Origin of the sequence: Kitasatospora sp. Root107 (assembly GCF_001424875.1) — a bacterium.
Classification (GTDB): domain Bacteria; phylum Actinomycetota; class Actinomycetes; order Streptomycetales; family Streptomycetaceae; genus Kitasatospora.
In genome coordinates this window covers 1-50,615 of record NZ_LMCT01000009.1, presented here as the reverse complement: position 1 = coordinate 50,615, position 50,615 = coordinate 1, and the positions used below count along the sequence as shown (strand labels likewise).

Annotated in this window: 42 protein-coding genes, 1 tRNA gene and 3 pseudogenes; 27 read left to right on the top strand and 19 right to left on the bottom strand. The window is 71.1% G+C overall.

The window, feature by feature from the left end; genetic code table 11:
* Positions 1–68 precede the first annotated feature (68 nt).
* The gene (locus tag ASC99_RS39680) at positions 69–1,352 is read left to right on the top strand and encodes a hypothetical protein (RefSeq protein ID WP_235583022.1); all 1,284 of its coding nucleotides are present in this window, start codon (positions 69–71) and stop codon (positions 1,350–1,352) included.
* On the opposite strand, the gene ASC99_RS09490 is transcribed toward ASC99_RS39680, so the two are convergent.
* Positions 1,342–3,438, bottom strand: a complete 2,097-nt coding sequence (locus tag ASC99_RS09490; protein WP_063857042.1) for a hypothetical protein — start codon at positions 3,436–3,438, stop codon at positions 1,342–1,344. The genes ASC99_RS39680 and ASC99_RS09490 overlap by 11 nt on opposite strands.
* A gap of 139 nt (positions 3,439–3,577) precedes the next feature.
* Here ASC99_RS09490 and ASC99_RS09485 point away from each other — a divergent pair, with 139 nt between their 5' ends.
* Entirely contained in the window at positions 3,578–4,102 is a 525-nt protein-coding gene (locus tag ASC99_RS09485) for a PadR family transcriptional regulator (RefSeq protein ID WP_057230237.1), read from the top strand.
* Positions 4,099–4,803, top strand: a complete 705-nt coding sequence (locus ASC99_RS09480; RefSeq protein WP_057230236.1) for an ABC transporter ATP-binding protein — start codon at positions 4,099–4,101, stop codon at positions 4,801–4,803. Before ASC99_RS09485 ends, ASC99_RS09480 begins: the two co-directional genes overlap by 4 nt.
* A gap of 199 nt (positions 4,804–5,002) precedes the next feature.
* Here ASC99_RS09480 and nagB read toward each other — a convergent pair whose 3' ends face one another.
* A complete protein-coding gene (gene nagB, locus ASC99_RS09475; protein ID WP_057230235.1) occupies positions 5,003–5,785 on the bottom strand; it encodes a glucosamine-6-phosphate deaminase in 783 nt (260 codons plus the stop codon).
* A gap of 261 nt (positions 5,786–6,046) precedes the next feature.
* Between nagB and ASC99_RS09470 the strand changes: the two genes are divergently transcribed.
* The 3 genes from ASC99_RS09470 to sigJ all read left to right on the top strand — a co-directional run bounded on the left by ASC99_RS09470 (position 6,047) and on the right by sigJ (position 7,940).
* Positions 6,047–6,460: a hypothetical protein gene (locus ASC99_RS09470; protein ID WP_057230234.1), complete on the top strand. Its 414-nt coding sequence runs from the start codon at positions 6,047–6,049 to the stop codon at positions 6,458–6,460.
* 12 nt (positions 6,461–6,472) lie between these two features.
* Positions 6,473–6,949, top strand: coding sequence for a thiol-disulfide oxidoreductase DCC family protein (locus ASC99_RS09465; protein ID WP_063857041.1), 477 nt, complete (start codon positions 6,473–6,475; stop codon positions 6,947–6,949).
* Positions 6,950–7,055: 106 nt separating this feature from the next.
* On the top strand, positions 7,056–7,940 hold the full coding sequence (gene sigJ, locus ASC99_RS09460; RefSeq protein ID WP_369824389.1) for an RNA polymerase sigma factor SigJ: 885 nt from the start codon (positions 7,056–7,058) through the stop codon (positions 7,938–7,940).
* Positions 7,941–8,027: 87 nt separating this feature from the next.
* Here the strand turns inward: sigJ and ASC99_RS09455 are convergent, their stop codons facing one another.
* Entirely contained in the window at positions 8,028–8,270 is a 243-nt protein-coding gene (locus ASC99_RS09455; RefSeq protein WP_057230233.1) for a hypothetical protein, read from the bottom strand.
* 137 nt (positions 8,271–8,407) lie between these two features.
* Here ASC99_RS09455 and ASC99_RS09450 point away from each other — a divergent pair, with 137 nt between their 5' ends.
* On the top strand, positions 8,408–9,148 hold the full coding sequence (locus tag ASC99_RS09450) for a nucleotidyltransferase domain-containing protein (RefSeq protein WP_057230232.1): 741 nt from the start codon (positions 8,408–8,410) through the stop codon (positions 9,146–9,148).
* A gap of 3 nt (positions 9,149–9,151) precedes the next feature.
* Here the strand turns inward: ASC99_RS09450 and ASC99_RS09445 are convergent, their stop codons facing one another.
* Positions 9,152–11,803, bottom strand: a complete 2,652-nt coding sequence (locus ASC99_RS09445; protein WP_057230277.1) for an AAA family ATPase — start codon at positions 11,801–11,803, stop codon at positions 9,152–9,154.
* A gap of 250 nt (positions 11,804–12,053) precedes the next feature.
* Positions 12,054–12,127, bottom strand: a tRNA-Gly gene (locus tag ASC99_RS09440).
* A 487-nt stretch (positions 12,128–12,614) separates the two neighbouring features.
* Between ASC99_RS09440 and dcd the strand changes: the two genes are divergently transcribed.
* Positions 12,615–13,190 (top strand): dCTP deaminase, encoded by a 576-nt coding sequence (gene dcd / locus ASC99_RS09430; protein ID WP_057230231.1) that lies wholly within the window; start codon positions 12,615–12,617, stop codon positions 13,188–13,190.
* A 71-nt stretch (positions 13,191–13,261) separates the two neighbouring features.
* On the opposite strand, the gene ASC99_RS09425 is transcribed toward dcd, so the two are convergent.
* From ASC99_RS09425 to ASC99_RS09410, 4 genes and pseudogenes are all read right to left on the bottom strand, one after another.
* Entirely contained in the window at positions 13,262–14,152 is an 891-nt protein-coding gene (locus tag ASC99_RS09425) for a hypothetical protein (RefSeq protein WP_057230230.1), read from the bottom strand.
* Between the two features lie 26 nt (positions 14,153–14,178).
* Positions 14,179–15,045, bottom strand: coding sequence for a Yip1 family protein (locus tag ASC99_RS09420; RefSeq protein WP_162257866.1), 867 nt, complete (start codon positions 15,043–15,045; stop codon positions 14,179–14,181).
* A 186-nt stretch (positions 15,046–15,231) separates the two neighbouring features.
* Positions 15,232–16,296: pseudogene (locus ASC99_RS09415) on the bottom strand (sugar phosphate nucleotidyltransferase); the annotation flags it as partial.
* Between the two features lie 230 nt (positions 16,297–16,526).
* Positions 16,527–18,737 (bottom strand): (Fe-S)-binding protein, encoded by a 2,211-nt coding sequence (locus tag ASC99_RS09410; protein WP_057230227.1) that lies wholly within the window; start codon positions 18,735–18,737, stop codon positions 16,527–16,529.
* A 282-nt stretch (positions 18,738–19,019) separates the two neighbouring features.
* Between ASC99_RS09410 and dnaK the strand changes: the two genes are divergently transcribed.
* From dnaK to ASC99_RS09380, 6 genes are all read left to right on the top strand, one after another.
* Positions 19,020–20,861 carry a molecular chaperone DnaK gene (gene dnaK / locus ASC99_RS09405; RefSeq protein ID WP_057230226.1) on the top strand — a complete coding sequence of 614 codons (1,842 nt, stop codon included), beginning with the start codon at positions 19,020–19,022 and terminating at the stop codon, positions 20,859–20,861.
* Positions 20,858–21,463, top strand: coding sequence for a nucleotide exchange factor GrpE (gene grpE / locus ASC99_RS09400; RefSeq protein ID WP_057230225.1), 606 nt, complete (start codon positions 20,858–20,860; stop codon positions 21,461–21,463). The genes dnaK and grpE overlap by 4 nt, the downstream gene beginning before the upstream one ends.
* Positions 21,464–21,568: 105 nt before the next feature.
* The gene (gene dnaJ, locus ASC99_RS09395) at positions 21,569–22,708 is read left to right on the top strand and encodes a molecular chaperone DnaJ (protein ID WP_057230224.1); all 1,140 of its coding nucleotides are present in this window, start codon (positions 21,569–21,571) and stop codon (positions 22,706–22,708) included.
* Positions 22,709–22,715: 7 nt separating this feature from the next.
* Positions 22,716–23,225 carry a heat shock protein transcriptional repressor HspR gene (locus ASC99_RS09390; RefSeq protein ID WP_235502922.1) on the top strand — a complete coding sequence of 170 codons (510 nt, stop codon included), beginning with the start codon at positions 22,716–22,718 and terminating at the stop codon, positions 23,223–23,225.
* 205 nt (positions 23,226–23,430) lie between these two features.
* Positions 23,431–24,435, top strand: a complete 1,005-nt coding sequence (locus ASC99_RS09385) for a helix-turn-helix domain-containing protein (RefSeq protein WP_057230223.1) — start codon at positions 23,431–23,433, stop codon at positions 24,433–24,435.
* Between the two features lie 595 nt (positions 24,436–25,030).
* Positions 25,031–25,654, top strand: a complete 624-nt coding sequence (locus ASC99_RS09380; protein WP_057230222.1) for a hypothetical protein — start codon at positions 25,031–25,033, stop codon at positions 25,652–25,654.
* A gap of 16 nt (positions 25,655–25,670) precedes the next feature.
* On the opposite strand, the gene ASC99_RS09375 is transcribed toward ASC99_RS09380, so the two are convergent.
* From ASC99_RS09375 to ASC99_RS09355, 5 genes are all read right to left on the bottom strand, one after another.
* Entirely contained in the window at positions 25,671–26,621 is a 951-nt protein-coding gene (locus ASC99_RS09375; protein WP_235502923.1) for a LuxR C-terminal-related transcriptional regulator, read from the bottom strand.
* Entirely contained in the window at positions 26,608–27,555 is a 948-nt protein-coding gene (locus ASC99_RS09370) for a LuxR C-terminal-related transcriptional regulator (RefSeq protein ID WP_082598214.1), read from the bottom strand. The genes ASC99_RS09375 and ASC99_RS09370 overlap by 14 nt, the downstream gene beginning before the upstream one ends.
* Positions 27,548–28,507 (bottom strand): LuxR C-terminal-related transcriptional regulator, encoded by a 960-nt coding sequence (locus ASC99_RS09365; protein ID WP_057230219.1) that lies wholly within the window; start codon positions 28,505–28,507, stop codon positions 27,548–27,550. The genes ASC99_RS09370 and ASC99_RS09365 overlap by 8 nt, the downstream gene beginning before the upstream one ends.
* Positions 28,500–29,459, bottom strand: coding sequence for a hypothetical protein (locus tag ASC99_RS09360; protein WP_057230218.1), 960 nt, complete (start codon positions 29,457–29,459; stop codon positions 28,500–28,502). The genes ASC99_RS09365 and ASC99_RS09360 overlap by 8 nt, the downstream gene beginning before the upstream one ends.
* Positions 29,460–29,862: 403 nt before the next feature.
* On the bottom strand, positions 29,863–30,966 hold the full coding sequence (locus tag ASC99_RS09355) for a TDT family transporter (protein ID WP_057230217.1): 1,104 nt from the start codon (positions 30,964–30,966) through the stop codon (positions 29,863–29,865).
* A gap of 70 nt (positions 30,967–31,036) precedes the next feature.
* Between ASC99_RS09355 and ASC99_RS09350 the strand changes: the two genes are divergently transcribed.
* The 11 genes and pseudogenes from ASC99_RS09350 to ahcY form a co-directional block, all read left to right on the top strand.
* Positions 31,037–31,936, top strand: a complete 900-nt coding sequence (locus tag ASC99_RS09350; protein WP_057230216.1) for a LysR family transcriptional regulator — start codon at positions 31,037–31,039, stop codon at positions 31,934–31,936.
* 94 nt (positions 31,937–32,030) lie between these two features.
* The gene (gene clpB, locus ASC99_RS09345; RefSeq protein WP_057230215.1) at positions 32,031–34,649 is read left to right on the top strand and encodes an ATP-dependent chaperone ClpB; all 2,619 of its coding nucleotides are present in this window, start codon (positions 32,031–32,033) and stop codon (positions 34,647–34,649) included.
* Positions 34,650–34,767: 118 nt separating this feature from the next.
* Entirely contained in the window at positions 34,768–35,313 is a 546-nt protein-coding gene (locus ASC99_RS09340) for a YbjN domain-containing protein (RefSeq protein ID WP_057230214.1), read from the top strand.
* Between the two features lie 188 nt (positions 35,314–35,501).
* Positions 35,502–36,635 carry an acyl-CoA dehydrogenase family protein gene (locus tag ASC99_RS09335; RefSeq protein ID WP_057230213.1) on the top strand — a complete coding sequence of 378 codons (1,134 nt, stop codon included), beginning with the start codon at positions 35,502–35,504 and terminating at the stop codon, positions 36,633–36,635.
* 192 nt (positions 36,636–36,827) lie between these two features.
* The gene (locus ASC99_RS09330; RefSeq protein ID WP_057230212.1) at positions 36,828–37,406 is read left to right on the top strand and encodes a TetR/AcrR family transcriptional regulator; all 579 of its coding nucleotides are present in this window, start codon (positions 36,828–36,830) and stop codon (positions 37,404–37,406) included.
* A gap of 186 nt (positions 37,407–37,592) precedes the next feature.
* On the top strand, positions 37,593–38,264 hold the full coding sequence (locus ASC99_RS09325) for a class I SAM-dependent methyltransferase (RefSeq protein ID WP_082598205.1): 672 nt from the start codon (positions 37,593–37,595) through the stop codon (positions 38,262–38,264).
* Between the two features lie 23 nt (positions 38,265–38,287).
* Positions 38,288–39,319 carry a pyridoxal-phosphate dependent enzyme gene (locus ASC99_RS09320; protein WP_063857040.1) on the top strand — a complete coding sequence of 344 codons (1,032 nt, stop codon included), beginning with the start codon at positions 38,288–38,290 and terminating at the stop codon, positions 39,317–39,319.
* Positions 39,320–39,389: 70 nt separating this feature from the next.
* A complete protein-coding gene (locus tag ASC99_RS09315; RefSeq protein ID WP_057230211.1) occupies positions 39,390–41,156 on the top strand; it encodes a hypothetical protein in 1,767 nt (588 codons plus the stop codon).
* Between the two features lie 40 nt (positions 41,157–41,196).
* Positions 41,197–41,658: a DUF2000 domain-containing protein gene (locus ASC99_RS09310; RefSeq protein ID WP_200948304.1), complete on the top strand. Its 462-nt coding sequence runs from the start codon at positions 41,197–41,199 to the stop codon at positions 41,656–41,658.
* 36 nt (positions 41,659–41,694) lie between these two features.
* Positions 41,695–42,648: pseudogene (locus ASC99_RS40275) on the top strand (2,3-diaminopropionate biosynthesis protein SbnB); the annotation flags it as partial.
* 46 nt (positions 42,649–42,694) lie between these two features.
* Positions 42,695–44,095 (top strand): annotated as a pseudogene (ahcY, locus tag ASC99_RS09295) (adenosylhomocysteinase); the annotation flags it as partial.
* 64 nt (positions 44,096–44,159) lie between these two features.
* Here ahcY and ASC99_RS09290 read toward each other — a convergent pair.
* The 4 genes from ASC99_RS09290 to ASC99_RS09270 form a co-directional block, all read right to left on the bottom strand.
* Positions 44,160–45,128 (bottom strand): hypothetical protein, encoded by a 969-nt coding sequence (locus ASC99_RS09290; protein WP_057230207.1) that lies wholly within the window; start codon positions 45,126–45,128, stop codon positions 44,160–44,162.
* Positions 45,125–45,646 carry a SigE family RNA polymerase sigma factor gene (locus ASC99_RS09285; RefSeq protein WP_057230206.1) on the bottom strand — a complete coding sequence of 174 codons (522 nt, stop codon included), beginning with the start codon at positions 45,644–45,646 and terminating at the stop codon, positions 45,125–45,127. Before ASC99_RS09285 ends, ASC99_RS09290 begins: the two co-directional genes overlap by 4 nt.
* A 133-nt stretch (positions 45,647–45,779) precedes the next feature.
* Complete coding sequence (locus tag ASC99_RS38380) at positions 45,780–46,880, bottom strand: hypothetical protein (protein ID WP_157531451.1); 1,101 nt, start codon at positions 46,878–46,880, stop codon at positions 45,780–45,782.
* A gap of 44 nt (positions 46,881–46,924) precedes the next feature.
* Positions 46,925–47,443: a SigE family RNA polymerase sigma factor gene (locus tag ASC99_RS09270; protein WP_057230203.1), complete on the bottom strand. Its 519-nt coding sequence runs from the start codon at positions 47,441–47,443 to the stop codon at positions 46,925–46,927.
* A 91-nt stretch (positions 47,444–47,534) separates the two neighbouring features.
* Between ASC99_RS09270 and ASC99_RS09265 the strand changes: the two genes are divergently transcribed.
* Entirely contained in the window at positions 47,535–48,167 is a 633-nt protein-coding gene (locus ASC99_RS09265) for a hypothetical protein (RefSeq protein WP_057230202.1), read from the top strand.
* 7 nt (positions 48,168–48,174) lie between these two features.
* On the opposite strand, the gene ASC99_RS09260 is transcribed toward ASC99_RS09265, so the two are convergent.
* Positions 48,175–49,092, bottom strand: a complete 918-nt coding sequence (locus ASC99_RS09260) for an RDD family protein (protein ID WP_057230201.1) — start codon at positions 49,090–49,092, stop codon at positions 48,175–48,177.
* Between the two features lie 151 nt (positions 49,093–49,243).
* Here ASC99_RS09260 and ASC99_RS09255 point away from each other — a divergent pair, with 151 nt between their 5' ends.
* Positions 49,244–50,248 (top strand): stage II sporulation protein M, encoded by a 1,005-nt coding sequence (locus ASC99_RS09255; RefSeq protein WP_057230200.1) that lies wholly within the window; start codon positions 49,244–49,246, stop codon positions 50,246–50,248.
* Positions 50,249–50,615: the final 367 nt, after the last annotated feature.

Genomic DNA, 50,615 nt, shown 5'->3' with positions numbered 1-50,615 from the left:
AGCCAGCCAGCCAGCCAGCCAGCCAGCCAGCCAGCCAGCCAGCCAGCCAGCCAGCCAGCCAGCCGTTCGTGTTCGGCTTCGACCCGGCGCTGCTGCTGGACTCCGACGGTGTCCCGTTCGTGGACGCGATGGTGCTCTCCCATCCCGAGCAGGTCGAACGCCTCCGGGCCGCCTGCCCGCCGGCTGCCGCGACGGCGGTGCTCGCCGGTGACCCCTGCTACGACCGGCTGCTGAGCGAACGCCCGCTCCGCGAACGCTTCCGCCGCACCCTCGGCGTCCACCCCGGCCAGCAGTTGCTGCTGCTCAACTCCACCTGGAACCCGAGCTCGCTGTTCGGCGACGGCGGCCCGGTGGACGTGCTCCCGCTGCTGCTGCCCCGGCTGCGCGCCGAACTCCCGGCCGACGAGTACCGGGTGGCCGCCGTCCTGCACCCCAACATCTGGCACGGCCACGGCCCCGGTCAGATCCGGCTCTGGCTGGACGCGGCGCAGCGGGCCGGGCTGACCCTGATCGACCCGGTGCACGACTGGCGACAGGCCCTGCTCGCCGCCGACGCGGTGCTCGGCGACTTCGGTTCGGTCAGCTACTACGCCGCCGCCCTCGGCACTCCCGTCCTGCTCGGCGCGGCCTCACTGGACACCCTCGGCCCCGACAGCCCGGTGGCCGACTTCGTCCGCAAGGCACCGCAGTTGGACCCCTACACCGCCCTGCTGCCGCAGCTGGACCGACTGCTGACCGAGCACCGGCCGTTCCCCGGCCCGGCCGCGCTCACCAGCTCCGATCCCGGCCGCTCCGCCGGGCTGCTCCGTGCGCTCTGCTACCGCCTGATGGACCTGCCGGAGCCGACCGCACCCGCCCGGCTGGACCGGCTGCCCCTGCCGCCGTACCAACCGCCGTTGCGCACCGCCCCGTTGCGGGTCTGCACCCGGGTGCTCAGGCACGGCGTGGTCGAGCTGCACCGGGTGGTCTCCCCCGAGTACGAGCCGGACGGCCCGGGCGAGGGCCACCTCGCGGTGCACGAAGACACCCTGGACCGGGAGGTGCTCGACCTGGCCGACCTGATCTACCGGTACGGCGCCCCGGACGACCCCAGGCTCGGCCCGCCCGCCGACTGGGCCGCCGAGATCCTCGACCGCTTCCCCGGCTGCTCGCTGGCCGCGTACGTGACCGGCCCGCACACTTGCGTGGCCCGCCACCGCAACGGCCTGCTGGTCGAGTTGACGACCGAAGGCGGCGGCGCCGACCCGGCCGCCTGGGCCTCCGCCCTGTTGGCCCGGCCCACCCCCGCGCGGCTGACCGTCCGGACCGGCAGCACCACCCACCGCGTCCGGGTCACCGAGCTCAGCCGTTAGCCCGCTCGCGCAGCGCGTGCAGGAACGGCAGGTGCAGCGCGGCGTTCTCCCGGCCGAGCAGCACCAGCGCCTCCTCGATCACCACGGCCGCCTCCGCCGGGCGGCCCTGGGCCAGCCGGGCCTCGGCCAGGTTGGTCAGCGTCCGGGCGGTGTTGTAGTCGTCGCCGTGCTCCCGGAACCAGGCCAGCGCGAGCTCCAACTGCTCGACCGCACGCGCGGGTTCACTCACCAGTGCCCGCCCCCGGTGCCGCCGGAGCAGCGCCCGGGCCCGGGGCACGTCGGCGTGACCGCGCTCGCCCTCGGCGATCCCGCCGAGCAGTCGGTCGGCCTCCTCGAAACAGCCGTACGCCTCGGTGAACCGCCACTGGCGCAGCCGCATCAGCCCGAGCGACTCGACGGCGGTGGCCTGCCCACGCAGGTGCCCGGCCTGCCGGTCCGCCTCGGCGGCGGCCATCAGCTCGGTCTCGGCCTCGTCGTACTTCTTCGACTCGACCAGGGCGAACGAGAGTTGGGTGTGCATCCGGCCGGCCAGGTCGGTCCCGGGAGCGTACTTCTCGACCGACCGGACGCCCGCCCGCAGCGCGGGCAGCAGCAGGTCGTGGCCGGCCGCCTTGAGCTGCAGGGCCCACAGCGCCTCGACCAACTGGCAGACCAGGTCGTACAGCTCGCACTCCTCGGCGGCCCGGACCGCCTCCAGCAGATTCCCCAGCTCCCCGCCGAGTGCGGCCAGCGCGGCACCCGGGCTCTCGTACTCCCCAGGCCCCAGCTCCCGGTACAGCGGGCCGAGCTGCCACCGGTGCGGCAGCGCCGCGTAGTCCGCCCGGACGGCGAAGTGCAGCAGCGACTCCACGCCCCGGCGGACCGCCGCCATCCCGGCCGCCAGGCCGTCCTGCCGGACGGCGGCCTGCTCGGCATGGGCGCGCACCATCGGGCGGTACCGGTACCGCCCGTCGCGCTGGGGCTCCAGCAGCCGCTGCTCGGCCAGCTCGGCGAGCAGCTCGTCAGAATTGGTGAACCCGCTGATGGCTCCGGCGAGTTCGGGTCCGATCGCGGCCCACGGACGGAGCCCGCAGAGCCGGTACAGCCGGGCTGCCTCCGGTGACAGCCGCCCGTACGCGTCCTCCACCGCCACCTGGGCCGCGTCCGCCTCACCGACCCGGGGTGCGGGCACCGTGGCCAGGTACGGCGCGGCCGCCCGCAGCGCGAACGGCGAGCCGGCGCAGCGGGCCAGCACGGCGGGCAGCGTCGCCTTCGCCGCTCCGACCGCCTGACGGCCCGCCAGTTCGGTGAGCAGCCGGGTGGCGTCCTTCCCGCTCAGCGGCCCGACCGGTACGCCGACGGCGTCCAGCCCGGTCAGCGGACGGCGGGCCACCACCACGGTGAACACCCCGGGCGCCGAGGTCACCAACGGCAGCACCTGGGCCGCCGACTGGGCGTGGTCGAGCACCAGCAGCAGGCGCCGGGCGGCCAGCGCCGTCCGGTAGGCGGTCAGCCGGTCGTCGAGCCCGAGCGGGATGCTGTCCGCGGGCATCCCGAGGTCCAGCAGCAGTCGGCGCAGCAGCGCGGTCGGGGTCGGGCTGGTGCCCAACGCGCCGCCGCGCAGGTCGAGATAGAGCTGCCCGTCGGGGAAGCGCCGCACCTCCCGGGCGCCCCAGTGCACCGCGAGCGCGCTGGTGCCGATGCCCTCAGGACCGTGCAGCACGGCGATCCGCGGCCGCCCGTCGGCCTTCCGGTCCGCCTCCTGGTCGAGCTGCTTCAGCGGCTCCCTGCGGTCGGTGAAGAACCGCACCGAGGCGGGCAGCGCCATCGGAACCACCGGACGGTACGCACCGGCCCCGGCGTTGCCGTTCAGCCAGGCCGACAGCTCCAGCGCGAAGGCCGGGTCGATCGCGGCCCGCGCCGTCAGCCGTCCGGCCAGCAGCTCGCGCTCGGCCGCCCCGGTCGGCGCCGGCACCTCCCGCCCGAACGCCCGCCTGGTCAGCCCGCCGACGGACTCCCAGGCCCACCTGCCCGCCTCGTTGGCCATCGAGGCACCGACGGCGCCCAGCGCCACGGTGACCGCCGACATCGACAGCGGATCGAGCACGCCACTCCCCCTGGTCCGACCGGCTCTTCGGCCCCACCGTAGCCTGCCGCCGTCGCCGGGCGGGGTCCGTTCCCCGATCCGGCCGCCCGGTGGGCTCAGCTATGAACGTCGGCTATACACCCTGGGTAGAGTGCCGTTCATGTCACTCGGTCAGATCCTCCTCGGCCTCCTGGAGTCCCAGCCGCGCCACGGCTACGACCTGAAGCGCGCCTACGACGAGCAGTTCGGCCGCACCCGGTCGCTGCACTACGGGCAGGTCTACTCGACGCTGTCCCGGCTGCTGAAGAGCGGACTGGTCGAGGTCGAGGGCATCGAGCCGGGGGACGGTCCCGAGCGGAAGCGGTACGCGATCACCGAGGCCGGGGTGACCGACGTCGGCGAGTGGCTGGCCCGGCCCGAGAGCCCGGAGCCGTACCTGCAGAACACCCTGTACGCCAAGGTGGTGCTGGCGCTGCTGACCGACCGTCCGGCGGCGGAGGTGCTCGACCTGCAACGGACCGAGCACCTGCGGCAGATGCGCGCGCTGACCCGGCGCAAGGACGGCGGCGACCTCGCGGACCAGCTGATCTGCGACCACGCACTGTTCCACCTGGAGGCGGACCTGCGCTGGCTGGAGCTGACGGCGGCCCGGCTGGACGAGCTGCGCGGACAGGTCGCCCGGTGACCGCTCCGGCCCTCGCCCCGCAGCCGACCCCGTCGGCGACCGCGCTGCTCAGCGGCACCGGCCTGGCGAAGGCGTTCGGTGCCACCACCGCACTGCACGACGCCTCGCTGAGCATCGAGGCGGGCGAACTGGTCGCCGTGATGGGCGCCTCAGGCTCCGGCAAGTCCACCCTGCTGCACTGCCTGGCCGGGATCGTCGAACCGGACGCGGGCAGCGTGACCTACCAGGGCAGCCGACTGTCCGAGCTCACCGACGCCGGGCGCAGCGCGCTGCGCCGCAGCGATTTCGGCTTCCTGTTCCAGTTCGGCCAGCTGGTACCGGAGTTGACCTGCCTGGAGAACGTGGCGCTGCCGCTCCGGCTGAACGGGCTGCGCCGCCGGCCCGCCGAGCAGCTGGCCCGGGAGTGGCTGGAGCGGCTGGAGGTCTCCGGCTCGGCCGGCCGCCGGCCGTCCGACGTCTCCGGCGGCGAGGGCCAACGGGTAGCGCTGGCCCGGGCCCTGGTGACCGGCCCGCAGGTGGTCTTCGCCGACGAGCCGACCGGCGCGCTGGACTCGCTGAACGGCGAACGGGTGCTCCGGCTGCTCCGGGCCGCCGCCCGGGAGTCCGGCGCGGCGGTGGTGCTGGTCACCCACGAGGCCAGGGTCGCCGCGTACGCCGACCGCGAGGTCGTGGTCCGCGACGGGCGCACCCTGACGCGGTAGCCGTCAACGGGGCGTCAGGATCGCGGCGGCCACCGTCAGGAGGCCGTCAGGAACCGGGCGGACACGAACCGCCCGCGCCTAGGGTCGGAGCTGTCGAAAGGTGCCCGCCCCGCTCCGTGGGGGAAGCCGAGTGCGGGCCGACAACGGAACGAGCCGCAGGCCCCCGGGGGTCTGCGGCTCGTTCCGTCCTACAGCCGGGTCAGATCGACTGCCAGGCCGGCTTCGCCGCGTAGGTCGCGCGGAAGTAGTCGGCCAGCTTCAGACCGGACGCGGCCGCCTCGTCCACCACCACGGTGGCGTGCGGGTGCAGCTGCAGGGCCGAGGCCGGGACCAGCGCGGAGAGCGGGCCCTCGACCGTGGCGGCGACGGCGTCGGCCTTGGCCTCACCGGTGGCCAGCAGCACCAGGTGGCGGGCCTCCAGGATGGTGCCGATGCCTTGGGTGATGACGTGGTGCGGGACCTGGTCCAGGCTGTCGAAGAAGCGCGCGTTGTCGACCCGGGTCTGCTGGGTCAGCGTCTTGATCCGGGTCCGCGAGGCGAGCGAGGAGCACGGCTCGTTGAAGCCGATGTGCCCGTCGGTGCCGATCCCGAGCAGCTGCAGGTCGACGCCACCGGCGGCGGCCAGCGCCCGGTCGTACGCGATCGCCTCGGCGGCGACGTCCTCGGCCGCACCGTCCGGGCCGAAGAAGGACGCCTCGGTCAGGCCGAGCGGCTCGATCACCTCGCGCAGCACCACCGAGCGGTACGACTCCGGGTGCCCGGTCGGCAGGCCGACGTACTCGTCCAACTGGCAGACTCGGGCCCGCGAGACGTCGAGCGCCCCGCTGCGCACCTTGGCGGCCAGCGCCTGGTAGATCGGCAGCGGCGTCGAGCCGGTTGCCACCCCGAGCAGCGCGTCGGGCTTGCGCGTCACCAACTCGGCCATCGCCGAGGCGATGAGCTCGCCGCCGGCGGCGGCATCGGGGACGATGACGATTTCCATGGCTCCACCGTTCTGAGTCGCGGATCTGAATCGCGCTGTGGTCTAGACCAGACAGGTCAAAGCCTATCGCGCCCACCGCCGCCCGGGCAGGCCCGCCGCCCGATTGCGTTCGCCCTTTCCAGCCCTTGAGACCAACGCGACAGCCGGTCACCCCGCTCAGCAACGCAATCCGGCCACCCGAGGCGTACTTGAACACGTTCAAAAGAGGGGCTACTGTCAGTCCCGTCATGTTTTGAACACGTTCGAAACGGAGTTCCTCCGATGGACTACACCGTCGTCAGCTATGCCGTCTACCTGCCGATCGCCGTCGGCGTCACCATCTGGGTGGCCCGCACCCTGAGCCGCAACGGCCGGTTGTTCCTGACCACCGTCTTCCCCGGCGACGAGAAGCTGGCCGATGCCGTGAACCACCTGCTGGTGGTCGGCTTCTACCTGATCAACCTGGGCTTCGTGGTGCTCTGGATGCGGACCAGCGAGCAGGTCACCGACCTCCAGGGGGTCTTCAACACCCTCTCGGTCAAGCTCGGCTCGGTCCTGCTCGCGATCGGCTGGATGCACCTGGGCAACGTGTACGTGCTCAACCGGATCCGTCGCCGGGGCAGTAGCGCGGACAGCATTCCGCCGCGCCCGCCGGTCGCTCCGCAGGGCTGGACCCCGCAGCCGGCCCAGGCCTGAGACACCGTCACCATGACGACACCGGCCGCACCTCCCGTCCGCCGACTCACCGTGCTGCACGATCCGCACTGCGGGCTCTGCCGCAGGCTCACCCACTGGCTGCGCGGGCAGCGGCAGCTGGTCCCGCTGGAGTTCGTCGAGGTGGCGGGCCCGGAGGCCAGGCGACGGTTCCCCGAACTGGACCACGACGCGAGCCTCGGCGAGATCACCGTGGTCGCCGACACCGGCGAGGTCTGGCGCGGGGCGCACGCCTTCGTCACCTGTCTGTGGGCACTGGCCGATCACCGGTCGCTGGCCGGCCGCCTGGGCACCCCGGCCGGCCTGCCGCTGGCCCGGGCCGCCGCCTTCGCGGCCAGCCGGTACCGATCGGCCGTCGGCGCCGGACAGCCCGCTCCGGGCTCCGAGCTCGACGACTACGAGGACTACGGGGACGACTGCGCCGACGGGAGCTGCTCCGTCCCGCCCCGCACCGATGCGGAGCAGCACTGAACTCTTCGGCCACCGGACCGCAGAAATCGAGCACCCTGTCGGCGATCACCAGGTAGAACAGTCGAAGGCCGGCGGGTGCGCCGCCGCGCGGAGGGGATGTGACACGGTGAACGAGAGCATGGAGCTGATAGCGCGATTCGAGGAGCACCGGCCGCATCTGCGCGCGGTGGCCTACCGGATGCTCGGTTCGCTCAGCGAGGCCGACGACGCGGTGCAGGAAGGCTGGCTACGCCTCAACCGCACCGACACCAGCGACGTCGAGAACCTCGGCGGCTGGCTGACCACGGTGGTGGCCCGGGTCTGCCTGAACATGCTGCGCTCCCGCGAACAACGCCGCGAGGACCCGCTGGAGTTGCGGATCCCCGATCCGATCATCAGCAACCAGCGCGGCATCGACCCCGAGCAGGAGGTCCTGCTCGCCGACTCGGTCGGGCTGGCGCTCCTGGTGGTGCTCGAATCGCTCGGCCCGGACGAGCGGATCGCGTTCGTGCTGCACGACATGTTCGCCGTGCCCTTCGACGAGATCGCCCCGATGCTCGACAAGTCCACGGCCGCCGTACGGCAGTTGGCCAGCCGCGCCCGCCGCAAGGTGCAGGACCGGGCACCGGCCCCCGACCCCGACCTGAGCCGTCAACGCCTGGTGGTCGACGCCTTCTTCGCCGCCTCCCGGGACGGGGAGTTCGACGCCCTGGTCGCCGTTCTGCACCCCGACGTGGTGCTCCGCTCCGACGGCGGCACGCTCCGGGCCCGCCAGAACGTCGTCCTGCACGGCGCCGAGACGGTCGCCTCGCAGGCCGTCACCTTCGCCAAGCTGGCCCCGTTCGCCCTCCCTGCCCTGATCAACGGTGCGGCCGGGGCGGCGGTCGTGATCAACGGCAAGCTGGTCTCCGTGATGGCCTTCACGGTCGTCGAGGGCCGGGCCGTGGCGATCGACGTGATCGTCGACCCCGACCGTCTCGGACGGCTCGACATCAGCGCGCTCGAGCTCTGACCGGCGGGGGCGGTGGGGTCTGCTGGTCACCCACCGCCCCGGCCGGCTCCAGCCGGGTACGCCGAACTCTGCCTGCCATGACGCGAGTTACCGTCCGGCCGAGGAGCTCGACCCTTCCGACCGGGTGAGCGTCTCCGCCAGGTTCGCCGGCAGCCCGGTCGCCAGGACCATCGCCGCACCACCCTGCTGCAACCACCGCAGGTGCGGGTCACGGAGGCTCTCCGCCCGCTCCGAGGAGAGCATCTCCGCCAGGTTCGCCGGCAGCCCGGTCGCCAGGACCATCGCCGCGCCACCCTGCTGCATCCACTGAATGTTCTGGTTCGTCGTCATGCAGAGAACGCTACGGACTGCCGATCCGCCCCAACATCCGATCCTCCCCCGGCCGTTGAGGGGGGTTGTCCCCCCTGCCGGGCGGAGGAAAGCCGGGTGGTGTGACGACCAGAAGGGATCTGTGGCAGCGTGGACGGATGCCTCATGATCCGATCGACCAAGCCCGGCGTCTCGTCCGCGACCGCTTCCCCGGCGCTCTCGCCGTGGTCCTGGCGGGATCCACGGTCTCCGGGCGGGCAACTGCCGGCAGTGACCTGGACATCGCGGTCCTGATCCCCGGCGGCGGTGAGACGTACCGGGAGACGCTCCGCTTCGAGGGGCGGGTCGTGGAGCTCTTCGTCCACACCCGGGCCGGTCTTCGCGACCTCTTCGCGGTGGATCTCGCCACCCGCCGCGCGGTCATGCAGAGCATGTACGCCACCGGGCTGGTCCTGGTCGACACGGACGGGGAAGCCGGGCGGGCCCGGGCCCTGGCAGAGACGGACCTCCGCCAAGGCCCAGCCGCACTCGACCCCGACACCGTGGAGACCAAGCGCTACGGGCTCACCGACGCCCTCGACGACCTGCACGACGCGACCGACGTCTTCGAGCGCCTGGCCATCGCCGGATTCGTCCTCAACACCGCAGCCGACCTGCTGTGCGACCACCACCGGGCCTGGACGGGCAGCGGCAAATGGCTGCCCCGACGCCTGCTGGAGGCAGACCCCGAACGCGGCACCACCCTGCTCGAAGCCCACGCCCACCTGTCCGCGACGAGGAACCCCACACCCCTGATCGAGACCGCCTCGGCCATCCTCGACCTCGTCGGCGGCCCACTCCGCGAGGGCTACCGCCGGACCTGGCACGGAGTCATCGAATCCGTCGCCACCACCCGCTGAGACTCATTCGGGTGGTCGGAGCGCGGAGCAGGCAGTGCGGGCCCGGTCCGCCAAGCCCTCGGCTCCACAGCCCGCAGCCAGCTCCAGTCCGAGGTTCAGAAACCTGTCCGCTTCAACGGTCCGCCCGGCCTCGACGAGCGCCACTCCGAGGTCGACCAGGGCGAGGGCGTGCTCATAGCCCGCCGGGGACCGTTCCAGACGCCGTACGGCCTCCTGAAGCATCGTCACGGCGCGCGGCCCGTCATGGACTGCCGCGCACAGCCGCAGGGCACTGCCGACCGCCGAGTCCGCACCGAACTCCTCGGCGCGGCGCACGGCCTCCTCCGCCAGTCGCCGAGCCCGGTCCGGCTCCTGGTCGGCGACCGCCAGCGCCAGGTGTCCGACCCAGGGCGCCCACACCGTGTTGCGCCAGCCCCGCGCGTCCAGGGTGGCTCCGGCCGTTTCCAGAGCTGCGGCTGCGGCCGCGCTGTCGCCCTGGGCCAGCAGCAGCCTGCCGTAGAGCGTCGGGGCGTCGGGCAGCACCATCACCGTCGGGTAGGGCGGGCCGAACGAGTACTTCTTCGTGAGTTCCCAGGCCTCGTCGGTCTTACCGCGCGCAAGCAGGGTGTCAGCCAGCACGCCGACGGCGAACCACTGCAACGGGATGCCCGGGGCGATCCGCTCGGCTGTCCGCAGGGCGCGACGCAGGAAGTCCTCCGCCTCGACGAGCCTGCCGCACCGGAACCGGAGCAGCCCCATCAGGAAGTACGCGAACCCCAGGTGGCCGCCGCTCCACCCGGCCACTTCGTACGCCCAGATCGCGTCGCTGAACAGCGCCTCCGCGCGGTCGATCCGGTCGGCGTACAGATAGGAGATACCGAGGACGCCCGGCAGCTCGAAGCCCCAGGTCGTGTTCGTCCAGCCGAGATCCCGCGGAAGCCTGCCATCCTCAAGGGCCGACTCCGCCAAGGCGATCGCCTCGGTGCAGTCCACACCTCGCAGGGTGAGGTCCCAGCAGCGCAGTACCGACACGGCACTGCTCGGACTGCTGCCCCCGGTGAGCCCCCGGCCGAACTCCTCCAGCCGGCGGGAGCGGCCCGGGCCGTCGTCGTCCTCCGCCTGGAAGGCCGCGAACATGAAGTGCGCGACCTCGAGCCGCAGTCGGCCGCTTCCGGGCGCCGTGCGGGCCGCCTCCTCGGCACACACCCTGGCGGCCTGGCCCAGCTGATTGCTGTGGGCCAGCGCCTGGGCGAGCCGGAACGTCGCGTCCACCCGGAGGTCCGGGCTCAGCCCGTGGGGCTCTTTGAGAGCCAGCCGCAGTTGGTTCACCGTGGTGAGCGGATTGGTGAGCAGGGCCGAGCAGCCGAGTTCGTAGAGCACCTGGCCCCGGTCCTCCTCGTCCGGCGGCTCACTCATCGCCCGTTGCAGGCACCGCTGCGCCGCTTCGGGCGCACCGATGGCCAGATGCTCGGCGGCTGCCGCCCGCAGCTTGCGCACCGTCTCGTCGTCACCGTCCGGAAGGGTCTCCAGCAGGTGCCGGGAGGCGGCCAGCAGGCCCAGGCCGGCGTTCTCGATCTCCGCTGCGGCGACACCGTGCATGCCGGTCCGGGTGCCGGCCGGCATGGACTGGTAGACCGAGGTCGCGATCAGCGGGTGGACGAACTCCAGCCGACCGTCCGAGGCACTGGTCAGCACCCGGTGCCTGCGCAGTTCCCTGACGGACTCCGCAGCCGCACCCGGGCCCTGGGCGCAGATGCCGGCCGCCAGTTCCGGTTGGATGTGGGTGCCGAGCATCGACGCCGCCCAGGCAAACCGCAGGGTGCTCGGGCCCAGCTTGTCCAGCCAGTGCCTGAGCGTCATCCCCCGTGCCTCGGCAGCGAGTTCACGCAGTTGACCGGAGTTCTCCTCGACCGGGTCGAGGTGCTGGTCGTGAACTTCGCGCAGCAGGGCGGCAGTCTCGTACGGGTTGCCTCCGGTGACCGCCCACACATGGCGGCAGAAGCCCTCCTCCGCCGCGTCTCCCAGTGAGGCGCGGACCAGGCTCGCGACCGAGGCCGGCTGAAGCGGGTGCAACTCGTGGCGCCGGTCGGCCCGGCCGACGATGCTCCGGTGGAACCCCAGAGCCTCGTCGGGGAATTCGTCGCGGCACGCGAAGACCAGGAGCACCGGCAACTCCCGCGCGCGGACCGCGAAGGCCGCCAGCCACCGGAGCGACTCCAGGTCTGCCCAGTGCAGGTCATCGACGATCACAGCCAACGGTGCCCGCTGCCGGACGATCTGGGTGAGCACGAAATCGAGGCCGTCCCGGACACCCTGCGGGTCGAGCTGGCCAGTCGGCGGAAGCAGTCCCACGGCGGGCCCGACAATGTCGAACCACCGCCCGAAGACCTGCCGCTGCTCCTCCTCGGCCAGCCCCGCCACCACCGGCTGCAGCAACTGACGCACCACGTGGAAGGGCTCGTTGCGCTGCTGCTCGCCGCCACGGGCGAAGAGCACCGTGCAGTCCTCCCGCTTCGCCAACCGACGCACCTCGGTGAGCACGGCAGTCTTACCGAGGCCGGCCCGTCCGACGTAGAGCAGCAGTCCACCGATCTCCGTGCCCTCGGCGCCGGCCGCCCCGCAGAGGGAGTTGATCGCCTCGGTCGCCGAACGGGTCTCCTCCGCACGTTCGTGCAGGCGAGCCGTGACCGGTGCGGCACCCGAATCGTCCCCTTGTGCAGCGGCGCCGCCGCCATGGCCGTCGTCTCGCCCCGGCAACCCGTGCTCCTGCTCGGCCACTGCCCGCCCTTCCACCCCACCGCTGGTGCGCCTGCCGTCGAGGCTAGTGCCGTACGAGCGGCGGTGGAGTGTCTTTGCGTACGCCGAGCAACGCCCGGCCGGCCCGGACAACAAGAAAGCCCCAGGCCGCTGGCCTGGGGCTTTACCGTGGAGCGGGCGACGAGAATCGAACTCGCGCTATAAGCTTGGGAAGCTCATGTTCTACCATTAAACTACGCCCGCGCTGACGAGCCGTCAGTGACTGCTCGATCGTCTGACACTCTACCCCATCCACAGGTTGACCTGGGCCGGGGTGGTGAGGGGCGGCGAGTTGGGGCGGCGAATGTCCGGTAGATCCCCTAATGTGACGCTGGCTCAGGGTGTTTGTGGCCCCTGGGGCGTGGTGGCGTCATCAGGTTTGGGAAGGGGATCGTGATGGAGCAGCGTACCGTCGTCCGTTGTGCCGAGGGACACCTGTTCAGTACTTCGACGTTTCCGATGCAGACTCTCGGGGCGGCGCGGCTGGGGCCGGGGCGGTTGATCCGGTGTCCGCAGTGCGGGCGGCTCCGGAGCTCGGTGCCGGCGGATCTGAGTGAGCTGTCCGGGGCGCAGTTGTCGCGGGCGCTGCGGCTGGAGGCGGCGGAGTTCCTGGCCTGAGCAGCGGATGAACCGCGACCATGCCCCGGACGGGATTCGTCCGGGGCATGGTCATGCACGTACCCTCGGGGGCGTGCTGCTCTCTGACAAGGACATTCGAAGCGAGATCGACAAGGGCCGGGTCATGATCGACCCGTTCGACCCTGCGATGGTTCAGCCGTCGAGTATCGACGTCCGGCTGGACCGTTTCTTCCGGGTGTTCGAGAACCACCGGTACCCGTTCATCGACCCGTCGCAGGAGCAGTCGGACCTGACCCGGCTGGTCGAGCCGGAGGGTGACGAGGCGTTCATCCTGCACCCGGGTGAGTTCGTGCTGGCGTCGACCTACGAGACGGTCACGCTGCCGGACGACATCGCCTCGCGGCTGGAGGGGAAGTCGAGCCTGGGGCGGCTGGGTCTGCTGACGCACTCGACGGCGGGGTTCATCGACCCGGGGTTCAGCGGTCACGTCACGCTGGAGCTGTCGAACGTGGCGACGCTGCCGATCAAGCTGTACCCGGGGATGAAGATCGGTCAGCTCTGCCTGTTCCGACTGTCCTCGCCGGCCGAGTTCCCGTACGGCTCGGAGCGGTACGGCTCGCGGTACATGGGCCAGCGCGGCCCGACGGCTTCGCGCTCGCACCTGAACTTCCACCGCTCGGACGTGTAACGAGCGATAAAAGATAAGAAGGGGGCCGGTCCGGCGGACCGGCCCCCTTCGCATGTTCAGAGCAGCTTGCGTCAGGCCCGCTTCGGGCGGGTCACCGCGACCAGCTCGCTGCCGTCCTCGGAGAGGGTCAACTCGGTGCGGAGCTCGGCCAGTTCGCCGAGGTGGTGCAGGTGGGTGCCGCCGCAGGCGATGGCGGCGGAGCCGGCCGGGAGTTCGCAGTGCCACTGCCGGCGGGCGGTGAGCTCGGGGCCCGGCACCTCGATCCGGACCGGGGCGTCGGCGGCGACCCAGGCGGCGAGCTGGGCGTTGACGGCCTCGGTGAGGGCGGGGAGGGCGTCGGCCAGGGCCGGGTACTCCTCGGTGGCCTCGGCGGTGAAGCCCTTCTTGCGGAGCGACTTGCCGAGCCGGTAGGTGTCGGTGCTGGCCTCGGTGTCCATCACCGAGGAGGCCATCGCCAGGCTGTCGAAGTCGGGGCTGCCGAAGGCGTCGGAGCGGCCCGGGTCCTTGCGCCAGCGCGGCGCGAGCGCGGCGTTCAGGGCCAGCGCGAGCAGGTGGCAGCCGCTGTGCGCGGCGGAGAGCAGCGACCGGCGCTCGGCGTCCACGGCCAGCGCGGCGGTCCGGCCGACCACCGCGCCCGGATCGGCGGCCAGCACGTGCAGCACCAGCCAGGACCACTCCTCGTCGCCCCGCCGGACCGGGATGTCGGCGCCGACCTGGAACTCCCCGGCCGGGCCGTACGCACCGGTCAGGCAGTCGACCACCGGGTGCGCGACGGAGTCCACGGTGAGGGTGCCGAGGTCGGCGGGCTGGTCGGGCCAGGTGTGGTCGAGCGGGTGGAACGGGGTCGCCTCGGTGACCACCGCGTACCGGCCGTCGGCGAGCGGGTGGACGGCGAGTACGGGCGACTCGCCGGTCACCGCCCCGGCGGGGAAGCTGACGTGGGTGGTGGGGAGGGTGGTCATGCGGGAGCTCCGTACGAAGAGATGGTTCAGCCGAGCGTGGGGAGCTTGATCAGCACCAGCAGGGCGAGCAGTTGCAGGGCGGCGGCGCCGGCCGCCTTGCCCCAGGGCAGGTCGTGCACCCGGCGCACCATGGTGGTCAGCAGCACGGCGCAGATCAGCCAGGTGGCCCAGCCGAGCACCTGGACCACGATGTTGTCGGCGGGCAGGAAGAGGGCCAGCAGCAGCCGGGGGACGTCGCTGGTCCAGCCGATGATGACGGCCAGGCCGACGGTGGACTGCCAGGGGCCGTCGCCGCCGAGCTGGCGGGCCAGGCCGTGGGTGACCGCACCGAGCATCGCCCCGGCCAGTGTGAAGCCGACCGCCGCACCGGCGATCGCGGTCAGCGCGACGGTGAAGGTGGAGTTGACCACCTCGTCCTTGGTCAGGCCGATGCCGAGCACCGCGAGCACGCCGTAGGCCAGCGAGACGGTGAGCGCGGGCAGCCAGACCTGGTGATCTCGCATCCGGTCGAAGGTGGCGGACGGGGCCCGGTAGATGCCGGTCAGCAGCTCCTTCCAGGGCAGCCGGGGGCCGCCCTGGTGCGGGGTGGACTGGCCGCCGGCCCGGTACACCGCGACGTTGTCCTGCCCACCGGGGTACTCGGGGGTGCTGGAGTAGTACTGCTCGTCCTCGACCGTGAAGGCCCGGGTGTGCCCGGGCTGGTCGGGGTCGTACCCACCAGGAGCGCCCGGTGCCCCGGGGTCGTAGCCCGGGTGGGGTGCGGTGAAGTACTCCGGCTCCCCCACCGGCCCGCCCCCGGGGTACTGCTGCGCGTCCTGCCCACCGGGCGCCGCTGCCCACCCCCGTCGGGGGTCGGCGGCGCCCTCGCCGTTGTCGTATCCGTTGCCAGCCACGAGTCGAAGGTACCCGTTCGAGCTGACCCGGCGTCGGTTGATCATGGCTTCGGCGCGGGATTGCAGCAGTGCTGTGACCCCGTCACGGACCGGGTCACGACGAGCTCAGCGCGCGGCGACCGAGCGGGCGTGCACGAGAGCCGCCGAGGTCTCCCCGGCCGGGCAGCCGCCCGGGCCCGCGGTGGTGCGGACGGCACCGACCGGGAGCAGGACGCCGCAGGCGATCCGGATGCCGCTGGGCAGTTCGTTGTCGGACTCGACGGTGGCGCCGTCGCCGATCACCGCGCCGTCCAGCGAGCTGCGCGCCCCCACGGTGGCGAACGCGCCGACGATCGAGTCCTTCACGTACGCGTCCGGGCCGATCACCGCGCCGGGCAGGATCACGCTGCCCTCGACGATCGCGCCGGCCTCGACCACCGCGTCCTCGGAGACCACGGTGCCGGAGCTGAGCACGGCGGCCGGGTCCACCGTGGCGCCCGGCAGCAGCAGCGCCTCGCCGGTCGGTCCCGGCACCGCCGGGGAGTCGACCAGGCCGAGCACCAGGTCGGCCGAGCCGCGGACGAAGGCGCCGGGGGTGCCGAGGTCGAGCCAGTACGAGGTGTCGACCACGCCGCGGACCAGCGCGCCGGTCTCCAGCAGTTCGGGGAAGGTCTCGCGCTCGACCGAGACCTCGCGGCCGGCCGGGATGCGGTCGATCACCGAGCGGGTGAACACGTAGCAGCCGGCGTTGATCTGGTCGGTGACGATCTGCTCGGGAGTCTCCGGCTTCTCCAGGAACTCCAGCACCCGCCCGTGCGCGTCGGTCGGCACCAGGCCGAAGGCGCGCGGGTCCTCGACCCGGGTCAGGTGCAGCGTGACGTCCGCCCCGGCGGCGACGTGGCCGTCCCGGAGCGAGGCGATGTCGAGGCCGGAGAGGATGTCGCCGTTGAAGACCAGCACCGGCTCGTCCGGGCCGCAGGTCAGGCCGGAGGCGGCGTTGCGGATCGCACCGCCGGTGCCCAGCGGCACTTCCTCGGTCAGGTAGACCAGCTCGATGCCGTACGGGCTGCCGTCCTGGAAGTGGTCCTCGAAGACCTCGGCCAGGTAGGAGGTGGCCAGCACCACCCGGGTCACCCCGGCAGCGGCGGCCCTGGCCAGCTGGTGCGCGATGAACGGGACACCGGCCACCGGCAGCATCGGCTTCGGGGTGTGGGTGGTCAACGGGCGCAGCCTCGTGCCCTTGCCACCGACCAGCATGATCGCCTCGGTCATGGTCCGCGCCTCTCCCCTTGCCCCAATGCCGTCACCGGCCGTTCCGGGGCGACTTACCTGTCCTGCCTTGCGGGCCCGCACGACACGGGCCCGCCGCCTACTGTATTTGCTTCCAAAGCCGCCCTGTTCCAGCGGGGTTGCGACACGTACCGACGCACCGCTCTGGTGCCTGAACGGGCCCGGCCCCGGTCACCCCATCACAGGTGGCCGGGGCCGGGCTTGACGGACGGTCAGGCCTCGACCGGCTCCGGTTCGGCCGGCAGCGCCTTCACGGAGTCGAGCAGCAGCTGGGCCACGTCGACCACCTTGAGGTGCTCCTTGGCCGCGCCCTCGTTCTTCTTGCCGTTCACCGAGTCGGAGAGCATCACCAGGCAGAACGGGCAGGCGGTGGAGACGATGTCCGGGTTGAGCGACAGCGCCTCGTCCACCCGCTCGGTGTTGATCCGCTTGCCGATCCGCTCCTCCATCCACATCCGCGCACCACCGGCACCGCAGCAGAAACCGCGCTCCTTGTGCCGGTGCATCTCCTGCTGGCGCAGACCGGGGACCTTGTCCATGATCTCGCGCGGCGGGCTGTAGACCTTGTTGTGGCGGCCCAGGTAGCAGGGGTCGTGATAGGTGATCAGACCCTCGACCGGGTTGACCGGGAGCAGCTTGCCCTCGTCGATCAGGTGCTGCAGCAGCTGGGTGTGGTGGATCACCTCGAAGTGCCCGCCGAGCTGCGGGTACTCGTTGGCGATGGTGTTGAAGCAGTGCGGGCAGGTGGCCACGATCCGCTTGGTCGGGGCGTCCTCCAGCGCGGCGTTCAGGGTCTCGACGTTCTGCGCGCCGAGCATCTGGAACAGGAACTCGTTGCCCAGGCGGCGCGGGGAGTCGCCGGAGCAGGTCTCCTCCTTGCCGAGGATGGCGAACTTCACGCCCGCGGTGTGCAGCAGCTCGGCGAAGGCCTTGGTGGTCTTCTTGGCCCGGTCCTCCAGGGCCCCGGCGCAGCCGACCCAGTAGAGGTACTCGACCTCGGCCGGGTCGATGTCCTCACCGATCACCGGCACCTCGATGCCGGTCTCCTTCTTGAGCTCCTTGACCCAGTCGAGCCGGGCCTTGGTGGCCATGCCCCACGGGTTGCCCTTGTTCTCCAGGTTCTTGAGCATCGTCCCGGCCTCGGTCGGGAAGGAGCTCTCGATCATCACCTGGTAGCGGCGCATGTCGACGATGTGGTCGATGTGCTCGATGTCCACCGGGCACTGCTCGACGCAGGCGCCGCAGGTGGTGCAGGACCAGAGCACGTCGGGGTCGATGACCCCGTTCTCCTCGGCGGTGCCGACCAGCGGGCGCTCGGCCTCGGCCAGCGCGGCGGCCGGCACGTTGGCCAGCTGCTCGGGCGTGGCGATCTCGTTGCCCTCGGCGTCCTTGCCGCCACCGGCCAGCAGGTACGGCGCCTTGGCGAAGGCGTGCTCCCGGAGGCTCATGATCAGCAGCTTCGGGGAGAGCGGCTTGCCGGTGTTCCAGGCCGGGCACTGCGACTGGCAGCGGCCGCACTCGGTGCAGGTGGAGAAGTCGAGGATGCCCTTCCAGGCGAAGTGCTCGACCTGGGAGACACCGAAGGTGGCGTCCTCGGCCGGGTCCTCGAAGTCGATCGGCTGCCCGCCGCTGGTCATCGGACGGAGCGCGCCGAGGGCGACGTCGCCGTCCTCCTCGCGCTTGAAGTAGATGTTGAAGAACGCCAGGAAGCGGTGCCAGGCCACACCCATCGAGGGGTTGATGCCGATGGTGGCCGCCCAGGCGAACGAGATGCAGATCTTCAGCATCGCGACCAGGTAGATCAGGTTCTCCAGGGTGCTGTGCGAGAGGCCCCGGAAGGCCACCACCAGCGGGTAGGAGACCAGGTACGCCGCCTCGTAGCTCTCGACGCCCGCCAGGGCGCCCTCCAGGCCGCGCAGGATCATGATGCAGATGCCGATGCCGAGGATCGTGTACTCGACGTAGAAGGCCTGCCAGGCGATCGACCCGGCGAACCGCGACTTCCGCCCGGCCCGGCCCGGCAGGCTGAGCAGGCGGATCACGATCAGGGTGGCGATGCCCAGCGTGGTCAGCGTGCCGACCAGCTCGGTGAAGATCTCGAACGGCAGCCAGTGGCCGATCACCGGGATGACCCACTCGGCGTCGAAGAGCTGGCCGAACGCGGTCACCAGGGTGGAGACCAGGGTGAAGAAGCCGACCGCGACGAACCAGTGCGCGACGCCGACCACCCCCCACTTGTTCATCCGGGTGTGGCCGAGGAACTCGACGGCGACCGTCTTCGTCCTCTGCACCGGGTTACCGGTGCGGGTGGTGTCCGGCGCACCGGTCATCACCACCCGATAGATGTACGCGGCCGCGCGGGCGGCGAGCGCGGTGCCGATCACAGTGGTGACCAGCGAGATGACGATCGCTGCTAGCTGCATCGGCTCTCCGTCTCCAGCGGCTGGGTGTAGCGGGCTCCCCTGAGTGTACTCATCAGTAACTTTGAGAGCTGACGCGCCGGAGACTACCGCGCGTTAACACCGGTTCAGAAGATGCTCAAGGTATGGCGGCAGTCACTAAGGGCATACTCACCCGTCCGGCCCAGCCCTGCGGATAAGCGCGCAGTAAAGTTGAGCCGCCCTGACTCATGGCTGTTGACGCACACGACCGAGTCATGCATCCTTGAGCCTGTAAAGCTCAACTTCTTCATGGAGGTACCAACGATGGCACGCGCGGTCGGCATCGACCTCGGCACGACGAACTCGGTCGTCAGCGTTCTCGAAGGCGGTGAGCCCACCGTCATCACCAACGCCGAGGGCGCCCGGACCACGCCGTCCGTCGTCGCCTTCGCCAAGAACGGCGAGATCCTGGTCGGCGAGGTCGCCAAGCGCCAGGCGGTCACCAACGTGGATCGCACGATCCGCTCGGTGAAGCGCCACATGGGCACGGGTTGGAAGATCAACCTGGACGGCAAGGACTTCAACCCCCAGCAGATCAGCGCCTTCATCCTGCAGAAGCTGAAGCGCGACGCCGAGGCGTACCTGGGCGAGACGGTGACCGACGCGGTCATCACCGTCCCGGCGTACTTCTCCGACTCGGAGCGCCAGGCGACCAAGGAGGCCGGTGAGATCGCGGGCCTCAACGTCCTGCGCATCGTCAACGAGCCGACCGCGGCCGCGCTGGCCTACGGCCTCGACAAGGACGACCAGACCATCCTGGTCTTCGACCTCGGCGGTGGCACCTTCGACGTCTCGCTGCTGGAGATCGGTGACGGCGTCGTCGAGGTGAAGGCCACCAACGGTGACAACCACCTCGGTGGCGACGACTGGGACCAGAAGGTCGTCGACCACCTGGTCAAGGTCTTCCAGTCCGGTCACGGCGTGGACCTCTCCAAGGACAAGATGGCGCTCCAGCGCCTGCGCGAGGCCTCGGAGAAGGCGAAGATCGAGCTGTCCTCGTCCTCCGAGACCTCGATCAACCTGCCCTACATCACCGCCTCGGCCGAGGGCCCGCTGCACCTGGACGAGAAGCTCACCCGGGCTCAGTTCCAGCAGCTGACCGCCGACCTGCTGGAGCGCTGCAAGACCCCGTTCCACAACGTCATCAAGGACGCCGGCATCGCGCTGTCCGAGATCGACCACGTGGTCCTGGTCGGTGGCTCCACCCGGATGCCCGCCGTCGCGGAGCTCGTCAAGGAGCTGACCGGCGGTCAGGACGCCAACAAGGGCGTCAACCCGGACGAGGTCGTCGCCATCGGCGCCGCGCTGCAGGCCGGTGTGCTGAAGGGTGAGGTCAAGGACGTCCTGCTGCTCGACGTCACCCCGCTGTCCCTGGGTATCGAGACCAAGGGCGGCATCATGACCAAGCTGATCGAGCGCAACACCACGATCCCGACCAAGCGCTCCGAGATCTTCACCACGGCCGAGGACAACCAGCCGTCCGTGCAGATCCAGGTCTACCAGGGCGAGCGCGAGATCGCGGCGTACAACAAGAAGCTCGGCATGTTCGAGCTGACCGGTCTGCCGCCGGCCCCGCGTGGCCTGCCCCAGATCGAGGTCACCTTCGACATCGACGCGAACGGCATCATGCACGTCGGCGCCAAGGACCTCGGCACCGGCAAGGAGCAGCGGATGACCGTCACCGGCGGCTCCGCGCTGCCGAAGGACGACATCGAGCGGATGATGCGCGAGGCCGAGCAGTACGCGGCCGAGGACCACGAGCGCCGCGAGGCCGTGGAGACCCGCAACCAGGGCGAGCAGCTGGTCTACTCGACCGAGAAGTTCATCGCGGACAACACCGAGAAGCTGCCCGAGGACGTCAAGACCGAGGTCGAGACCGCCATCGGCGAGCTCAAGGAGAAGCTGAAGGGCGAGGACATCGCGGCGATCCGCGAGGCCACCGAGAAGGTGTCCACCACCGCCCAGAAGCTCGGCGCCGCGCTGTACGCGCAGAACGACGCCGCGGGTGCCGCCCCGGCCGGTGACGCCGCCGGTGCCGCCAAGGACGACGACGTGGTCGACGCCGAGATCGTCGACGACGAGAAGCCCAAGGGTGGTGCCGCATGACGGAGAAGCCGCAGGGCGGCGAGCCCGGCGACGACTCCGCCGCCGAGGAAGCCGTGCTGAAGGCCGCCGAGGAGGCTGTCGCGGGCGCCGGTGCCGATGAACTCTCCGCTGCCAAGCGGGAGTTGACCGAGCGTACGGGTGACCTGCAGCGGCTCCAGGCCGAGTACCAGAACTACCGCAAGCGGGTCGAGCGGGATCGTCTGACGGTCCGCGAGATCGCGGTCTCCAACATCCTGGAGGCCCTGATCCCGGTGCTGGACGACATCGGCCGGGCCCGCGAGCACGGCGAGGTCACCGGTGGCTTCAAGTCGGTCTCCGACAACCTGGAGACCGTGGTCGCCAAGCTGGGCCTGCAGCAGTTCGGCAAGGAGGGCGAGCCCTTCGACCCGACGCTGCACGAGGCGCTGATGCACAGCTACTCCTCGGACGTCACCGAGGACACCTGTGTGCAGATCCTCCAGCCGGGCTACCGGATCGGCGAGCGGATCATCCGTCCGGCGATGGTCGCCGTGGCGGAGCCCCAGCCGGGTACCCAGAGCACTGCCGCGCCGGATGCCGACTCGTCGGACTCCGACAAGGCCGACGGTGCCTCGGAGAGCTGACCGAACGAGCGCTGCGGAGTCGTCCGTCGTCCTGGACGACGGGCGGCTCCGCAGCGCCGTGTCCGAACACACGACATCGAACAACGCCGGGAGGTGGCAGCAGCCATGAGCGCGAAGGACTACGTGGAGAAGGACTACTACAAGGTCCTCGGTGTGCCCAAGGACGCCACCACCGCCGAGATCAAGAAGACCTACCGGAAGCTCGCCCGCGAGTTCCACCCCGACGCCAACAAGGGTGACGTCAAGGCGGAGGACCGGTTCAAGGACATCTCCGAGGCGTACGACGTCCTGTCGGACGACAAGCGCCGCAAGGAGTACGACGAGGCCCGCAGCCTGTTCGGCAACGGCGGCTACCGGGCCGGCGGCCCGCAGGGCGGCAGCTTCGACTTCGGTGACCTGTTCGGCAACAGCCCGCAGGGCGGCGGCGGGGTCGGCGACATCTTCGGCGGCCTGTTCAATCGGGGCGGCCGGCAGCCGCAGCCGCGCCGGGGCGCCGACGTCGAGACCGAGGTGACACTCGCCTTCGAGGAGGCGGTGGACGGCGCCACCGTCCCGCTCCGGATGACCAGTCAGGCCGCCTGCCGGGTCTGCTCGGGCACCGGTGCCAAGGCCGGCACCACCCCCCGGGTCTGTCCGACCTGTGTCGGGGCCGGCACGGTCAGCCGGGGCCAGGGCGCCTTCGCGCTCTCCGAGCCCTGCCGGGACTGCAAGGGCCGCGGCATGCTGGTCGACGACCCCTGCACGGTCTGCCACGGCAGCGGCCGGGCCTCCTCGGCCCGCACCATGCAGGTCCGGATCCCGGCCGGGGTCCAGGACGGGCAGCGGATCAGGCTCAAGGGCAAGGGCGCGCAGGGCGAGCGCGGCGGCCAGCCCGGTGACCTCTACGTCACCGTGCACGTCGACACCCACCCGGTGTTCGGCCGGAAGGCCGACAATCTGACCGTCACCGTGCCGATCACCTTCCCCGAAGCCGCGTTGGGCGGCACCATCGAGGTGCCGACGCTGAACGGACCTTCGGTCAAGCTCAAGCTCCCGGCCGGGAGTGCCAACGGCCTGACCATGCGGGCCCGCGGCAAGGGCGCCACCCGCACCGACGGCACCCGCGGCGACCTGCTGGTCACCGTGGAGGTCATGGTCCCCAAGCACCTCGAGGGCGAAGCCCTGGAGGCCCTGGAGCAGTACCGCGAGGCCACCGCCTCCGACGACCCGCGAGCCGCCCTCTTCAAGGCGGCAGAGGGAGCGTGATGACCCGATGACCCCCGACACCCCCATCGGCCCGGGGCCCGGCCTCGGCGAGGGCCTCCCCGGCGGCCCCGGCCTGGGCCGCTCCCGCCCGGCCGCGACCCACTACGTGCTGACCGAGGACACCCCGGTGTACGTGATCTCGGTCGCCGCCGAGCTCTCCGGCCTGCACCCGCAGACCCTCCGCCAGTACGACCGCCTCGGCCTGGTCTGCCCCGACCGCACGGCCGGCCGCGGCCGCCGCTACTCCGCCCGCGACATCCAGCAGCTCCGCGAGGTCCAGCGGCTCTCCCAGGACGAGGGCATCAACCTGGCCGGCATCAAGCGGATCATCGAGCTGGAGAACCAGGTCGCCGCCCTGCAGTCCCGGATCGGCGAGCTCGCCGACTCCCTGGAGGGCGCCGCCTCGGCGCTCCAGCAGCGGGAGGCGGCGGTGCACGCCTCGTACCGGCGGGACCTGGTGCCCTACCAGCAGGTGCAGCAGTCCAGCGCGCTGGTGGTCTGGCGCCCCAGGCGCTGATCCCGCTCCGTCGGCAAGCCGTCGGCTCCCCCTGTCCGGGGGGTGCCGGCGGCTTACCTGTAATGAGAGAGTGCTGAGCGAGGACCGGGCTCCCGGCTCTACGATCGGATTCGAAGTAGCATCCCCCAACAGCAGCTTAAGATCCATGGTCAGCAGAGTTTGAGTCGTGTGGACTGCTTGTCCAATCGACAACAAGGAGCCAGGGATGAGTGGGCGAGAGCAGCCAAGTCCGCCGACGGGTGCGTCACGCGCCCTCTCGGCCGCGGCCAAGGCCCTCTACTTGTCCGCACTCGAGGCGAACGGACGGCTGGTCGGCGCAGCGGCCGACCCGACCCGGGATGACGCGCTGAATGAACTGATCGGCATCGGTCTTCTGGTTCCGGATACCGACGACCAGAAATCCCTCGTTGCCGTCGACCCGGCGCAGTTGTCCGCCAGTCTGAGTTCCACCTGGCAACGCCAAGCACTCGATCTGCTGGCCCGGGCGATATCACTGCCCAACGATCTGCATGACCTCGCCGAGGAATTCCACACGCCGATGCAGACCGGCGGAACAATCGAATACGTCCGGGGCAAAGCGCTGATTAACCAGCGCCTCCAACAGGCCATGGGGGCAGGGCTCGAGGAGGGCCTCGCCATGCAGCCCGGCGGGCCACGGCCGCCCGAGGTGCTGGCCGCCAGCATCACCCGGGACCTGGAGACGCTGCGCAGCGGTGCCGCAATGCGGACGATCTATCACGCCAGCACCCGTTACCACCAGCCCACCAGGGACTACGTGGCGACGCTGGCGGAGGCCGGCTGGCAGTTCAGGACACTGGACGAGCCGTACACCCGGCTCCTGGTCATCGACCGACGGCTCGCCGTCATCCCGGTGGCGGACGACATGAGCCTGGCCGCATTCGTCAGCGACCAGGCTGTCATCAACTATCTCGCCGAAGAGGTGTTCGAGCGCAACTGGAGCCGAGCCCTTGGCTTCGACGGCGACCGGACGGTCCCGCAGCAGGTGGTTTCCCGGCTCCGGCGAACGATCATCGATCTCCTGCTCGACGGCACCAATCATCGGGTCATCGCGCGACGACTCGGAATCAGTGAAAGAACGCTGGCCCGCCACATCGCCGAGATGCGGGAGGACTACAACGTCGACTCCCTGTTTCAGCTCGGATATGTCCTCGCCCGCGCTTCACAGGAGCACCCGGGAAACCCTCAGTAGCCCTGGAGATGGCACTGCCGGCACCTCCGGGCGTTCAACACGCCCCGAGGACCAGTCCCCACGTCCGGGTGCCACCCCATCCCGCCAACGGTCCGCTCAGGTCCAGTTGAAGTCTTCAGAAGACAGCATCACCACAGCCGAAGTCTGCACGTCAGCAGGCCCCTCCTGCATGCCTCCCGCTGCGAAGAAGCCACCGACCAGCACTGCCGCCGTGGCGACAACCGGCAGTACAACCTTGCGGACAAGTCGATACATACGAGACACAGACCCACCCCTTTCAGCAGATTCACAAGCTGAACTAATAGGACTAACGTCCACATGATGCCGCACCCGCCGAGCGGTGTCATCCACCCGGCCCGTGTCAGTGCGTCATCTCCCTGCCAGTCATCCACATGACAGGGCAGAAAGCTGGACGCCACCGCGCCGGTCGATGGACGATCAGTTCGCTCTCGATAGGCACTGTGGGATCCCTGATCTTGCCAATGAACAGTCAATCATTTCGTCTATCGGAAGCCAACAGCCTTAGTTGAGCAGCAACTATCCAAACGCCTGCCGGCACCAACCACTACCCGGTCGGCTGTCCCCCGGAGTCGTCATGAGTGAGCCCTACCTGCGCAATCGCGCCGTCCAGACCCCCGAGGGTCGGCGCGCTCGGGTATTCCTGGCCGCGCCGCTCATGCGGCTGACCGGACCGGCCGACAGCGTGGTGACGCTGGCCAGCCGGACCAGGCTGACCACCCTGCGGTCCACGCTGCTGAAGAGCGGCGCCGCCGTCTACAGCGCGCACCACAGCGACGCCTGGACGGTGAGCGGCCGCGCGCCGGAGCCGCGGGTGCCCTCCGACTACCGGGCGCTGCAGACCGCCGACCTGGTGTTCGCCTACGTCGGGGCGCCGCTCTCGGCCGGCGTCGCACTGGAGCTGGGCTGGGCCTCCTCGCTGCGCAAGCCGATAGTGCTGCTGGTGGACGAGGCGATCACCCACAACCCGCTGATCGCCACCATCGAGCAGGTCGCCCCCGTCCTGCCGCTGGTCTTCGACGACACCTGGTCGCAGGAGGCGCTTCGGCACACCGTGGAGACCGCACTGGACTGGGCCGGCATGGCGCTCTCGCTCCGCGAGGGCTTCTGGACCGCACCCGCCGAGGCGTTCCCGAGCCCCCGGCAGGAGCCCCCGGTCTCCGGCTTCGGCTACTGGGCCCCCGGCGTCGCCACCGGCTGACCGGACGGTGGGGCGGTCAGCCGTCCGACCCTCCCTCCGCCCCCCGCATCTGCCAGCCCAGCTGGAACAGCGTCTCCGCGTCGTACAGCTCGCGCAGCCGGGCGATGTGCCCGGCCACCGTGCGCTCGCTCAGCCCGAGCCGGCTCGCGATCTTCTTCTGGGACAGGCCCTGTGCCAGCATCCGGCCGACCTGCTCGTGCACCGGCTCGCCGACCTGGCGGATCGCCTGCCAGCTGACCCGTTCGGCACGCTCCCAGTCCCGCTCGAACCTGTTGACCAGGAAGGTCACCACGGCCGGGTCCTCCACGAAGGCCGCGCTGCTGTTGTCGGCGGCGGCCGGGATCACCGCGACCCGGCGGTCGAAGACGAACAGCCGGGTGAACGGCTCGTCGAGGACCCGGATCCGCTCGCCGTACGCGGTGAGGGCGGCGGCGTACTCGACGGTCGGCCCGTCCAGCCGGGCGCCGGGCTGGTAGATGGTGCGGAGCGCTCCGCCCTGGTCCAGGAATCGGCGGGACCGTTCGAGCGAGAAGGCGAGGAACTCGGCCGGCCTGGCACCCCCCGGCTGGGCGGAGAGCGTCTCCTCCCGGCTGTCCTCCTCGATCTGGAGGAGCCGGGAGCGGATCTGCTCCATGTCGGCGACCTGGACCACCTCGCTGGAGAGGTCGACCTTGCGGGGTGCGGCGTCGTAGGCGCGCGACAACTCGCCCAGCAGATCCGGCACTTCGTCCGCCATCCGGAGCCCGTGCAGGCCCGCCGACCGGAGACCGACGGCCCGCCGCTCCGTCACCGTCCGGGGATTCACCGCGGTGAGCATGGCGCCCTCGGTGTGGTGGATCAACAGGCCGATCTCCAACAGGCGCAGCACCGTCGCGGCGTCCTCACCGGCCACCTCCCGGAACAGCACCCGGCCGCCCTGGGCCAGCACCTCGGCGTAGAGCGCGCGTTCGGCCTCACTCAGCACCACGGGCACCCCGCATCTGCCAGCCCAGCTGGAACAGCGTCTCGGCGTCGTGGAGTTCGCGCAGCCGCGCGATGTGCCCGGCCACCGTCCGCTCGCTCAGCCCGAGCCGGCTCGCGATCGCCTTCTGGGTCAGCCCCTGGGTGAGCATCCGGCCGACCTGCTCGTGCACCTGGTCTCCGATCGCCTGCCAGCGGACCCGTTCGGCGCGCTCCCAGTCCCGTTCGAAGCCGCTGACCAGGAAGGCCACCACGGCCGGGTCCTCCACGATGGCGGCTGTGGCGTGGTCGGCGGCCGCCGGGATGACGGCCGTCGCCCGGTCGAAGATCAGCATCCGGCTGAACGGCTCGTGCAGGATCCGCAGCCTGGCCCCCCAGTCGGTGATCGTCGCCGCGTACTCGGCGGTGGGCCGGTCATGCCTGGCGGCCTCCTCGTAGAGCACCAGCAGCCTGGTGCCCCGTGCCAGCAGGCGGCGCAGCCGTTCCAGCCCGCCGTTCAGGTGCTCGGCGGGGCGGGCGCCACCGGGCTGCGCGGCCAGGCACTCGTCCTGGCAGTCGGCTTCGAGCTGCAGCATCCGGGAGCGGATCTCCTCCAGGTCCTGGATGTGCAGCACCCCGCCGGAACGCTCCAGTTTGCGCGGCGCCGCGTCGTAGGCCCGGACCAACTCGTCCAGCGACGCCGGGATCTCCTCCGCCCGGAGCAGCAGCCGGGTGCCGGCCGAGCGAAGGTCGGCGGCGTGGCGCTCGGCGATGGTGCGGGGGTTGACGGCGGTGAGGGTGGCGTCCTCGGTGTGGTGGACCAGCAGGCCGATCTCGAGCAGCCGGAGCACGGTGGCGGCATCCTGGTGGGCGACGTCACGGAACAGCACCCGGCCGCCCTGCGCCAACACCTCGGCGTAGAGCGCGCGTTCGGCCTCGCCGGGCAGTGGGAGGTCAGGCATCGCGGCCGCCACGGAGCAGCCAGCCGAGCTGGAACAGGGTCTCGGCGTCGTGCAGGTCGCGGAGCCGGGAGATGTGTCCGGCGACGGTGCGCTCGCTGAGACCCAGGCGGGTGGCGATGGTGCGCTGGGTGAGGCCGGCCGCGAGCAGGCGGCCGATCTGTTCGTCGACCGGGCGTTCGTCGGCGCAGGTGTCGGCGTCGCTCCATCTGACGCGTTCGGCGCGGGCCCAGTCGCGCTCGAAGCCGCCGACCAGGAAGGCCACCACGGCCGGGTCCTCGACGAAGGCGGCGCTGCTGTGGTCGGCGGCGGCGGGGACCACCGCGACCGTCCGGTCGAAGATCATCGTCCGCTTGAAGGGTTCCCCCAACACCCGTACCCGCATGCCGAGTTCGCCGATCGCGGTGGCATAGCGGACGGTGGGCTGGTCGGTCCGGACGGACGGTTCGTAGAGGGCGCGGGCGGTGCCGCCGCGAGCGGCGAAGCCGCGTGCCCTGGCCACCGCGTGGTCGAGCTGGGCGGGTGGCAGCGGGCGGCCGGGCTGGGCGATCAGGATCTCCTCCCGGGCGCCGGCCTCCAACTCCCGCATCCGGTGGACGATGTCCGCGGCGTCGTGCACGTGCTGGACCACGCTGGAGCGGACCGAGCGGCGCGGGGCGCTCTCGTACACCTTGGTCAACTCGCCGAGCAGGCTGGGCAGTTCTTCGGCCTCGACCAGCAGCCGGGTGCCGGTGGAGCGGAGTTCGGCGCTGATCCGGGCGGCGACGGTGCGCGGGTTGACGGCGGTGTAGCCGAAACCCTGCGCACTGCTCACCAGCAGGCCGTTCGCCAACAGCCGGGCCAGCGCGTCCTGGTCGGCCTCGGCGGCCATCGCCAGCGTGATCCGGCCGCCCTGGCAGAGTACGTCCAGGTAGAGCTCGCGTTCGGCCTCGTCCGGCAGCCGTACGTCAGTCACGTCGCCCTCCACGCATCTGCCAGCCGAGTTGGAACAGGGTCTGCGCGCGGTACTGCTCGCGCAGCCGGGCGATGTGGCCGGCCACCGTCCGCTCGCTCAGCCCGAGCCGGGTGGCCACCGCCCGCTGGGTCAGACCGCCGGCGAGCATCCGGCCGACCCGGTGGGCGGCGGCCTGGAGCGGCGGTTCGGTGCCCAGGCGGCACCAGTCGACGGTCTCGGCCCGGCCGAAGTCCCGCTGGTAGACGGCGGCCAGGAAGGCGACCGCGGTGGGGTCGGAGATGAAGGCGGCCCGGCTGTTGTCGTCCGCGGCAGGCACCACGGCCACCGCGCGGTCGATGATCAGCGTCCGTTGGAAGGGCTCGTCCAGGATGCGCAGCTCGGAGCCCTGCGCGGAGAGCGCGACGGCGTAGTCGACCGTGGCGGGCTCGGACAGCGCGCTGGGCTGGTAGAGGGTGCGGAGCCGGATGCCGCGTCGGCGCAGGGCCAGGTCCTGCTGCCGGGCGAGCGCCAGAGTCTCCGGCTCCCGGGATCCGGGCTGGGCGGTGAGCAGTTCGGTGCGGCACTCGGAGAGCAGTTCGGCGATCCGCTGCCTGATCTGCTGCTGACCGTCGATCAGGGTGGGCCTGGCCGGTTCGAGGGCGATCCGTGGGGTGGACTCGTACGCCCGGGTGAGGCCGCCGAGCACGTCGGGCAGTTCCTCGGCGCGGAGCAGCAGTCTGGTCGCGGCCGAGCGCAGTTCGGTGCAGAGCCGTTCGCTGACCGAGCGCGGGCTGACGGCCACGTAGGTGCGGTCGAGCGCGTTGGGCAGCACCAGCCCGGAGCGGACCAGTTGCTCGAGGGCGGCGCGGTCGGTGTCGGCGAGCGCGCCGAACGGCAGCCGGCCACCGCTGGAGAGGATCGCCAGGTAGAGCTCGCGGGCGCTCTCGTCGGGGAGTTCCTCGGTGGAGGCCACGCGCGGTGCACCTCCCTGCCGTCGATCACCCATGGGTCCGTCCCGCCCATGATCCCTCAGGGATGATCCGACGCGTCCCCCGGAGCCCGAAGCCCCGGGGAACCCGTCGATCTCACGCCGGTCGGAGCGCTTCCAGCGAGGCGGAGCAGCAACGCCTCGCCGACTCCGGACCGGGGCCATCACCACACATGGCGCTCCGGCCGGGGCTCCACTTCGTTGCACCGGCACGCGTACGTACCGGGGCACCCCCGTAGCGGAGCAAGTCGCTGTTCGCGGGCTGCGGTTGCCCGGACGACCTTGGCGTGGTTCCACCCTCACAGCGTGACAGCCGGTGAACAAGAGGCGTCCGACTGCATGTTCCCGCAAGTGCAGGAACCTGCAGCCGGACCGGGCGGACGGGCCGTCAGGCGGCGCGCACCGGGCCGAGCAGCCGACCGTCCAGCAGGCCGCTCAGGGTGCGCACCAGGGCGACCGCCCAGGCGGCGACCAACAGCAGGTACAGGGCGACGGCCAGGCCGGTGAAGCCGTCGAATCCGGTGTGCCTGGCGAGTCCTGCGGTGCCGGTGACCATGGTGCCGACCGGGAAGGTGAAGGCCCACCAGGTCATCGCGAACGGCATCTCGGCCCGCAGCGCCCGCAGGTTGGCGGTGATCGCCACCCCGAGCCAGAGCACCCCGAAGCCGGTCATCGCCACGCCGTACAGGACCGCGAAGCCCAGGGCGGGCCCGGCCAGCGCGGGGGCCACCGACTTCGCGGCGTCGGCCAGCTGGTTGACGGCGGTGGTGGACTGGCCGAGCGGGCCGAGCACCAGGAAGAGCGAGGGGGTCAGCACCAGGGCGGGCAGCTTGCTGTGCACCAGACCGGCGAAGACCACCGGCAGCACCAGCAGGGTGCCGAGCAGGCTGGCGCCGAACAGCGCGTAGCAGCCGTACAGCATGGCGGGGCCGAGCGCGGCGGGCAGGTGCGGGATCAGCGCGGGGCCGAGCGCGGCGGCGACCATCGGGGCGACCACGGGGAGCAGCCAGGTGGGGTTGGCCTTGAGGGCGGAGACCCGGTGCCGGGTGATCATCAGGTACGGGATGCCCCCGGCCACCAGGACGGCGTAGAGGGTGCCGGTGGTCCACAGGACCAGGTCGATCGCGACCGCGGCCTCGGTGCCGATCAGCCGGGAGCCGAGCACCAGGGTGCCGTAGCCGACCGCGATCAGGGCCATCGGCGGACAGCCGTAGAAGACGGCGGTGGCGGGCTCGTCGAGCAGCTGCTCGCGGGCGGTGGCCCGGTGCCGGGTGAGGTGCACCGCGCGGCCGGTCACCAGGGCCGCCAGCGCCAGGAAGGAGAACGCCCAGACCACCTCGCCGAAGCCGATCAGCCCGGGCAGGTGGACCGGGAGGGCGGCGGCGCCGTTGCCGACGATCGCGGTGCCCATGACGGCGGCGTACCAGTTGGGGCCGAGCCGGCCGAGGTCGAGGCCGTAAGCGGCGGTGCGGGATGCGGTGAGGGTGGCCATGCCTCCACCGTGCCTGTCGTCATGATCGGCCGGTAGCGCGTCCCGCCCTATGAGGACATAGCCTGGCCCTATGCCCCTCTCTCCGCGTGTGCCCGAGCTCGGTGCCCTGGAACTGCTGCTCGCGGTCGCCAGGCTGGGCAGCGTCGGCCGGGCGGCGGCCGAGCTGGGGGTCAGTCAGCCCGCCGCCAGCGCCCGGATCAAGGGCATGGAGCGGCAGATCGGGGTCCCGCTGCTGGAGCGCTCGCCGCGCGGCTCGCGGCCGACCGAGACCGGCCGGGTGGTGGTCGAGTGGGCCCGCAACGTGGTCGAGGCGGCGCAGGCGCTGGACGCCGGGATCGACGCGCTGCGCGAGCGCCGGGACGCCCGGCTGACCGTGGTGGCCAGCCTGACCGTGGCCGAGTACCTGATGCCGGGCTGGCTGCTGGCGCTGCATCAGGTCAGCCCCGACACCTCGGTGATCCTGCGGACCGCCAACTCGGCGGACGTCGCCTCGCACGTGCTCGCTGGGGACGCCGACCTCGGCTTCGTGGAGGGCCCGACCACCCCGCCCGGGCTGGCCGGCGCGGTGGTGGCGGCCGACCGGCTGGTGGTGGTGGTCGCGCCGAGCCACCCGTGGGCCCGTCGCCGCACCCCGCTGACCGGCGCCGAGCTGGCCGCCACCCCGCTGGTGCTGCGCGAGCCGGGCTCGGGCACCAGGGAGGTGCTGGAGCAGGCCCTCGCTCCGTACGGCGGGGCGACCACGCCCCGGCTGGAGCTCGCCTCCTCGACCGCGCTGAAGGCGGCCGCGATGACCGGCGCCGGACCGGTCTGCCTGAGCGAGCTGGCCGTCACCGAGGAGCTGGCCACCCGACGGCTGGTCGCGGTCCCGGTGGACGTGGACCTGGCCAGGCCGCTGCGCGCGGTCTGGCCGGCCGGTCACCGCCCGGCCGGACCGGCCCGCGTACTGCTCGGCCTGACCCGGAAACAGTGACCCGAACACTGAAATGGCCCTGGCTCCGCAAAGTTGAGCGGGGTAGACTCAACTTGTCGAACAGTCCAACTGTCATATGAGGAGGCCCCCCGCAGTGGACGCCAGCAAGTTCACCAGCAAGACCCAGGACGCCCTGTCCGCCGCGATCCGACAGGCCAGCGCCGCAGGCAACCCGGACGTCAAGCCGGTGCACATCCTGCTGGCCCTGCTGGAGCAGCCTGAGGGCATCGCCCGCCCGCTGCTCGAAGCGGTCGGCGCGGACGTCCCCGCCGTGCTGGCCGCCGCCCGGCGGCAGCTCGCCACCCTGCCCAGCGCGCAGGGCTCCACCGTCTCCGCCCCGCAGCTGGCCCGGGACACCATGGCCGTGCTGACCGAGGCCGGCAAGCGCGCCGAGGACCTGGACGACCAGTACCTCTCCACCGAGCACCTGCTGGTCGGCCTGGCCGCCGAGGGCGGGCAGGTGGCCGACCTGCTCCAGCGGTACGGCGCCACGCCCAAGGCGCTGCTGGCGGCCTTCAAGGACGTCCGGGGCAGTGCAAAGGTGACCTCGGCCGATCCGGAGGGCACGTACAAGGCGCTGGAGAAGTACGGCACCGACCTCACCCAGGCCGCCCGGGACGGCAAGCTCGACCCGGTGATCGGCCGGGACCAGGAGATCCGCCGGGTGATCCAGGTGCTCTCCCGCCGGACCAAGAACAACCCGGTGCTGATCGGCGAGCCCGGCGTCGGCAAGACCGCCGTGGTCGAGGGCCTGGCCCAGCGGATCGTGGCCGGCGACGTGCCGGTCTCGCTGCGCGGCAAGCGGCTGGTCTCGCTGGACCTCTCCGCGATGGTCGCCGGGGCCAAGTACCGCGGTGAGTTCGAGGAGCGGCTGAAGGCCGTGCTGAACGACATCAAGTCCAGCGACGGCCAGGTCGTCACCTTCATCGACGAGCTGCACACCATGGTCGGCGCGGGCGCCGGCGGCGACTCCTCGATGGACGCGGGCAACATGCTCAAGCCGATGCTGGCCCGCGGCGAGCTGCGGATGGTCGGCGCCACCACGCTGGACGAGTACCGCGAGCGGATCGAGAAGGACCCGGCACTGGAGCGCCGCTTCCAGCAGGTGCTGGTCGGCGAGCCGAGCGTCGAGGACACCATCGCCATCCTGCGCGGCCTCAAGGGCCGGTACGAGGCGCACCACAAGGTGCAGATCTCGGACGCCGCGCTGGTGGCCGCCGCCACCCTGTCCAACCGCTACATCACCGCCCGCTTCCTGCCCGACAAGGCGATCGACCTGGTCGACGAGGCGGCCTCCCGGCTCCGGATGGAGATCGACTCCTCCCCGGTCGAGATCGACGAACTCCAGCGCTCCGTCGACCGGTTGCGGATGGAGGAGCTGGCACTGGAGAAGGAGTCCGACCCGGCCTCGGTGGACCGGCTGGAGCGGCTGCGGCGCGATCTGGCAGACCGGCAGGAGCAATTGAGCTCGCTCAACGCCCGCTGGGAGCAGGAGAAGAAGTCGCTGAACCGGGTCGGCGAGGTCAAGGAGCGTCTGGACGAACTGCACGGCGCGCTCGAACGCGCCCAGCGGGACGGTGACTTCGAGCGCGCGTCCAAGCTGATGTACGCCGAGGTGCCGGCCGCCGAGCGGGAGCTCGCCGAGGCCCAGGAGCGGGCCCAGGACGAGGACGCGAGCGAGTCGATGGTCAAGGAGGAGGTCGGCCCGGACGACGTGGCCGACGTGGTGGCCTCCTGGACGGGCATCCCGGCCGGCCGGCTGCTGGAGGGCGAGAGCGCCAAGCTGCTCCGGATGGAGGAGGAGTTGGGCCGCCGCCTGATCGGCCAGCAGGAGGCGGTGGCCGCGGTCTCGGACGCCGTCCGGCGGACCCGCTCCGGCATCGCCGACCCGGACCGGCCGACCGGTTCGTTCCTCTTCCTCGGCCCGACCGGTGTCGGCAAGACCGAACTCGCCAAGGCGCTGGCCGACTTCCTCTTCGACGACGAGCGGGCCATGGTCCGGATCGACATGAGCGAGTACGGCGAGAAGCACTCGGTCTCCCGGTTGGTCGGCGCCCCGCCCGGCTACGTCGGCTACGAGGAGGGCGGCCAGCTCACCGAGGCGGTCCGCCGCCGGCCGTACAGCGTGGTGCTGCTGGACGAGGTGGAGAAGGCCCACCCCGAGGTCTTCGACGTGCTGCTCCAGGTGCTGGACGACGGCCGCCTGACGGACGGTCAGGGCCGCACGGTGGACTTCCGGAACGCGATCCTGATCCTCACCTCCAACCTGGGCTCCCAGTACCTGGTCGACCCGAACACTCCGGAGGAGACCAAGAAGCAGCTGGTGCTGGACACCGTCCGCTCGGCCTTCAAGCCCGAGTTCCTGAACCGGCTGGACGACATCGTGGTCTTCGAGCCGCTCGGCACCGCCGAGCTGAGCCGGATCGTCGACCTCCAGATCGGCCTGCTGGCCGGCCGCCTGCAGGACCGCCGGCTCACCCTGGACGTCACCCCGGCGGCCCGCGACTGGCTCGCGATCACCGGGTACGACCCGGCGTACGGGGCCCGGCCGCTGCGGCGGCTGGTGCAGTCCGCGATCGGCGACCAGCTGGCCCGGGCGATCCTGTCCGGGCAGGTCCACGACGGTGACACGGTGCTGGTGGAGCGGGACGAGGACGCCGACCGGCTGACCGTCCGGGCCGAGCAGCTGACCGCCTCGCTGACCAAGCGCTGACCTGTCCTCCGCGGCCCGGGTACCCCTGTGTCCCGGGCCGCGAATGAGGCAGGATGGTGGCTGGAAGGGCGGCCCCTCATTGCCAGCCACCCTTGTGCACTGAGAAGAGGACCCCCTGATGAGCATCGACCCGTCGTCCATCCCCTCGTTCGGCGCCCCGCAGGGCGGCCAGCCGGGCCCCTCCGGCCCGCCGCCGATCGTGGTGCCGGACCAGGCGCTGGTCACCCAGTTGCTGGACCAGATGCAGCTCAAGCACGTCGTGGACGACGAGGGTGACCTCACCGCGCCGTGGGACGGCTTCCGCGTCTACTACATGTTCCGCGGCGAGCAGAAGGAGCTCTTCGCGGTCCGCGCCTTCTACGACCGGTCCTACCCGCTCGAGGACAAGGGCGAGATCCTCGACCTGATCGACGAGTGGAACCGCGAGACCCTCTGGCCGAAGGTCTACACCCACACCCACGAGGACGGCGTGGTCCGTCTCATCGGTGAGTCCCAGATGATCGTCGGCACCGGCGTCAACCTGGAGTACTTCGTCACGACCACCGCCAACTGGACCCAGGCCGCGGTCGGGTTCGAGCAGTGGATCGTCGAGCGCCTGGGTCTCCAGAAGGAGATCGAGAGCGAGAACGGGGAGGGCGACGCCACCCCCACCGACGAGAACTGATCCTCGCCACACCGGAACGGCCCGCCCCCTGCCACGGGGGCGGGCCGTTTCGCGTGGGCCTCCCCGCTGCGCCGGGAATCCCTTGCCGAATACCTTCCGGCCGGTATATTTTCTAGCTCACCCCGCCGCGTGACATCCGGCGGAGCCGCCGGGGCCTGGGGAGGGCCCGCGAGGAGGGGACCACGCGCATGACCGTCACCACGCTTCCGCCCGTCACACCGACCGGCACCCCGGCAGGCGTCGCCGCACTGGCGCACCGCTCAGGACACGCCGTGGAGGACGCCCGCCGGCTCACCCCCGAGCTCGCCGCGGCGCTGTCGGAGGCCGGGTTCGCCCGGCACTTCGTACCCCGGCGCTGGGGCGGCACCGCCGGCACCTTCCGCGCCCTGGTCACCGAGACCGCGACCGTGGCCGAGAGCTGCGCGGCCACCGCCTGGTGCGGCGCGCTCTACGCCGCGCACGGCCGGCTCGCCGCCTACCTCCCGGAGGCCGGGCAGCGTGAGCTGTGGGGCGCCTCCCCCGACGTACGGATCGCCGCCGCCGTGGTGCCGCCGTCCGGCACGGCGGTGCGGGTGGGCGGGGGCTGGCGGCTCTCCGGCGAGTGGGCGTACGCGAGCGGCATCGACCACGCACAGTGGGTGCTGCTGGCGAGCCGGGTGGAGGGGCCGGAGATCCGGATCTTCGCGCTGCCCCGGGAGCAGTTCGGGATCCGGGACACCTGGCGCACCCTGGGCCTGCGCGGCACCGGCTCCCACACCGTGGTGGTCCGGGACGCCTTCGTACCGGACCGGCTGACGCTCACCCAGAGCGACCTCGGGACAGCGCGTCCCGACGCGGCCCGCTGCCACCGGGTGCCGTTCCCGCTGGTGGCCCAGCTCCAGTTCGCCGCACCGATCCTGGGTGCCGCACAGGGGGCCAGGCGGGCCTGGGCGCAGACGGCGGCCCGCCGGGTCAGGGTGGACGGCCAGGCCACCGGCCAGGCGGTCGCCGGGCAGCAGGTGCTGGCCCGCTCGGCGGGCGAGATCCAGGCGGCCCGGCTGCTGCTGGAGGGCGCCGCCGCGCGGGCCGACGACGGCGTGGTGACCCCGCTGTCGATCGCCGAGAACCAGCGGGACTGCGCGCTCGCCGCCGAGCTGGCGGTGGCCGCGGTGGACCGGCTGTTCCGGTCCTGCGGCGCGGCCGGGCAGGCCGACGGGCACCCGGTCCAGCGCCACTGGCGCGACGTCACGGCCGCCGCCGGGCACGCCGCGCTGCGCTTCGAGACGGCTGCCGCCGCCTACTCGGCCGTCGAACTGGCGGGCCCGGGCCGGACCGCCGGCTGAGCTGCCCCCGCCCTTCGGCTTCCCTCCCAATCCCATTGCAGGACCGACCTGGTGACTGGCCGTCAGATCGGACCGGCCGCCGGCGGGGGCCGACGGATCGAATGCAATCCAATGCCCGGTTTCGCGCGATTTCAAAACATACCTGTGAGAAGGTATCTTCGAGCCGAAGTCGGCGAGAGGGGAGGCGGTGCCATGAAGCAGGAGCGCGCGCGACGCACTCGCGAACTGATCCTGGATGCGGCGGCGGAGGAGTTCGCCCTCCAGGGCTATGCCAACGCGACCGTGCAGGCCGTGGCCGCCAGAACCGGCATGACCAAGGGTGCACTCTACGGGCATTTCGGTACCAAGGAGCAGCTGGCCGAGGAACTGGTGCGCCAGGCCCAGGAGTTCTGGCGGCTGCTGATGGACGGCTCCGGCGGATCCGAGGCGCCCGCCTTCGAGGTGCTCCGGGAGCTGGTCCTCGGGCTGTCCCGGCAGTACCACGGGAACATCCGGATCCGGGCCGCCTTCCGACTGCTGGTGGACCGTCCGCCCGCCACCGGGGAGCCGAGCCTGGTCGAGACGGTCGAACGGGACCTGGCCGGCGCAGTGCTGCGGGCCAGGCCGGACGGTGCGCCCGGCACGGACCTGCCGGCCGAGACGGTCGCCATGGTGCTGCTGGCCATGGTGGTCGGCATCCACCTGATCCGCCGCACCGAAGCGGAGACCGAACTGCCGGGCCGGATCGACCAGTTCTGGTCCGTCCTGGCCGATGCGCTGGTGCGCAGCTGACCGGACGTCAGCAGGGGACCCCGGGCCTTGGAAGGCCCGGGGTCCCCGTTGCGTTCCGGGCCGGTTGGCCGCCGCTTGGCCGCGGCCTGGTCGTCGCTTGGCGGACCCCCCGCAGGCTCTGAGGGCGGGCGGGAACGCAGCCCGACCCGCGAACCACCCGGCGCACCACCGATCTTGGAGGTAACAATGACCACCGATGTCTCCTACAAGGAGCTCCAGTACGGCTGGGAGGCGGCCTACCAGCAGCAGACCGACGACGCCCCGCTGTGGCAGGAGGACCCGATCCCGGTGATCCCCCAGGCCATCAAGGCGCTCTCCGCCCGCGAGGTCCGCACCGTGGTCGACCTCGGCTGCGGCGACGGCCGGAACCTGGCCGCGCTGGTCGACGCCGGCTTCACCGCGCTCGGTGTGGACATCGCCCCGACCGGTCTGCAGAACGCCAAGCGGATCATCCGTCAGCGCTCCTTCCTGCTCCGCGCCGACGCCACCGAACTCCCGCTCATCGACGGCTCGGTGGACGCGGTCACCTGCTTCGACGTGTTCGGCCAGATCGAGGACCCGAGCTCGCTGGTCACCGAGGCCCGCCGGCTGCTGGTCGAGGGCGGCATCTTCGTCACCAACGCCTTCACCCCCGAGGACCAGACCTACGGCGAGGGCGAGGAGATCGCGCCGAACACCTTCGCCTACAAGGACACCCTCTTCAAGTACTACAGCGAGGAGGAGATCCGGGCGCTCTTCGACGGCTGGGAGATCCTCGCACTGGAGCGGGTCTCCTGGGACGACCCGCCGCACGGCGACTTCCGCCCGTACCCGCACACCCACGACAACTGGATCGTCTACGCGACCCCCTCGGTCTGACCGGACGGAAGGGATCAGGCGTGATGTCGATGAAACAGCGGCTCGAACACTTCGAGGCGCTTCTCGGACCGACGCCCGTACTGCCCGTCACGCTGACCGTCGGCGGTCGGCCCCGTGTCATCCACCTCAAGCTCGAAGGGCACAACGTCGCCGGCTCGATCAAGGCCAGGACCGCCTTCGGGCTGGTCCGCGCCCTGGTCGAGTCGGGTGAACTGCAGCCCGGCGGGCGGCTCCTGGAGTCCACCTCCGGGAATCTGGGGATCGCCCTGGCGATGCTGGCCCGCTATCTCGGGGTGAGTTTCACCGCGGTGGTCGACCCGCTGATCGCGTCGGAGTGCCTGGAACGCCTCAATGATCTGGGCGCCGAGATCATCACCGTGACCGAGCGGGACGAGTCCGGGGGCTATCTGCTCTCCCGGCTGGACCGGATCGCCGAACTGCGCGAGCAGGACAGCTCCTATGTCTGGACCAACCAGTACGACAACCCGGAGAATCCGGCGATTCACCGCGGGATGACCGGCCCGGAGATGTTCCGGCAGCTGCCGCGCGCGCCCGATGCGGTGTTCGCGGCGATCTCCACCGGCGGGACGTTCTCCGGACTCAGCCAGTTCTTCCGCTCGGCGTCACCCGCCACGAAGATGATCGCGGTGGACATCGAGGGCTCGATCGCCTTCCACGGCAGTCCCGGCAAACGGCACCTCTCCGGAATAGGCGCGAGCCGGCCGTCCACCTTCCTCGACAGCTCCCTGGTGGACCAGCTGGAGATCGCCAGCATCAGCGAATCGGCGCACTTCTGCCGGCTTGTGCAGCGATCGGCCGGGCTGCATATCGGTGCCTCGGCCGGATCGGTGGTGGCGGCCTGTGTGCGATATCTGGAAATACATCCGGAGATCGAGCTCGCGGTGTGTCTCTGTGCGGACAGCGGTGACAAGTACGCCAGTACGATCTACAGCGAGACCTGGCTCCGCTCGATCGGCGTGGAACTCCCGGCCGACGACCTCGCTCCGGCTACCCCGGAACATCTGCCGGGCGCTATCCTCTCAGGAGTTGCGTGAAATAGTTTCAGAACTGTCCGAGATCCGCGAAAAGTCCGAAAGCGGCGGATCCGCGTACCGAAGGGCCGTCATGCAGGGGATCTCAGAGATCAGCCGCAATCTCCAGGACTGCGCCACGGCGGGCGATTCGACGCTCGTCCCGGCCCTGGCAGAGCTGGAGAACCTCTCCGAGAGCATCCTGCACCGTACCGACGAGCACGATCTCGCCATGCTGCTCTGCCTGGCCGGGATCTGTTCGGTCCGGACCGGAGCGGGCCTTCCGGCGGCCGTCCTGCGAGAGGTCGCCGACCGTTACGCGGATACCTCCATTCTCTACACCGGACGGGTTCTTCCGCGCATCAAGGAAGCGATCGCCCGGCTCTACGAGGGCGCCGAGGAGAAATCCCTCGAAAAGCTCGTGGAAGTGGCCGACCACATCAGCCAGGGTTGGCCCGGATATGCCGACTCGGTATTCCCGGAGGCATTCTCCGGGCTGGCCCGCGAACTCGGCATCGGTGGTGGTAGCGGACTCTTCCTGGAGACCTCGTTCATCACCTGGCGACGCGGTCTCGAGGAGTGCGGATCCGGCCGGCCCGAAGCCGCACTGAATCCCTTCGAGGCCAGCCTGGAGAAGTACCGCGAATTCTCCTACTACGCCGATGCGGCCTGGCTGTACGCGGACCTCGTCATCGCCCGGCTGACGGCCGGTGACACCGAGGCCGCCGCCCGGACGGCCGACGCCCAGCGCCGGTACGTGGACGGCGTGATCGCCGAGGCGGGGGACCTCCCCGTCCTGGCGGACACCGCCTTCGCCTTCCACTTCGGCGACGTCCGAAGCGGCGGCTACAGCTCCTTCGTGGACTCCGCCACGATGGGCCCGCAGGGGCTCACCCCGGACGACCGCGCGCTGCTGCGCCGGTACGTCCGGGTGAGCGAGAGCCTGCTGTCGTACGCGAGGTCCCACTCCGAGCGGGATCTCAACGCGGCCGTGGACCTCTTCTCGTTCGGCTGGCAGGGGTACCTGTCCTCGCCCTACCCCGAGATCTTCCGCCGGCTCGCCCACCAGGTGACCGGCGAACTCCCCGGCTCGGCCGTGCTGTTGACCGCACACGTCCGCTGGCGGGGGATGCTGCTGGCCAGTCAGCTCCGGCTCAGGTCGCCGGATCTGATCCGGTCCGCGATGGAGCTCCACGAACGGCTCCGTGCGGCCGGGCTGGACCAGGAGGCCGACATCGCGCTGCTCGACGGGGGCATGCTGCACTTCGCCCTCTACGGCAAGGCCTCCACCGCTGCCTGGCTCTCCCAGCACCTCGGGGAGCTGCGGGAGCGGGTGGCCCGTCCACTGCAGGCGGTGGTGGCCGCCCTCCAGGTGCCGCCGCAGGCCGGGCTGCAGGCGGTGCTGGCCGGCTACCTCGGAGCCCGATCGCTGTACCGGGTACCCGACTTTCTGCCGGCTCTCGGCATCTTCCGCCAGGGTCACCGGAGTTGGCGGGAGCAGCGGACCGAGCTCGACCTCGCCGTCTATGGCGAGAGCCTGTGGATCAACGGCGTGATGATCTACGAGAGCACCCCGCCCGCCCTGCTGGCCATCTTCCGCGAACTGGCCGGGGACCTGCGGGCCGCCCGGGCCGAGGAGCGGGAGGTCCCGTACGTCCCGGCGGCCGAACTGGCCGCCCGTACCGGGCGGTCCGGCAGCGCGATCGCCCAGGTGGTCCGGCGGTTCCGGATCGCCTGCCAGGAGCAGTTCGCCCGCTCGACCGAGATCGGGATCGAACCGGACGGCCTGCTCCAGGGCCGGCCCGGCTACCGGCTCAACCCCGCCGTGCTCGCCGAGGCCGAGTTCTACCTCGCACCCTGAACGCACCGACCCCAAGTCCCATGCCCACGAAGGAGTCCCCGTGTCCGACCTGTTCACCGAGCCGTCCGCCGTCGACACCGACTGGAAGTTCGCCGTGGTCCTCAAGGCGAAGCTGCCCACCGGGGTGGCGCTGAACGCCGTCGCGCACAGCACGCTCGGCCTGGCGGCCGCCGCTGCGGCGAACAGTCCGGAACTGGCCGGAAAGATGTCGTTCCTCGACTTCCGTGACGCCGACGGGAATTCGCACGGGCCGGTCTCGGCCCTCTCGCTGGTCGTGCTGGAGGGCCGGGCCGCCGGCCTGCGCCGGTTCCGCGGCGAGGCACTGGCAGCAGGGTTGCTGGTGAACGACTTCACCTCGGCGATGACCGGGGACACCTTCGCCGAACAGCTGGTCAGGATGGCCGGCACCACCGAGGAGGAGATCGAGTACTACGCGGTGGCCGCCTTCGGCCGGCGCGACGAACTCGACCCCCTCACCAAGAAGTTCTCCCTGTGGAAGTAGCCCGGGGAGACCGAGGATCACAGGAGATGAGAATCCGTGAGCAGCACCGCACCCGACCTGGCCGTGGTACCCGGCCGACTGGTCGACGAGGTCCTCCGTAGCGCGCACGCCGAGGCCAAGCGCCTGGTCGAGCAGGTCTACATCCAGAGCGCGCAGGGCCGGCTGGTCAACCCCGACAGCTCCTTCCTGCGCCCCGATCCCGAGGCGCGCGAGCGGGTGATCGCCCTCCCCGCGTACGTCCCGGAACCGGTGCCCGCGATGGGCATCAAGTGGATCTCCAGCTTCCCGGAGAACCTCCGGCTCGGCCTGCCCCGGGCCTCGGCCGCCATCGTGCTCAACGACACCACCACCGGATTCCCGGTGGCCCTGCTCGAAGGGGCCAGGATCAGCGGCTTCCGGACCGCCCTCTCCGCCCTGGTCGGCGCCGACGCGCTCACCGAAGGCGCCCGCCGGGCAACCAAGTTCGCGGTGCTGGGCACCGGCTACATCTCCGCCACCACGGTGCAGACCTTCCTCGCCGACGGCTGGAGCCTGGACGAGGTGGCCGTCTTCGACCTCTCGGCCGAGCGGGCCGGGGAGTTCGTCCAGGAGCTCACGGCCGGCCATGACGGCCTGCGGGTCACCGTGGCCGACTCGGCGGCCGACGCCCTGCGGGACGCCGACCTGGTCCTGCTGGCCACCACCGCGATCACCCCGCACCTCGACCGCCTCGACGGCCTCGCCGCCGACGCGATCGTCCTGCACATGTCGCTCCGCGACCTGACGCCCGAGGCGCTCGCCGGTGCCGACCACGTGGTGGACGAGGTCTCGCACTCGCTGCGGGAGAAGACCTCGCTGGCCCTCGCCGTCGAGGCCGGGGTGGTCGCCGAGGAGGACGTCCGCCCGGTCGGCGACCTGCTCAGCGGCGACTGGAAGCGCACCCCCGGACGGACCGCGGTCTACGCGCCCTTCGGCCTCGGTTCGCTCGACATCGCCCTCGGCACCCTCGTGCTGACCCGCGCCCGGGACCTGCCCGGCGTCCTGACGGTCGAGGACCGACCTCTCGCTTGCCGCCTTCGGGCGCAAGGAGATCCAGCTCGCCGAGCACGAGATGCCCGGTCTGATGTCGATCCGCAAGGAGTTCGCGGCCACCAGGCCGCTGGCCGGTGCGCGGATCACCGGTTCGCTGCACATGACCGTGCAGACCGCCGTCCTGATCGAGACCCTGGTCGCGCTCGGCGCCGACGTTCGCTGGGTGTCGTGCAACATCTTCTCCACCCAGGACCACGCTGCCGCGGCGATCGCGGTCGGTCCGGAGGGCACGCCGGAGAACCCGTCCGGTGTTCCAGTGTTCGCCTGGAAGGGCGAGACGCTGGAGGAGTACTGGTGGTGCACCGAGCAGGCGCTGACCTGGCCGAACGGCCAGACCCCGAACATGATCCTGGACGACGGCGGCGACGCAACCCTCCTGATCCACAAGGGCGTTGAGTTCGAGAAGGCCGGCCAGGTGCCGGACCCGTCCACGGCCGACAACGAGGAGTACGCGCTCGTCCTGGAGCTGCTCGGCCGCTCCACCCTCCCCTGGTCGGAGATCGCGGCCACGATCAAGGGCGTCACCGAGGAGACCACCACCGGTGTGCACCGGCTGTACGAGATGCACCGTGACGGGAAGCTGCTGTTCCCGGCGATCAACGTCAACGACGCGGTGACGAAGTCGAAGTTCGACAACAAGTACGGCTGCCGGCACTCGCTGATCGACGGCATCAACCGCGCCACCGACGTGCTGATCGGCGGCAAGGTCGCGGTGGTCTGCGGCTACGGCGATGTGGGCAAGGGTTCGGCGGAGTCGCTGCGCGGCCAGGGCGCCCGGGTGATCATCACCGAGATCGACCCGATCTGCGCGCTGCAGGCGGCGATGGACGGCTACCAGGTCACCACCCTGGAGGAGGTCGTCTCGATCGCCGACATCTTCATCACCACCACGGGCAACAAGGACATCATCCTTGCCAAGCACATGGAGCAGATGAAGCACCAGGCGATCGTCGGCAACATCGGTCACTTCGACAACGAGATCGACATCGCCGGCCTGGCGAAGCTCCCCGGCATCGTCCGGACCGAGATCAAGCCSCAGGTCCACGAGTGGCGCTTCGCSGACGGCCACACSATCATCCTGCTGTCCGAGGGCCGGCTGCTGAACCTCGGCAACGCGACGGGTCACCCGTCGTTCGTGATGTCGAACTCCTTCGCGAACCAGACSATCGCGCAGATCGAGCTGTTCACCAAGACCGAGGAGTACCCGGTCGGCGTCTACGTGCTGCCCAAGCACCTGGACGAGAAGGTCGCCCGCCTCCACCTGGACGCCCTGGGCGTCAAGCTCACCGTCCTGAGCCAGGAACAGGCCGACTACATCGGCGTCCCGGTCGAGGGCCCGTACAAGGCGGACCAGTACCGCTACTGATCCCGCCTCAGCAACGAACCGTGCGGCCGGTGCCCCCGTGGCACCGGCCGCACGGCCGTTCCCGCTACTTGAAGTCGGGGACCACCTCGACCCCGGCCAGCACCTTCCGGACCAGCGCCCACTCGTCGGGCGTCATCTCCTTCTCCATGGCCAGATCCCAGCTGACGCAGAGGTCGACGTCTCCCACCGTCCGGCACTCGGCGTTGGACGACCTGAACTCCGGGGGCGGCTGGGGCGTGGTGTTCCGGGTGGCCACGACGGAGAGCCGCTGCCCACTCACCTCGACCCCCAGCCCCATCCGCCAGCGGATTTCCCCGGGGCTGTTCGAGCGGATCAGGGTCGCGTCGAAAGCCCGGACCGGTCCGAGCGCGTCGGCGAAATGCACCGGCAGCGGCACGTTCACGGACTCGACGGTGACGCCCGCCGCGACGCGCAGCAGCTCCTGCTCCGACTCCGTGGTCCTCGGCAGGTACATCGTCCTGAGCTGGACCCACCGTCCGCCCGGAACCTGCCAGCGCAGGTGGTAGGGACGCCACCCCGGCTCGCTGGTGATGGTCTCGGGATCCAGCCAGTACGCGAGGCGGCCGTTCACCTTCGGAGCGTCCCGCAGCTCGTACTCGGCCCCCGGCTCCGACCCGAGCTCCGTCAGCCACACGGACAAGGCGGGTTCGACGAGGACACCGTCCCTCTGGACGCTCGCCTTCCCCTGACCCTTCTCGACGGTGTACCCCGAACCGGAGTGCGCCCAGTCCGGCACCCAGCCGAACCGTACGTTCATGGTGAGCGAACTCGGTCCCACGGTCGGGCTGACCGCCGGCACCGGGGTCCCGTCGTGCCGGTCCCGGAATCCGGCGCCTAGCAGGCCGACCGTCACCAGGACCGCCGCCGCCCCGGCGAGGCCAGCCAGCCGCCGCCTCCGCATCCGGGTCCGCCCCACCCGCCGGGCCCGTTCCACATCCAGCATCCTCCCCGGCTCGGAGTTCTCGGCGAGCTCGGTCAACTGCGCTGCCAGCTGCGGCATTTCGTCGTTCACCACGTCACTCCTCCGGATTCGCTACTGGGATCCCCCGCCAGGGTGCGCCGCAGCGCGTCGAGACCACGCGAGGTCTGACTCTTGACGTTCCCGGCCGAGCAACCCATCGCCTCGGCGGTCTGGTCCACCGTCAGATCGCAGTAGTAGCGGAGCACCACGGTGGCCCGCTGCCTGGACGGCAGCGCCGCGAGTGCCCGCCGCAGGTCCAAGGACGTTTCCAGCTCGCGGCCGAGTACCGCGACACCGTCCACCACGGCCTCCCCCCGGGCGGTCCGTCGCCACCACGAGGTGCGCTGCTCGGCGAGGAACGTGTTCACCAGCACCACCCTGGCGTAGCCGTCCAGGTTCTCCGCCCGTCCCGCCCGGTGCCAGTTCACGTAGAGCTTGGTGATGCTCTCCTGCACCAGGTCGTCCGCCCGGTGCGAGTCCGCACAGAGCAGGTAGGCCACTTTGCGGAGCCACCCGCCTCTCGAGGTGACGAATGCCGTGAACTCGGCGTCGCGTGAGAGCTTCGCCATTGAGATTCCCCCTCCCGGGCGGCACACGGGCGCACCCTGCCCCCCTGATGTGGCCGGGCCCCCGAATGGTTGCACCAAGACAGCGAGGGAACGCCCGGCATCGGGCGTTCCCTCGTTCATCGACCACGGACCGTCAGTTGAGCACGTCGGTCGTCCACTTGGCGGGGTCGGCGCCGAGCAGGGTGATCTTGTCCAGCCAGCCCTGCGGGCCACCCCCCGCGGTGAGTGCGTTCTCCTGCAACGGGGCCACACAGACCTTCACACCACCCGCGGCCTTGCAGGTACTGGGGCGCGACCGGCCGTCCGCAGGTCCGGCGGTGGGCCGCCCCGGCTCGTCGCCGTCCGGCGTGATCACCGTGCTGAAGTACATGCCCGGCGCCGAGGAGTAGTTCAGCTCCGTCCTCCACCACTCGTTGCCCGCCTCGGTCCGCCGCTCGAAGGTGCCCGAGCTGAGGACGTAGCCCGACGGGATCCCGTCGATCCGCAGCGGCAGGGGGATCGACCGGTGGCCCGCCGTCACACCGGCCGCGATCCGCTGGGTCACCGGCTGCCGGTCCGCTTCCGCGAGGTTGCTGTTGTCCAACTCCAGCCAGCGCCCGTCGGGGGCCTTCCAACGCAGCCGGGTCAGCCCCTGTGCATAGCCCGGGTCGTCCGAGGACACCCAGTACGCCTCCTGGCCGTTCACCTCGGGCGCGGGCACCCGAATCGCGTGCGCTCCGGTCGGAAAGTCCGCGAGCTCGGGCGTCGTCCCTGTCGGATAGGCCGTCAGCCGGTAGATCGCGGCCTGCATTCCGCGCCCGGTCGTGGCATGAATGGTCACACCGAACGGGGTGAGGCTGTACCGGACCGAGTTCACGTCCGCCGGCAGCCAGCCGAAGTCGGCCTCCACCGTGATCGGAGCCCGCCCGCTGTACGGTGCCCGGGTCTGCGAGAGCGTCGGCACGGGCGTACCGCCGCCGGGCAGTGAAGACGGCGAGGACGTCGACAGCGGACTCTTCGAGAACGTGGGCAGCGCACTCGCCGAGTGGCTGGCCACCGGGCTCGGCGACCCCGGCTGCGCGGGCCCGACCGCCTGCTTGCCACCGCCGGGCAGCGTCAGCGAGAGCGTCGCGGCCACCACCACGGCCACCCCGGCGGCCGCCACCGCCCCCCGCCGACGGCGGCGCAGCCGGGCCAGCCCGTCCCGCTGCGCCTGATGCACATCCACCGTGCTGACCGGTCCAGGAACGTCCACGAGTGCCTCCAACTTCATAGTGAGGGAAGGAAGTTCTTCAGCCATTACGCCGCTCCCTCCGAGAACGCCAGCCGCTCCGGGGCGAGCGAGCGGCGCAGTGCCTCAAGCCCCCGTGCGCTCTGGCTCTTCACATTGCCGGGCGAGCAGCCCAGCGCGTCCGCGGTCTGATCCACACTCAGATCGCAGTAGTACCGCAGCACCACCGTCGCCCGCTGCCGGGGCGGCAGTGCCGTCAGCGCCTGCTGCAGGTCCAGCGCCGCCTCCAGATCGCCCGTGAGCGGCATCGCCCCGTCGGCCGGCACCTCGGTCCGGTCGGTCCGCCGCCACCAGGCGGTCCGTTGCTCGGCCAGGAAGGTGTTCACCAGCACCTTCCTGGCGTAGCCGTCGAGGTTCTCCACCCGGCTCACCCGCGACCACTGCACGTACAGCTTGGTGATGCTCTCCTGCACCAGATCGTCCGCCCGATGCCAGTCCGCGCAGAGCAGGTACGCCACCTTCCGGAGCCAGCCGACCCTGGAAGCCACGTACGCGGTGAACTCGTCGGCGTGCGTCTGTTTCACCATCGGGCCCTCCCTCCCGGGGTGATGCATCGGCACACCCCCCGACAGGCTGATGCGGCCGGGCCCGGGAAAGGTTGCACGTAGGCTTCACCCCATGCCGAACGGCCGCTACGCGCACCACGACACGCACGACCACCTGCCGCTCGGCGAGGAACGCTTCAGCTGCGCCCCGGGCCCGGCGGGCTGGCGTTACGTCTCCAAGACCTACGCCCCCGACGGCAGCGTGCTGGCCACCACCGACCTCACCCTGGACTCCCGCAGCCGGCCGCTCCGGCTCGAACTGCGCTCCGGCGGCTGGCTGGTGCGCGGCGGCGCGGTCGACGGCGTCACCTGGGTCCGTACGGCAGCCGACGGCAACCCCGAGCACGCGGCCGAGGGCCACGACCGGGCACACGGCTTCACCGGCTCGTCCCCGGCCTTCCTGATCGCCACCGCCCGGCTGCTCCGGCTCAAGCCGGGCAGCAGTTCCCGGGTCAGGCTGGTCGCCTTCACCGACCCGGTGCTCGCTCCCCGCACCCTCGACCAGGGCTGGCTGCTGGAGTCCGTGCAGACCCACGAGACCGACTCGGGCCCGCTCCAGGTCGAGCAGTACCAGGTCGCCGACCTGGAGACCGGCGAGCAGCAGATCGTCCACCTCGCCGGGGACGTGGTGCTCGCCGCCTCGGGCATCGAACTGGAGGAGCTGGAGTCCCCGCCCAACCAGTGGCCGACCGAGTACTACGCCTGACGCACCCTCAGGCCGGCGGCGCGAAACCGGTCGGCGGAGCGGTCGGCCCCGGCGGCGGTGCCACGGGAGGAGCGGGCGGAGGAGTCGGCTGCGGCGCGTACGGGTGTGCCTGGGGTGCCTGCTGCTGTACCTGCTGCGCCTCGCGCGCCTGCTGGGCCTGGTGGCCCAACGACCGCTCCCAGTCGCGTCGCTGGCGCTCCGCCAGCACCGCACCGAGGTAGGCGGCCGGAGGGACCCCGTACGGTGCGGCCTGACCGGTCCGGGCGACCAGGTCGCCGACCAGTCGCAGTGCCATGCCGTGCCCGACCGCCGGGTCGAGCTGCCCGATCCGCCCCAGGTACTGCCGGATCGCCAGCCAGAGCCCCTCCGGGACCGCCGACAGGTCCAGCGCGACCAGCCCGCCGCCCAGCCCCTGCATCAACTCCGGGGACAGCGGCGGCAGCGCATCCCGCCCGGCACCCGACCCGGGCACCCGCTCCCGGACCACCAGGGTCCCGGCGAAGACGTCCCCGAGCCGACGGCCCTCCGGCGAGACCAGCGAGCAGATGATCGCCGGGACACCCATGAACATCAGCAGCTCGACGAAGCCCACCAGCCCACGCACCAACGCGTGCCGGAACCGCACCGGTCCACCGTCGGTCCGCACCACCCGCAGGCCCAGCGCGAGCTTCCCGAGCGACCGTCCGCGGCTCAGGGTCTCCACCAGCACTGGTACGCCCACCAGACAGAACACCGTCAGCCCGAGCGCGATCGCCGTCGCCGCGGCGTCGTCCACCGCGCTGAGGACCGCGTCCATCAGGAAGAACGCGCCGATCAGCACCGTGAACTGGGCCAGCAGATCCAGCCAGATCGCCAGCGCCCGACTCGGCAGCTTGGCCGACCGCAGCCCGAGGACCACCGCCTCGCCCGTCACCAACTGACTCATGGTCCGCCACCCCGCCCGTCCGATCAGGCGGGGCCACCCCCGCGATCTCCAGCCGCCAACATACGGCGCTGCCCAACCCCCGCGAAGAGCAGCCCACCCCTCTGGCATGCTGAGCCGCACTCGTAGCCCTTACTCCCTAGGAGACCGCCGCATGGACCTCGACGTCTTCGTCACCGCCCACCAGGCGGAGTGGCACCGTCTGGAGGTCCTGAGCAAGCGGCGCCGCCTCAGCGGGGAGGAGGCCGACGAACTCGTCACCCTCTACCAACGCGCCACCAGCCACCTGGCCCAGGTCCAGTCCGCTGCCCCCGACCCCACCCTGGTCGGTCGGCTCACCACCCTGGTGGCCAGAGCCCGCAGCGCGGTGACCGGCGCCCGCAGTGCCTCCTGGCGCGACGCCGTCCGGTACTTCACCGTCAGCTTCCCCGCGGCGCTCTACCGCTCGCGCCGCTGGTGGATACCGATCGCGGTGCTCTCGATCCTGTTCTCCGCCCTGATCGGCTGGTGGGTGGGCGCCCACCCCGAGATCCGCGACAGCCTGGCCGCCCCGGACCAGATCCGCGAGATGACCAAGCCGGGCGGCCAGTACGAGACCTACTACTCCGACCACCCCGCCAGCTCGTTCGCCGCCCAGGTGTGGACCAACAACGCCTGGATCGCCGCCCAGTGCCTGATCTTCGGCGTCCTGCTCGGCCTCCCGGTGATCTGGGTCCTGATCAGCAACGTGATGAACCTGGGCGTCGCCCTCGGCCTGATGAGCTCGGCCGGCCGCCTGGACTTCTTCCTCGGCCTGCTGCTCCCGCACGGCCTGCTCGAACTCACCGCCGTCTTCGTCGCCGCCGGCCTCGGCCTCCGCCTCGGCTGGACCGTCATCGACCCCGGCCCCCGCCCCCGCGCGACCGCCCTCGCCGAAGAGGGCCGATCGGTCATCGGCATGGCGATTGGCCTCACGGTCGTGCTGTTCGTCAGCGGCCTGCTCGAAGCCTTCGTCACCCCCTCCGGACTCCCCACCTGGGCCCGGATCGGCATCGGCGCAGTCGTCGAGGTGCTCTTCCTCCTCTACGCCCTGGTCCTCGGCCGCCGAGCCGCCGCCACCGGCGACGCGGGCGACGTCGATTCCGCCGATCGGGCGGACCTCAACCCGGTGGCGGCGTAGCGCGTGGCTGGTCGGGACAGGGCCGCTGACCTGGTAGTCTTCTCATCGGCGCACAAAAACCGTTGACACGGTCCACATGTGCTAGTAGGTTTAAACGGTTGAGACCGACTGGACAACAGTCGCCTTGAAGGTTTAGTGTCTACAACATCGCCAAGACGGGGCAGTGAGCATCTACGGGTGCCCGCCACGGATTCGGCAAAATTCCTCCCAGTGGGAATTCAGAACGAATGAAGCCGGTAAAGCGGCCGAAATTGATCTGCTAAGCTGGGAAACACGAAAGAACGAAGCGCCCGGAGGGTCCGCCTGATAAGCGGCTCGAAGGAAGTGTCCGTTCCTTGAGAACTCAACAGCGTGCCAAAAGTCAACG

Coding starts and splice junctions, on each gene's coding strand:
- ASC99_RS09485 (WP_057230237.1), top strand. CDS start 3,578: ATGTCACTCGGTCAGATCCTCCTCGGCCTCCTGGAGTCCCAGCCGCGC.
- nagB (WP_057230235.1), bottom strand. CDS start 5,785: ATGGAAATCGTCATCGTCCCCGATGCCGCCGCCGGCGGCGAGCTCATC.
- ASC99_RS09470 (WP_057230234.1), top strand. CDS start 6,047: ATGGACTACACCGTCGTCAGCTATGCCGTCTACCTGCCGATCGCCGTC.
- ASC99_RS09465 (WP_063857041.1), top strand. CDS start 6,473: ATGACGACACCGGCCGCACCTCCCGTCCGCCGACTCACCGTGCTGCAC.
- ASC99_RS09455 (WP_057230233.1), bottom strand. CDS start 8,270: ATGACGACGAACCAGAACATTCAGTGGATGCAGCAGGGTGGCGCGGCG.
- ASC99_RS09450 (WP_057230232.1), top strand. CDS start 8,408: ATGCCTCATGATCCGATCGACCAAGCCCGGCGTCTCGTCCGCGACCGC.
- ASC99_RS09425 (WP_057230230.1), bottom strand. CDS start 14,152: ATGACCACCCTCCCCACCACCCACGTCAGCTTCCCCGCCGGGGCGGTG.
- ASC99_RS09410 (WP_057230227.1), bottom strand. CDS start 18,737: ATGCAGCTAGCAGCGATCGTCATCTCGCTGGTCACCACTGTGATCGGC.
- dnaK (WP_057230226.1), top strand. CDS start 19,020: ATGGCACGCGCGGTCGGCATCGACCTCGGCACGACGAACTCGGTCGTC.
- grpE (WP_057230225.1), top strand. CDS start 20,858: ATGACGGAGAAGCCGCAGGGCGGCGAGCCCGGCGACGACTCCGCCGCC.
- dnaJ (WP_057230224.1), top strand. CDS start 21,569: ATGAGCGCGAAGGACTACGTGGAGAAGGACTACTACAAGGTCCTCGGT.
- ASC99_RS09390 (WP_235502922.1), top strand. CDS start 22,716: ATGACCCCCGACACCCCCATCGGCCCGGGGCCCGGCCTCGGCGAGGGC.
- ASC99_RS09385 (WP_057230223.1), top strand. CDS start 23,431: ATGAGTGGGCGAGAGCAGCCAAGTCCGCCGACGGGTGCGTCACGCGCC.
- ASC99_RS09380 (WP_057230222.1), top strand. CDS start 25,031: ATGAGTGAGCCCTACCTGCGCAATCGCGCCGTCCAGACCCCCGAGGGT.
- ASC99_RS09370 (WP_082598214.1), bottom strand. CDS start 27,555: ATGCCTGACCTCCCACTGCCCGGCGAGGCCGAACGCGCGCTCTACGCC.
- ASC99_RS09355 (WP_057230217.1), bottom strand. CDS start 30,966: ATGGCCACCCTCACCGCATCCCGCACCGCCGCTTACGGCCTCGACCTC.
- ASC99_RS09350 (WP_057230216.1), top strand. CDS start 31,037: ATGCCCCTCTCTCCGCGTGTGCCCGAGCTCGGTGCCCTGGAACTGCTG.
- ASC99_RS09340 (WP_057230214.1), top strand. CDS start 34,768: ATGAGCATCGACCCGTCGTCCATCCCCTCGTTCGGCGCCCCGCAGGGC.
- ASC99_RS09335 (WP_057230213.1), top strand. CDS start 35,502: ATGACCGTCACCACGCTTCCGCCCGTCACACCGACCGGCACCCCGGCA.
- ASC99_RS09330 (WP_057230212.1), top strand. CDS start 36,828: ATGAAGCAGGAGCGCGCGCGACGCACTCGCGAACTGATCCTGGATGCG.
- ASC99_RS09325 (WP_082598205.1), top strand. CDS start 37,593: ATGACCACCGATGTCTCCTACAAGGAGCTCCAGTACGGCTGGGAGGCG.
- ASC99_RS09320 (WP_063857040.1), top strand. CDS start 38,288: ATGTCGATGAAACAGCGGCTCGAACACTTCGAGGCGCTTCTCGGACCG.
- ASC99_RS09315 (WP_057230211.1), top strand. CDS start 39,390: ATGCAGGGGATCTCAGAGATCAGCCGCAATCTCCAGGACTGCGCCACG.
- ASC99_RS09285 (WP_057230206.1), bottom strand. CDS start 45,646: ATGGCGAAGCTCTCACGCGACGCCGAGTTCACGGCATTCGTCACCTCG.
- ASC99_RS09270 (WP_057230203.1), bottom strand. CDS start 47,443: ATGGTGAAACAGACGCACGCCGACGAGTTCACCGCGTACGTGGCTTCC.
- ASC99_RS09265 (WP_057230202.1), top strand. CDS start 47,535: ATGCCGAACGGCCGCTACGCGCACCACGACACGCACGACCACCTGCCG.
- ASC99_RS09260 (WP_057230201.1), bottom strand. CDS start 49,092: ATGAGTCAGTTGGTGACGGGCGAGGCGGTGGTCCTCGGGCTGCGGTCG.
- ASC99_RS09255 (WP_057230200.1), top strand. CDS start 49,244: ATGGACCTCGACGTCTTCGTCACCGCCCACCAGGCGGAGTGGCACCGT.